Here is a 57,671-nt window from a genome sequence, read left to right as displayed (position 1 = left end):
AATGTTTTGTGGTATGGAATAAATATTTCGATAAATGACAAAAATTATACCTTAGCAAGACAAGCCCTATCAGAAGGTAAAGTTTCCAATAATTACTACTTTTCTTCATTTGGCGAGATACCTTTGATTGTATCATCAAATAACTCCGAAAATGCAATAAAATCAATTATTGAGACAGAATTCCAAATAGATAGAGATGCTAAATTTCCAACAGGATATGGCAGTAATTATATAAAGTCCGGTACCAAAATTTCACTACGGTACTTTTTAATGTTTAATACTATCTCAGGAAATATTATTGAAAATGATCAAGGTGTTTTTTTTGATAAACAAAATGAAATCAGATATAAAGAGGCACTTCCAAGAATATTTGATTTAGCTTTAGGAATAGAAACTGTTGAGAATGTTTTGAAAAGTGAAAAAAAAGCAGAACTCGAAAACCATTTAGCTAAATCTATAAGGAAAAACAAAACAATATTATCAAAAACTTCAGATTTCAAACAGGAGCGTATAGAAATTTTGAAAAAAGCTAAGGAATATAATATAGTTAGCAATGATACCAATACTGAGAATTTATTAGTTGAACTTGAAAAAGCTATTAAAGGATATGAGACAGAGTCTGTGATAAGCTCTGAAAAAGAAAAATTACAATCATTATATTACACTTTACAAAGAAAAATTAAAAATTTAAATCAGTTTTCATCTGAATATACTAATTATAAAAAGTCTCTATCAAATCTTGAAGACAGTCTTAAACCACTTGAGTTCTTAATTGAGAATGATTCTGAAATAATTAAAACATCAATTTTTGAAGAGCTTGTCGAGTCATATACTAAAGATTTAATTTCAATCCGAAAAGCGTATAGCAGTAACACTCCAATAGACATACAAGTTAAGGATACAATAAAGGGTTTTGAAAATGATCTAGGAATAATAAAATCAAAATTAGATTTATTATCTACAGATAATAAGAGTTTTGAAAATGAAAGAGAAAAATATTTCTTTTTAGGCCAAATAAAATCAAAACTTGAAATATTCTCAACAAACTCATCATCTTCTTTTCCGACATATGATGAAGAAATCAGAGATTTACAAGAGGAGATTATGCAATTAGTTGTAGTAAATACTGAAGAAAAACGAGAATTAACAATTAAACTCACGGAAGAAATTATTAGTGAATACATGGTCGAATCTGAAAAAGCTCTCTCAAATTATTCAACATATCAACCTGTCTTTGATTATAAAAATAAAGCATTGCTTTTAAGAAAACCTAAAACTTCTTACATAGAGAACGTCGGCAGCAGTTCTAATCATATGTTTCTACAGTTGTTTTTTTCTCTTGCAATCCATGAAGTAATCTTTCAAAACAAATCTCCATTTGTTGCCCCTTTCCTAATAATAGATCAACCTAGTAGGCCATATTATGGGACGAACGGAAAGAGAAAAACGAATGATCCACAGAGCGATGATTATAAAATAACAAAGGCATTTGAGCTACTTGACAACTTTATTCATACGAGAAAGAGTAATACTGGAAATTTTCAGATGATTGTTTTAGAGCATATTCCTGTTGAAGCCTTATCTCATTTAAATAACATTCACATCGTAGAAGAATTCCATGATGGTAATGCTTTAATACCAAAAGTATTAATAGAATAATTAATAGTCGTAACAAAGATTTGGTAAGGTATAATTGAAATATATACAGGTGTAAAATAAAATGTACTTTTTTTATAGATTTAGTTACTATTTACAACCTCTTTAAACTATGTTTTTAGAGATTTTTCTTCGATGGACAAATCAAAAAATGCATTTTAAAAGCTGAATATATATATACTTATGAAATTATGATGTATTACATCATTATAAGTGTCAGTACAAGTTATGAAGTATAGAATAAAATTAGATAATTGATAAAATGAAAAAAAGCAAGAGAAAAGTACTTGATTCTTTAATAAAAGAAGGGGATAAATTAAATTTTGATAATAATAGGAGACCCGGCACAGATCTTAATGGGCATCTAATTTATTACTCAGACGCTAGCATAGAATTAAACTCATGGGTTTCAAAAGTTGAACATTTTATTAGATTAAATTATAATAATGATAGTGGGCCACTCAAAGCTTTCAAATTGGTGGATCAAACTAAATTTTCAGGAAACTATCGTGAATCTTTTAATAAAGAACTTGCCAAATTAAAAGGAGCCATAAATTCTTGTCAAGAGATTGAGCCAAATAAAGAAGGAGTGAAAAATGATATTATAAATTTAATATCAAGTAAGTTATTTTGGTTTGTTATTCTATCTATTAGCACAACTGTAGGGACAATCGCTTATAAAATGGGGGAATCTAATGGAAAAGAAATGAATTACATTAAGGATAAGCAACTTGATCAACTAAAGGATTCTATAAATATTTTAAATAGAAAAAAAGCTGGTTAAAAATGAGAAATTCAAATTTTCTCCTATTGTCACCACAGTCTTATACATTTCCATTTTTTTAAAATTATTAAATCGAAAAAAAATCATCTATACGGCTAAAGAAGTTCAAGGACTTCTTTAGCCGTATTTTTTATGACTTAATTATTTTATTTCTATTACGACACCTTCAGTATGCGCACTCATTTCCGGTGCGTACATATTTTGTAAAGTGGCTATCCCGTTTGAAAACACCCCAGCTGTATTGGCTCTGAGTTCATATTCAAACACATAGGTTCCCTTTTTTAGCGCGTCGATAAAGAAGTTTGTAGCCACATCTCTGGTCTCTTGGTAATAAGCGGTGCGATTGCCCCATTTATATCCAGAAATTGCATTGATGGGCTCCAATCCGCTGGCGCGCATGTCTTTGAGGTGTATAAATTCCATATCGCGATCGGTGGTTACCTCAAGGCGTACCGTTACTTTATCGCCCACTTTAATCGGATTTGAATCGGTTACCGCCTTTAAAACAGGACCTGAAGCCGAATTGGTTGCGATGTACATTTGCTTGTGGATTTTTATGTTAGTAGCCGTTTTATCAACTTTATTCAAGTCTTCGAAATACTGCCAATACAAAGCTCCCCATGCGGTACCCGCACTTTGTTTGTCAACCGTTACTGTAGCTTGATCTTTTGAAATAGCTTCTTTGTTCCAAGTGTGTTTTGTATAACCGCTACCCGACTGTGCTTCTTGATTTAAATCTATTTGCTGCTTGCCCACCCATATATCGACAACGCTTGCAGCATCCAACGGTGATGCACCCGTATTTAACAGTGCATATACCGCCCTCGTGGTTGCCTTGGTCGACTTCCAGCCGTTTGTAGCTCTGTTTTTTAACAACCAAATCTTCATTTCCGCTACAGCTTTTTCATCACGAGCAACCTCATCAAAAGCTTCTATCAGCAAGGCTTGCGTTTCAATAGGGGTTTGATACCACTGCCAACCCGCTTGATTGGATTTCCAATACATGCCCATTTCGTCTGACATCACCGCTCTTTCTTTTATTTGATGCAGTATCGTCTTTGCCTCGGTTGTTTTTCCAAATCGATGCAAAATCAAGGCTTCCATTACTCTAATGGACAAGGCGCTTTCCATAGGTTTTTCCGATATCATCGACACATAAGCAGCTGCCATTTTTTTCAAATCTGCACTCAGTGGTTTTTCGTCTAAAAAGAAACTTCTCGCATATAAATACTGTATTTGATCGTTTTGAAGACCCTGTTCTTTCTCCTTAGTATCCAAGTAGTTTTTATAGTAATACTGGTCTAAAAACTGTAGAGTCTTGTCTTCTATAGCTGCATACGAATCGGCTATTTCTTTTTTTACACCCATTTTCTTTAAACTTCCAAAACCGCTTAAAATTTCAAGAGTAATATTGGGGTTTACAGCGCCGCCATCAAACCAGGAAAATCCGCCGTTTGAAAGTTGTCTTTTTTGCAATTTTTCCAAAACCACTCCGTATTCATTTTGCATTTTATTCCAATCAAACAACAAGGCCAATCGCTTTTTTTGTTCGGTATCGGATTCCGCATCGCGCAGCCAAGGGGTTTCTTCTATTAAAATATTTTTGAGATCTGGATTTTTCTCTAAAGGGGATTTTAATTCTCCCTTGGAATTCCAATCGTCAAAAACCGCTTTTATCTTCGGATTTGAATTCAACAATTGTTGCGAGATTGTATTTCCATACAAACGGCCAAACAACTGTTCGGAACAATCATACGGATACTCTCTTAAGTAGGGCAATGAAAAAACAGCCATCCAGATGGGATTGGTCGTCATTTCCAAAGTCAACTTAAAATGTTCTAAGGTTTTCGAACTACTATTTTTTAAAGCATCGAGTTCAAAGGTTTTCCGCTGTCCCTCTTTTGCGAATATAGGCAGGGTTTCGGTAAGCAATATTCGATTGGTTAATACGGGAAGCACACTTTCTTCCGCATCGGAAAAATCAGCCGTTGCAGCTACCATACGATATGTTATCGGAGGACTGTTTTTCGGCACGGTAATTTCCCAGTTCACCGCAGTAGAACTGCTAGCTGTTAATTTAAATTCCCGAAGGTTATTTTGATTGTTATACAAATGATCAATCGGTTTCATCGTCAGGGCATCAAACAACATCAAACTCGCCTGACCAGCGGTTTCTCCATCTAAAAGATTTACGATTTTTGCCGTTACAACCACCCGGTCTCCCTCGCGTAAAAATCGAGGTACATTGGGTACTATCATCAAATCTTTTTGCGTTTTAACACGGGTCTCAAAATACCCCGTCTGTAAATCTTTGGTATGGGCAAAAGCCATAAACTTCCATTCCGTCAGACTCTCCGGCATGGTAAATTCTATTTTGACATTGCCGCTTTTGTCGGTTTTTAAATTGGGGTAAAAGAAAGCCGTCTCCCGTAGATTTTTACGGACTTCTACTCGTTTTAATTTTTCTAATTCAGCTCCTTTCTTAGTCGTTATTACTGTGACTCCATGAATCGCACGGCTTCCATACAAAGATGTAGCTTGGTCTCCCGTAATTGTATTTGTCGATAATATATCGTCTTTCAAAATACTGTTAATATCTCCATCAAATATTTCCCCATCAACTATATTTATAGGTTTTATCTGTTCATTTAATGCTGCTGTTCCCCTGACATTGATGGAAGAAGCTGTTGAATAAGCTGTAGTTACAAAAACAGCATTATAGTCCTCCTCGCCATCCTCTATTCGGATTCCAGCTACTTTACCCTCTAATGCACTACCTGCACGGTAAAGTGCTTGCTTCATTCTATAGCTACTAAAATAATAATCGTAGAAATTCCAATACGGTTGGTCCAATCTTCCCTTATTTGAATTGTAATAGTAATTTGGTAACCGATTAGTATTATGCTCTACTTCAAAAGCATCTGAAGTTCTAAATCTTTCTGAAACTTTATATGAATTGTAAGACCGGAGAAATACAAATTTCTCATCAAAGTTATTAGTTTTAAACTGATCTAAAGACACGTCATACATACCCGCCAAAACTTCTGCTAGTACCTGATCTTTTTTCGAGCCTGATATGGTTAATTCCCATTTCTCTTTTGCTCCAGGGTATAATTTATTTCGTAAAGTAGCCATTTTTATATCTAACTGTTGGGTTGGGTACAGGACACTAACGTCCAGATTTTTCAAAATAACACTGTTGTATTTAATCATTAATACCTCTATTTGAATACGACCAACATAGGAAGCCAAGACAGGAAATTCAAATACACCTATTTTCTCACCTAAGTCAATGTTCTTTTTTATCATCGTCTCGTTATTACACAACAAGGAGACTACAGCATATGAATCTTGTTCTGATGAGTAAAGTCGCAATTGAACTATATCTCCAATCTTATAGCTGCTTTTATCCAAGTCCATCGCCAATATTGATGGTGAATCACTGAGTTTCGCCATTTTATTTTTTACTTCAAAAAACTGCTCGGATTCAATTTTTTGTTCTTTATCCCAAACCCAGCTTTTAATGATATATTTACCATCATTCAAAGGCTTGTTTTGTTTAAAATGAATCTCCGTTGATTGCTGTGTGTCAAAAGTGGTTTCTAACAACTTAGAACCTCTCTTCCATTTTGACCTATCCCTTTCATCGCCATAAGGTTCGTGTGGAAATAATTGGATAAATTCTTCCTCTGTATAATGCTGGTAGTCCACCTCAAAAGGACTGTCTCTTACAACGCGATTAGGAACCACTAAAGGATAAATTTCCATTCCCCCTTGGGCATTGACTAACTGATCGTTTAAATTAGTGACCCGAACCGCAAATTGATTGAGCTGATCTGGCGTAATTACCTCCGGTAAGTTATAGGTAAATGACAGCCCCAAATCACCGATCAATACGGCGCTTTCAGCTGTATGCGTTTCGCCATTATCATCCATGACCGCTACTTCCACTCTATAGCTATAGGTACGCGGCTTATCTTCCTTTTGATCTGCAGCGATTGCTTTAAACGGAATTTCAAAACGTCCGTTTGCATCGGTGAGCAGCGTTCCAAAGGCAATTTCTACAGAATCGCTATTTCGATACCAATTTGGCGTCCTATAATAAGGATCGAAAGAATACAATGCCTGTCTAAAAACGCGGTAAGTCACCTTGCCTTGATCGATATCCGCTCCTGAAAAAGCGCTGGCCTTGCCACTTACTTTGATCTCATCGCCAAAATGATGGTTTCCCTTTACGGTATCTAACAGCACCTCAAACTTTGGTCGTTTGTATTCTTCTACCGAAAAACCCTTATAACCATCTAACGAAGATTGCAAGGAATAATTTCCCAGTAAACCCGATTGGGGTAAAACAAACTCCCCTTGTACCGAACCAAATTCATTGGTGATTAAATTCAAGGTTTGAATTACTTTATAGTTGGCATCTCTTAACGATATATCAACTTTATGGTTTGCCTTTACCCGCTGTTTGTCAGCGATTATATGAGTAACTACTCCTTTAAAGTAAAGCGTTTGACCTGGTCGATAAATACCTCTATCAGTAAATATTTTTGTTTTAAATGTCATTTCTTTTCCTTCATAGTCACTATCATAAAAATCACTGTATCTATTAGTATAATAGATATTCTCCCCTTCCAATTTAAAATAAAAATCCTCTGTATCGTCATCTATAAATTCAAGATTATATTCTCCATTTCTATCGGTTTTCACTTCCCTTTTAAACTGATCGTTATCTAATTCGCCAGCAATTACATCCTCTTCACTATAATCTTCACTATAAACCACCATCGGTTTATTAGCCATAGGTTTTCCCGTATATCGATCATAAACTCGAACAGTATTTTTATTAAAAATAACTGCTGCATTAGTTACATAAATTTGATTCATGACTACCGCACTTTTATCTGTAATTGCTGAGAAAGGTTCGTTAGAAAATAATATAACATAGGATCCTATTGGCAGTGCTTCTAGATTTAGTAAAGTAGTATGGGCTTTATAGTCGTCAAAAGCTTTTAAAGTCGACTGATATTCCCTAATTAATGGGTATTTATCTATAATTTTATCGTAATAGTCTTTTTGTGAATCTTCGTTTTTTCTATAGTTTATTTCACCAAAATCATTTTCAGTACTGTCGTATTTCAATACTTTTACATAAACCTGATTTATATTGTTGTGTTTAATTAATATGGGGTTATTACGTTCAGGAATCAAATATTTTTCAATTGATACTTTTAAAATAGGGGCAGTTATTTTATTTTTTAACAGAGTCAGATCCTCGTTGATATCACTATCGGGATATTTCATTTTCACAACATCTATCAACTCTAATACGCTATCGTAGGCTGATTTATCCCAACTATTTTCTGCACTCTTATAGGCTGCATTAATCCAATTTCTGTATATATATGCTGTAATGGGTAATGAAGAATATTTATTGGCTAATTCCCTATACTTTTCAGATATTTCTAAAATATTCTCATCTGATGTTTCAGATTGAAATTGATATAATCGCGTGTAAATTTCACCTTCCAGATATTTTTTTTTCTGAAAATCGATCGCCAAATCATCTAATAATTTCTTACTTTTTTGTTTATTCTCTTTTTCTAATTCTTTTGTTAAATCAAAACGATTTGAATTTAGAAAAGTACTGTATTGAAATACTAGAACATCATAAACTGAAAAATTAAGTTTCATGTCCGACGCATCTACCCAAACAAAAGAATCTTTCAAGTCTTTAATCTGGGTTTTTTGAAGTGTTTTTTTGTCGACTAACGCTTGCCTGTAGTAAGCATCTATTGTTTTCCAAAATGTCCCACTTGTCCAAACATTTAAATGCATTCCAGCTTCATTTTCCAACTTTGTCCTACTATATATACTCCACTGGTTTTCATTATAATAAGTAGAATATAACATCGCTAAATATCCCGATATAATTGATTTATCTACTCCCTTTGCATGAGCTAATTCACTTTTTAAAGCGTCAAAAATATACTCAACATTATCGTCTTTTTCCGAAGTAACTATCTTGATTTTAGCATCGTAAAAAAGCGCCTTAATCGCATTGGGATAGTCCTTTTCTTTACGCGCTTGCTCTAAAACGCGGTTAATGTCGGGTTGCAAACTCGAAAATTTTCCTTCGCTAATTTGTTCTTCGATTCGTTTCCATTGCTCCTCGATGCTGATGTTTTTTTGTGCGGTTACCGTTAAACCGCATAGAATCATTAAAAGGCAAATCGTATTTTTCATGTTTTTTGTATAGTAGTGGGTGGTAATCAAAGAAAATAGCTCGGCTATAACGTTTTTAAATAGAGTTAAAACTTTATCAAACGCCCTTATATATATCGTTTATTAATGCATTGCTCTTTAAATAAATAAACTCCCGTTTCGCATCTAGGACCATTTGAAAGCGCTTTAAAATATCGCCTCCAACAACACTCATCTTTTGACGGCTTAAAGCACCGCTAAAGAAACCGACGGGAACCTCCTCTAAAAGGATATTACCGATGCGGAATTGCGGCAATATAGCCCTTTGGGTTTTTAATACATTTCCAAAGGAGTCTTTGAGTTCTTTTTGATTGATGACAGTCAGTTTATCAGCTATACCGAATTTTTCGACAAATACATCATCTAATAATACCGCTCCCGCATAACCCGAGTGAATCAAGTATTTATTAATCAATATTTTTGAATCAATCGTAGCTAAAGCGTGAATAAATAAATAACCGTTCTCCTGGATTAACCGTTGTTTGGAATATGTTTCTATATCCGAAGGTAAGTTATCTCGCAATACCAATTCTTTGTGTTCAAAATCGATTTGAATGGTTTTTCCTTCAAAAAGATTTATTCCAAATTTCCCATCGCTACCCTGTCCTGAGTTGGTGTCTTCCCATATTGGAACATTTTCAAATACCATAGTCCCGAGCTGCACCGTATTGACCGGGCTAAATCGAGAAGTGTTTTGGTCGCCACCCCAACTTTTGACACTGTCGGTACGCTGGAAATCCAATTTCACGCGTTTGGTGGCTTCTTCGGTTAGATTGACCGCATCAGCAGCCGTGTGAAACATCAGTTTTACCGTGTCTCTTCCGTTTAAAATTACGGGTATTAGTATGTTGTTGTAGGCCGTTAGTTCAAAAGGAATTTGAACTCTAGCATCGGGCGACGCTGCCTTCTTTTGAAGTTGAGCTGAAGCTGAAAAGCCAAGAAAAAAACAACAGAAAAACAGTAAACATTTTGTCATATACATAGGATAAAAAGCATAGCGGAAATGTAGTTACAGTTTTAATAGAAATCAAGAAAATCCTTTATAAAATACAGCTATACATAAAATTAAACATGCTTAGGTCAAGCATCTGATTAAAATGCAAATTTTCCCAAACATCGCATACTGTTTTTTACCATCAGCTGTTTCCCTGCTTGTCCACTTAGGTTGGGCAATCCTTTTAATCCCTTACTGCCCCGTTCTAATGGGTGGATCAGTAATTTTATCCATAAAAAAAGGGGTTATCTATTTTTAGATAACCCCTAAGTGGCTTTAAAATTTACCATGGGGATTTGCCCATTTATCCTTTGCTGGAATTTCTTCAATAATGTCCCAATGCTCCGAAATCTTTCCATTTTCCACTCTAAAGAGATCGTAAATAGACAAGGGTTTCCCCATACTATTGGACTCCGAAACCACCAATACAAAATTGCCTTGACCAAATACATGGTGTATTTTGTTGTAAGTTAATTTAATCCCCTTTTCTTTCATAGCAGCCAATGCCGTTTTTAAACCGACAATGCCGTCTTTAATATCTGGATTGTGCTGTATGTATTTTTCGCTGTTGACATAGTTGTCAATAGCGTTTATATCACCATTTACTAGAAAATCCGTTACAAATGCTTTTACTAAGGTTTTATTGGCTTCCGTTTTATCGAGATCACTAACCACCGCTTCTCCATCGTACATCGTATGTCCGCTAGCCGTTTCTCTCAAGGCTTGCGCATTGTCCCAATGCTCTACCGCTTTGCCGTCTTTAAATCTAAACAGGTCAAAACCGACCGTTTTTTTATCTCCTGCATCATATACCGCTTGGATTACTACCACATCATTATCTTGAAAAGCACGGACTATGTCAATGTTGACACCCGTATTCATCATCGATTTTCTAAAATCCCTAAAGGCTTGTTTGCCGTCGGGTACATACACATTGTGCTGTATGTATTGCGAATCGGATATATAGTCCAAGGCTGTGGAATCCTGCGAAACCAAACTCTGTAAAATGGCCTTTCCACGATCGATATCCGTCAGTTCACTCGGCACGCTTTCTTTTTCAGCCGCCGTTTGTTGCTTTTTGTCGTTACAAGAAATTAGAGCTATTGTACTCAAAATAATTCCTAATTTTAATACGTTTTTTCTCATACGATTTCATTTTGTTGTTATTGAAATAGAGCTGTAAACAAGCTTTTTTCGGATGTTTTACATATAATCCTTTACCTAATCTACAGATTAAAAATCAAAAACAACCACACTTTATTAAAAAATTTTAATAAAAACAAACCTTCATCAACTATAAGATCAATTATTTCGTTAATTAATTTTATAAAAAATCAATACGATTTAGTCCAGTATACTTCAGTAGAGCTGTTAAAAATGGCTTAGCACTATTTCTATTATGCCTTGGTTGCTTTTCTAACCGCTGGAGCAACATGAGTTCCCAATAATTCGATTGACTTCATCAAATCTTTATGGGCAGGTGCACCGATATCTACATGTAATAGGAAACGAGTGAGTCCAAACATTTCTATATGGTATAACATTTTATCAATCACTTCATTTGGATCTCCTATAAACAATGCCCCTTCTTTACTTCTACCGCCTTCATATTGTTCTTTGGTATAGGGCGACCAACCTCTGCTGCGACCGATTCTATTCATCTGTTCGGCATAGTTGTCAAAATACTTATTGGCGGTATGCTGTGAATGTTCGCCAATAAAACCGTGGGAATGCGTTGCCAATTGCATTTTAGAGACATCGTGGCCCGCCGTTATATATTCTTGTCGATACAGGTCAAAAAACGGTTTAAACTGGCGTGGCATACCGCCGATAATCGCTATGATTAACGGCAATCCCAATCGAGCTGCCCGTACCACAGATTCTGGAGTACCGCCTACGGCTACCCATATATCCAAGGGTTTTGTCGGTCTCGGTAGCACCTGTTGCTCGTGTAAGGGTGCTCGGAAATCCCCCTTCCAACTAAACGCCTCTTCATGAGTATTGATGTTAATCAACAAATCGAGTTTTTCAACAAATAGTTCCGAATAATGATCCAAGTCGTAGCCAAAAAGTGGAAATGACTCTGTAAAACTACCCCTGCCGACCGTGATTTCTGCACGTCCGTTGGACAACAGATCCACTGTAGAAAAGTTTTGAAAAGTTCTTACCGGATCAACAGAACTCAAGACCGTTACCGAACTGGTTAATTTAATGTTTTTGGTAATCGTAGCCGCAGCAGCTAAAATGATCTCGGGCGCAGAGACCGAGAAATCCGGTCTGTGGTGTTCACCGATACCAAAAACATCCAACCCCACTTCATCGGCTAATTTGATCTCTTCCATCATTTCCTCTAAGCGCAATTGAGGAGATTGAAATTTTTGAGTTTTTTTGTCAAAGGAAAGATCCCCAAACATACTTATACCTATTTCCATGCTGATTTTATCTTTATTTCAAATTGGCCTTTAATTCGATTTTAACTGTTTGTAAGGCTTTAGACAGTGGGCAAATTTCCTTCGCTTTTTGAGCGGTAGCATTAAAAACTTCGGCAGAAATGTTCGGTACAGTGGCATTGACGATCAATTCAATCAACGCAATACTTCCGTCTTCAAAAGTTACTAAGGCTTGAGTAGCCAATTCATCGGGAACAAATCCTTGCTCACTCAACAAGGCACTTAATTGCATGGTAAAACAACCTGCATGAGCTGCTCCGAGTAATTCTTCAGGATTCGTACCGGGGTTACCATTTTCAAATCGCGTTTTAAAGGCATAGGGTGCTTGATCCAATACTTTGCTCTCTGTACTGATCGTACCACTTCCCGTTTTTACGTCTTTGTGCCAAATGGCATTTGCTGTTCTAGTGAATTTCATAATTTGTAATTTTATTGATTTAAAAAATAAACGGTTATTATCTGGAATACCAATCAATCCTGTCCTTTACAGTTGCATTTACAACCGCGAAGAAGTTTTTGAATTCTGACATCCTACAACATAACCATCATTAGCGATTAATCCGCTGATCTTATAAATTTAATCTATTTCCGATAGAACTCTTTTAATTTTTTCTTAATAAAATAATATTTCGAAGAAGTTATAATAAAAAAACAGCCCAAAGAGGGCTGCTTATCAGAATTTTTGCAAAAAAAAGTCTTTTTTATTCATGTCCCCAAGGACGTTGCGGTTGGGGAATTTCTTTTGTTAGATCAAATTGAACTTGAAAGTGATTCGGAGAATCTACGCGTCTGAGATTGTAGGTATATTCACTGCCATTAATCGTCACCCACCATACATTTCCAGCCGCGGCTGGAATTAAATCCGTGGTTTCTTGATCCGCTGGAAAATATTGTATCGTGCTACTTCCCGTATTGGTGGTTGTACCTCCGTATTGTGTGATTTTATCTTCGGAACCGTCTTTTAAACGGTGATCGTGTTTTAATTCAATACCCTGCGGTGTTTTTGTAAATACCCAAGTGCGCGAGTGATCATCACCTACATAAAAAGGAATTTTGATTTCCGTATCCGAACAGCTCATAACAAACATAGCGAGTTCCTTTCCCGAAAAGTCTTTAGGTATGGGGTCTGTAGTCATTTTACCGGCAAATGCCTGTCCACAGCGAGACTGCAGTTGATTCCAAAATTGATCCTGAGCCTGGTTGGTCTGTGCATATACCGATCCGAGAGTAAGAAAAGTTAGAGCTAAAAAATAATTGATCCGCATTGTTTTACTATTATAAGGTTATCTCCAAATATAGTCTTTTTAATTCGGAGCCTCCTTTTTCTTATCCGCATAAACAGCTTTCAAATCCGTAGAGTGCTTGCGTTTGCCAAAACTAGCTCCAACAATTAGACCTACTAAAAGTAAAAAGTAATTTATCTTCATCGTACTCGTTTTTAAACAGGTTATTCTCCAAGATACGAATTATGTAGCATAAAAACAAATTTCACTGTATGTAAAGCCCTGTAAAATCACACTTTACCTACTATACATACTAGTATTACAGTTGAAATTATTGAATTTTAAGGTCTGAAAAATCATTATAAAACGATGTCCAATAAGGTGATTTCAAAGATTAAAGTGCTGTTTGGACCGATCTCCTTGGTCAGTTGTTGGTCTCTGTAAGCCATTTCAGGGGGCACAACCATGCGAAATTTGGTTCCCACTTCAATCAACGGAATCACTTGTTGCCATGCTTTAATCAATTTGACTAATGAAAAGGTAGCCGGTTGATTGCGAACTAGCGAACTATCAAAAACTTCACCGCTAACCGTAGTGCCGTGATAATGACATAAAATGCGATCAGTCATTAAGGGCTTAGCACCACTACCTTGCTCTATGATTTCATAAATGATACCACTGTCCAATTTTATAGTGTTTTGATGTTGCTGATACGACAGTCTATACGCATCACCGTCTTCCTGATTTTTTAAAGCCAAAGCGGCTTTTCGTTTTTGCAAAAGTTCTGCTACCCCCATAATTCTTTTATTAATTAGGACAAAAATAATTTATTTACCGTAGAATGCCTTCTAAAAATCGCACATTTACTTTTAAGAGAATGAATATTCACTTACATTTGCATTTCAAATTTAAACGATGAGAGCAAGGAATCTCGACAAGCAAAAAACCGTAAAAGAAAATGCCATTGCCATGATTGGGCAAGGAGGTTTGGAGAATTTCAGTATCAACAAATTAGCCAAGCTTTCTAAGGTTTCCGTTGCTACGATTTACATTTATTATAAGGATAAAGACGATTTAATTTTCCAACTAACCACCGAACAAGGAGCAGAATTAGCCGATTTAATTTTAAAAGATTTTAGTCCGGAAATGTCTTTTGAAGCCGGTTTAAGGCAGCAATGGATCAATCGTTATCATCAAATGATGCATAAACGAGATTCGGTTTTGTTTATGGTACAAGTCAAAAGTTCTTCCTACTATCGCGATTTTTTAAAGGTGTTAATGAATAAAATCAAACAACAGTTAAATCAGTTTTTAGAAAATGCTTTTAAGCGTGACGAAATCGATCGTATTCCCCTAGAAGTCTATTGGTCTATTGCCCATGCCCCACTTTATTCCCTGATCAAATTTCACTATGAAGAAATCGATTTGGAAGGCAAGCCCTATCAATTGAAAGAAGAGGTTTTGTGGCAAACTTTTGATTTGGTTGTTCGCGCTTTAAAAAAAAACAACTCAGCCATGGAGTCTAACTCAACCGTGAAGCCCCTTATACAATAAACAAGTCTATTTAGCTTAATTACTCCCACCTATACTTATGGAAAAGAAAAAAACGGTGCCTTTCACCGGTTATGAAAAATTTGTTATTCTTATTTTAGCCATTACCCAGTTCACCGTAATTTTGGATTTTATGGTGATGTCTCCGCTTGGAGATTTGCTATTGAAGTCCTTAGACATGGACACTCGAGATTTTGGTATTGCCGTATCTGCCTATGCTTTTAGTGCGGGGATATCGGGTTTACTTACAGCGGGTTTTGCCGATAAATTTGATCGGAAAAAACTATTATTGTTCTTCTATGTTGGATTTATAGTTGGGACTTTATTCTGTGGATTGGCCAACTCCTACCCGACCTTGGTTGCTGCACGAATTTTCACCGGTTTGTTCGGAGGTGTCATCGGTTCGATATCGATGGCGATTATCACCGATATCTTTAGTTTGCAACAGCGTGGACGCGTGATGGGTTTTGTGCAGATGGGTTTCGGAGCGAGTCAGGTTCTCGGGATTCCAATCGGCTTATACATTGCACATAAATGGGCGTGGGAAGCACCGTTCTTTATGATTGTTGGATTATCCATTTTTATAGCGGTAAGTATTGCCGTATGGTTAAAACCCGTCAATGCGCATCTGGCTATTCAACAAGATAAAAAGGCTTTACTTCACTTGTGGCATACCTTAAAAGACAAAGACTACCGCATTGGGTTTATGGCTACGGGAATTTTGTCCGTCGGCGGATTTATGATGATGCCCTTTGGAACCGTATTTGCAGTCAATAACTTAGGAGTCAGCGAAGCGCAATTACCGATGTTGTTTATGATATCCGGATTGAGTTCCCTAGCAATGATGCCTTTTATCGGTAAACTCAGCGATAGAATGAGCAAGTTTAAACTTTTTGCCATTGCGTGTATCTGGTTGATGCTGGTTTGTGTGGTTTACACCAACTTAGCTGTTGTTCCTTTTTGGTTGGTGATCATTACGAACATTTTAATGATGATCGGAATCATGGGCCGTATGGTTCCTTCTTCCGCGATGAGCAGTGCAGTTCCCGAAATGAAAGATCGCGGTGCTTATATGAGCATTAATGCTTCTTTACAGCAAATTTCTGGAGGAATCGGTGCAGCCGTTGCAGGAGTTATTGTGTACCAAGAAAGCAAAACCAGTCCGTTGATCAATTACGATATAGTCGGTTATGTGGTGGTGGTGATTTCCTGTATCAGTATCTTGATGATGAGTCGCGTTGATCGCCTTATTAAGAGAAAGACACTCAATTCGATACCGGATAGTTCTCTAGAAGATCCCATTATTAACGAAATGCATTAAGCACTACCATTATATTGAGTCTAATAAATAGTATTGGACCTGCAAGTGAGGCCACTAAATTTCTTTTAGTGGCCTCACGCATTTAGCCCTTTTTGAGCAGCTAATTAATACAGCATGCTTTACTTATACCGGCTCATCTAATAAAAAACACTACTCGATCGACTTAAATAACAAATAAACATAGTACAAAAAACAACTAAAATAGTACAAAAAAACTACATATTGAGATTTAAAAAACTCCAATACCTCAATAATCACCGCGTACTGGAGCATATCCCTACATAAAGCGATTTATTTTTTTATTAAAATACCATATTTATATATTTTTTTACTAATTTTAACAGAACTAATCTTGATAAAATTTAAAACTTATGAAACATAACATTAAATATTGGGGTTTACTGGTCCTATTCCCCATTATATTCGCAAATTGCGATAGCGATAATCATCAAACTTTACCATCTAGAGAATCTATTTTTTTTATAGATTATCGCAGTGTTGAAGGCAAATCAGATGGTATGGCAGTTATTGAACTGGATCCGGAGTCTGTAAATTTTGGAAAAATTAAAAACAAACTCGAAATGGGTGTTGGTACCTTACCGCATCACATTTATTATGACAATACCGAAAAGAAACTTTATACGACAGCATTAGGCGGTAATTATCTTTATCAAATCACTACTGCTGTTGATAACGACGGTTATCCTTTATTGGTCAGCGCTACACCTATCAACACCGGTACAAACACCGTAGCAGAAAACATCTTCTTTACTACCGACAATCGCTTTTTCGTAACCTTTATGGGTGGAGATGGAAGTCTAAAAGGCGGAAGTGTTGGTGTATTTAATGCTAGCACCAATCAATTATTACACACCATATCTGGATCACAGGATGCTGACCCATCAAAATACATCATGTATCCACACGGTATCTCGATTAACGAGTCTCGCAATTTGATGATGGTAACTTCTACCATACATCCGGATTTGACTTCTGGTGTTGGAAACACAACAAGTTTAATTGATCTAACCACTTACGACATACTTAAAACCTATACCGTAGCTGACAGTCCAACGGATATGTCTGCACCCGTGGAAGTATTGTTACTGCGAGGTGAATTTCCGCAATATGCCTTGGCCACAACCATGCTTGGCGGTGATATTTGGATAGCTCCTTATAATGAAACCACACATCAATACGACGAATTCACAAAGATTTTCGATGGTGCTTCACACGGATTGGGGTGGACTTTAGAGATGTATATTGACAACACCAAAAAGCTCTATGTCAGTTTTGCTGACCCCGGTAAAGTATTGGTTTTTGATATTTCAAATCTACCAAACTTAAACCTTGTAAAAACGTTAAATGCTGATAAAGGAGCGCATCACATGAGTTTCTTTAAAACAAAATCAGGTAAGTCAGTTGTTGCTGTACAAAATAATTTATTGGATATTCCAGGTATCAATTCCGGTACAATTAGCATTATAGATCTTCAAACAGGTGCTACCTTAGGAACTGTAGATTTGCGATCACAATACGGCATTATAGCTGAGTCGATCGAAAGCACACGCGGACCAGGATTCTATTTACACCATTAAAAGTAAACCCATTAAAAAAAAAACTCAAGTCTTTCTACTTAGAATAACTTGAGTTTTTGCTTTTATAGGACATCAATAAACACGCAAAAAAATAAGGACAGGTCATCCAGCGACCCATCCTTACTCTTCAATAACAACACTAATTACTGCTTTTGAAAAAAACTACTCGTGTTTCCAACAAACAGCTATAAAAATTTCTACTTATACTTTTTACAATTTTTGAAGTGTTATTTCTAAGTCATTCAATTCAATCAAAGCCTGTTGTTTATTATTGATAAAATAAACCAGATCCCTGTCAAACAACACTCTATAATAAGCTATCCCATCGAGTAAGTTCTGCTTAAACTTCAACAATTTCTTTTCCTTCATCGCAGTGAAGTCCTTTATCAAAGCCGTCTTCTCGCCCATAAAGTGATCACAATACATGCGCAGTTCTTTAATAAAGAAATGCGGTCGCGCAACTTCTACGATACTTTGATCCTTGTCGTAAATATGCTGTATCATCGTCTTTAAAGAAACCGTTTTATTAAAATAAGCCATATTAGGTCCTGGGCAAATCACAATACCTTGAGCCTCTCCTTTTACAGGTAAATCATTTTCGATTAGAGATGCATTTGCCAAACCAATACACAAACACGCTTTTTCCGTAATGGCGTTGTATTCTCCTTTAAAAGCCTCATCGGTCAATTGTTCTTTTCTCGCTTCGAGTTCTTGAATTTTGTTGTCTTGAAATTTCTTAGAGGCGGTACACCAACCTTGCTCAGAGTATTCTTTGTTTAATGCTAAATATTTTCTCGGGCAGGAACTGCCTGCTCGGTTTTTTAAAACCCTTTGATTTCTAAAAAAGTCATTGGTCATTCCCTTAACCGTATTAAATGGAATACCCAAAGGGGACAGATTGCTTAAATACAAATCGTCTTCTTTGGCATTTTCCAACAATGCACGTGTAGCACTATCTACGGAAGTCGCCTCTGGAACCAATAAAAAAGGAGATCCCCAGCCTACCGAGCTCAATTGATATTCACGCAATAGAAACTCATGTTCCTCAGCAGTACCCACACCACCTTGAGCAGTAATATTGAGTTCCAGCATATCATTCGGAACGTATTTTCCCTTCTGAGATAAGGCTTTACACATCAATTCATGGGTCGATGTTATTAATTCGTTTCTCTTTTGTTTAAATTCTTCTAATATAGGTCCTAAGAGATACCCCTCTGTCGCGAAAGCATGTCCCCCACAGTTCAAACCCGACTCAATGCGGTATTCGGATACCCAAAGTCCTTTTTTAGCCAAAAAACTTCCTTGAATCAAAGCTGAACGGTAGTCACTAACTTTTAGAATGATTTTTTTGTTGATTTCATGATGCTCATTGGGAAAGAAATCTTCGAAAGATTCAAAGTAACTAAATAAACGCGGATTCATACCTGCAGAAAGCACTACAGACGAATGCAAATCACTTTCCGCAAAACCTCGTAAGGCGGCATGTGCATCATTGTAAATACTATCTAATGGTGTTTGCTTGTCAAAATTTTCTTTATCGACTTTGGTCATAATATTGACATCAATCGCACCCGGTTTTAGATGCTGCTCTAAAAAGTCTTTAAAATTCTGTTTGAGTGGACTATCATGAATAAAATCAAATAAGTCTTGGCGAATTTCAGAACTTCTCGGTAATAAATCAATATAATTTTCTACTGCTTTTTTGCTTTCAAGCAGTTCAGTCTTCAATTGTGCAAATTTCTGTTTCACAATTTTATCTACCAAGTTGAGATAAGAAGTAATGCGTTTGCTGCGGAAGTCCTCCATTTTTTTTGTGATTTCCTGATAGGGAAATCCGAACTTACTGCTGTAAAAATGATTCATCTTTTCCATTAGTTCATCATCCATAACAGAAATAACAGAAGAGATACCATATTTTGCAACCCGTATTGGGCTATCTATAGTATAAGCCAAACCCATCACAGGTATGTGAAAGGTGTGTAAGGATTTAGTTGACATGATTTAGAGTTTTTTATAAGATGCACAATAGTAACAAAAATAAATACTACATAAACTGATATATATCATGCTTTTAGATTATTTCAGGCCGTAAAAAAAATATTTTATTACACCACTGCTTTCTTAACAATTTGTGATTTCAATCAAAAAAAACCTTACATTTATTCCAAGCAAACATGAAGTAGAAACGAGCCGAATATTTAAAAACCATAAATTTAACCCCGTGTTAAGCAAAGACGACAAAGCAGTAGTATTTATCAATTTACTAAAGTTACATTAACCTTAAGTTAACATTACAGTACTTTCTTCGCACCATCTAAATAACATGAAATGTCTATAAATTCGTTTTTCAAAATGTTTACACCAAAGGATAAGGTTTTCTTTCCTTTATTAAAAGAAGCTTCATCCAGTTTAATTCAGTTAGCTGAATTATTACATGAGTGTGTTAACGCGCCAAAAGATCAACGCGAAGCTTTTTTTTTAGAAATTGCTAAATTAGAAGCGAAAATCGAAGCTTTAAAACAGCGCATTAATATCGAGTTGGGCAAAAACTTTATCACTCCGTTTGATCGCGAGGATATTTTCGCCTTAATCAAGGCTATTGATTATGTTGCAGACTATTTGAATGGTGCAGCCAACAGAATGAAAATTTATCAGGTTGCAAAAATATCCAAGTCTATTCGCAAATTGACCGAAGTAAACCTCGATGCATGTAAACTAATTGGAGAAGCCATCGACGAACTGAAGGAAATGCGCCAACTGGAAAACATCAATGTAATTTGTGAGAAAATCAACAAATTGGAAGCCAAGTCAGATAAGATATTCGACAAGGCGGTACAAGAGATTTTTGAAAACGAAATAGATGCTAAAAACATCATCAAATATAAAGAAGTACTTTCTACTTTGGAATCTGCTGCAGACAAATGTAAAAGTGTTGCTTATGTTTTAGAGGCTATAGCCGTTAAACATTCATAAAAGGCTATGGATCCATTTACATTATTAATTATTGTCATTGTATTGGCGTTTATCTTCGATTACATCAACGGTTTTCACGATGCTGCCAATTCAATTGCTACCATAGTAGCCACCAAGGTATTAACTCCGTTTCAAGCGGTACTATGGGCTGCCTTTTTTAACTTTATAGCCTACTTTATTTCAAAATATTGGTTTCAAGAGTTTAAAATTGGTAATACCATCGCCAAATCGGTTAATGAAGATTTCATTACACTTGAAGTGATATTCGCTGGACTTATCGCGGCTATCATCTGGAACTTACTAACTTGGAAATTCGGTATTCCGTCTTCTTCTTCTCATACGCTCATCGGTGGTTTTATCGGTGCTGCCATGATGCATGCAGGTGGTTTTACGGGAATTACTGGCGAACACGTTATCGTATATGCCAAGGTAATCCCAATCGTGTTGTTTATCTTTTTTGCTCCGTTGATAGGAATGCTCTTGGCTTCGATTATTACGCTGAGTATATTGAATATTTTTAAACACGCCAATCCTAAGAAAGCCGAAAAATGGTTTAAAAAGATGCAGTTGGTTTCGTCTGCCATGTTTAGTTTGGGACATGGAGGAAATGATGCACAAAAGGTTATGGGAATTATCGGTGCTGCCGTAATTTTCTATCACGTCGATGCCGGACACCAGGACTGGATCAATTCTCCAGATCGATTTAATTATTTTGTTGACCAATGGGGTTGGGTACCTTTATTATCCTTTATCATCATCGGTTTAGGGACTATGAGTGGCGGTTGGAAAATCGTAAAAACCATGGGAACTAAAATCACTAAGGTAAATTCTTTAGAAGGCGTAAGTGCGGAAACAGCCGGAGCGTTAACGTTATATATTTCTGAATTTTTCGGAATTCCAGTTTCCACTACACATACCATCACCGGTTCTATTATTGGTGTAGGACTTACTAAAAGGGTTTCAGCTGTGCGTTGGGGAATCACCATCAGCCTCTTATGGGCCTGGGTATTAACCATTCCAGTATCTGCTGCAATTGCTGCTATTATTTATACTTTGGTCAAATTGTTTTAAACTCCATAGAGTATATCCATAAAAAGAGGCTGTCCCAAAAGGATAGCCTCTTTTGTTTTAAAAACGACCAGCACCCCATCCCCACTTTATCATCTCTTGAAGCCGATAAATTTATTCCACAGATCTTAATTTACACAGCTTATCTTTGTATTTTAGAAACCGATAAAAGGACTAGTCTCTAAACAACGGTATAGCCGTTCGGGTCTTTCTTTTTACTTGGTAAAAGTTAGATTTTAAACAATAGATAAGACTGTATGATAGAATTTGAAGTAAAATATCACGAAGGCCATGGAAATCTTAGGATCGCTACCCCGGTAAAAAATGATTATTACACCGTTTTCATTTGTTATCGTGGTACAGCATCCATCATAGTCGGTTTTCACAAATTCGAATTAACTCCAAATGTCATTGCGATTATTCCTCCAGATGTCATATTTTCTCTTAGTAACTTAACGGACGACTTCGATGTGAGGCAGATCTTATTTGTAAAATCCTTTTTGCAAAAGATGTTTTTAAAAGAGGACATTATTGACGAGCTGTTGTTGCTTAATAGCAACTATCCCCCGATATATCAATTAAACGAACGATTCCCCATAGTCGCGGATCGATTTACAGCAGTAAAAAGAGAAATAGCGTTGCAATCTGCTTATCATTTGGACCTTACCCGATTGATCTTGTTGGAAATTTTGTACGAGTATAATCGCGCTTGCGAATACTGCCTATTGGGTTTTGAAAAGAATATGAATCGAAATTACCAACTTACCTATGAATTTAAACGGCTCGTTGATCAGTATTTTGCACAATGGAATTCTATAGGACAATACGCATCAGAGCTTCATGTATCGGCAAAACACTTAACGGAAGTGGTTAAGGAAGAAACCGGACATACCGCGTTGCAGCTCATTCATGAAAGACTGTTATTGGAGAGTCAATATTTGCTAAAGCACACCACCATTTCCGTAAAAGAATGTGCAAGTTTGCTGGGTTTTGAAACCGCTTCGTATTTCTCTCGTTTTTTTAAAAGTCATACGACCCTTTCACCCAATGAGTATCGAAAAAAAATGTAAGCGTGTTCAATCTGCGATTTCGTTGATCAATTGCACTGCAAATCCGTAAAATTTAAACTTAATTCCGAAAATCGGGTATTGTCAATGGTTGGTCACTTTTTGAACTTTGCAAAGTAATTTTAATACTTTACAAATGGATAATATAGATACCGTGACCACTGATAAAAAAGGAGCTACTTGGTCAGACCTTTTCTCCAAAGGCAATTCGCTCATGGCAATTATACTGGCCTTAGGAGTCATGTTGCATGCTACTAATGTTTATTTGGCCACAACGATCATGCCTTCGATTATAAAAGAGATTGGAGGATTGGAGTATTACGCTTGGAATACGACTCTATTTGTTGTTGCATCAGTAATAGGATCGGTCATTTCCGCCAATCAAATGGCTAGATCAGGGCCAAGAAAAGCCTATCAAATTGGAATTATATTTTTTACTATAGGAACTTTGCTCTGTGCCTTAGCACCCACGATGCCTCTTTTATTAGTTGGACGTTCTATTCAAGGTTATGGAGGCGGTTTACTTTTTGCATTATCCTATGCTATGGTCAGATTCGTTTTTACAGAAAATTTATGGTCTAGGGCAATGGCTTTGATTTCGGGAATGTGGGGAGTAGCTGCTTTTTCAGGTCCTTTACTTGGAGGTATATTCGCCGAGCACGGGCATTGGCGATGGTCTTTTGGAGTATTGTTGCTGTTTTGCGTTTTCATTCTGATCACTGCCTCGATTATCTTGCCAAAAGAAAAAAAGAGTCAACCCGTAGCACCAATCCCCTATTTAAAGCTTGCACTGCTTAGTTTGGCTGTATTAGCTGTATCTGTGGGTAGTGTACAGAAAAACGTATTAGAAAATGTGGCAGGAGTTATCGTTGCCTTATCTTTTTTATTACTACTCGGTTTCGCTGAAAAAAAGAATCGCATTCGATTACTCCCTACTGGAGCCTATCAAATTTCATCTGCACTTGGCGCAACTTATGCTGTTATGGCATTACTAACCATAGCGACTTCTATTGAAATCTACGTTCCTTATTTTGCACAAGTCATTTATAAATTCAGCCCATTAAAGGCCGGTTATCTGACCGTTTTAATAGCAATTGGTTGGACTTTATCGGCTATACTTTTTTCTGGCTATAAGGGACAGTCGGTAAAAAAAATTGTGTTTTTAGGAGCCTTTTTGATGTTCATTGGCTTAGTAGGTTTGAGTTATGTAGCCATAGTCAACCCATTGACTCCCGATTGGAATGTCGCTTTAAACGGTATATTCCTTTTAACCATTGGAGCAGGAATAGGAATGGGATGGCCGCATTTATTAACCCAAGTATTTTCTTTAGCACCCACGGGCGAGGAAAACTTAACTTCCTCTTCTGTAACAACGGTACAACTGATCGCTACTTCCTTTGGTGCTGCCCTAGCAGGTTTAGTCACTAATTTAGGAGGAATAACCGATTCCAATACGATCCTCGGCGTTGCTTCCGCTTCAATATATTTATACAGCATCTTTGCAATAGCTCCATTAGCAGCGCTACTCATCTTGCTGTTTTTTAGAACCGGTAATAAATAAGAAAGCTGCTTAAATTTTATACTTTTTGGACTTATAATCCGAGTAAATTTCTGTCAGCTAAATTCAAAATCGTACTTTTGCAAAAAGAAATTCTCATGGAATTATATTATACGTTTTCAGTCTTAATCGTACTCGCTTCCTTTTTTGCTTACCTCAATTTACGTTTTTTAAAACTTCCCGGAACCATTGGAATCATGATCATTGCGATGTTTGTTTCGTTGGGTATTCGCTTTTTGGGAGCATCCATATTTCCCGATACTACCAAGCATTTTTTTACGCTGATTCAAGAATTTGACTTTAATGAAATTCTGATGGGCGCCATGTTGAACTTTTTATTATTTGCCGGCGCCCTACACGTCAATATTTCTGATTTAAAAGATCAGAAATGGGCTATTGCGACCTATTCAACCATCAGCGTAGTCTTATCCGCTTTAATCATCTCTGCACTGCTGTATTATATTGCACCCCTGTTTGGTATCAGCATACCTTATATCTATTGCTTACTATTTGGAACCCTGATTTCACCTACTGACCCGATTGTGGTCTTGGGCATATTAAAACAAGCCAAAGTACCCAAACACATTGAAACCAAAATCACTGGCGAATCTCTTTTTAATGACGGTGTGGCTGTAGTGATGTTTGCGGTAGTACTCAAATTGGCGACTGACGTCAATTTTGATGCGACTTTTGGCTCGGTGTCCTTATTATTCTTTAAGGAAGCCGTTGGAGGAATTGTATTAGGAGGGCTTTTAGGATTGACAGCATCTAAGGTTATGAAACAAATCGACGACTATAAAGTTTCGGTTTTGATAACGCTTTCTATTGTTATGGGGGGTTTTCTAATTGCCAAAGGGCTACATGTTTCAAGTCCGCTAGCCATGGTCATAGCCGGTTTGATCATCGGTAATTTTGGAAAATCCGTTGATATGAGCGAGCAAACCCGTGATTATTTAGGTAAATTCTGGGAATTGATCGACGAAATCATGAATGCGATACTGTTTTTATTCATTGGATTTGAGTTGTTGCTGTTGCCGAATATCTCCGAGCAATTGGTGCTGGGTGTCGTTGCTATATTTATCGTATTATTCTCTAGAATGTTGTCGATATTGATTCCGGTCAAGTCCATTTTGAGAACCAACACCTATTCCAGAGGATCGCTAATCGTTATGGTTTGGGGTGGAATTCGCGGCGGTGTGTCGATCGCCTTAGTCCTATCCATGCCCGCTGGAGAATGGAAAGATTTGTTTTTAGAGATTACCTATATCGTCGTTTTATTCTCTATAGTGGTTCAAGGACTTACCGTAGGCAAACTCGCTAATAAATTATTGAAATAAATAATCTCAATAAACCTCTAAAACAGTAAATAATTAAGCCTCAATAAAAGACATAAACGTTAATATTACTTAAAAAAATATATTTTTATACAAATATAATTATTACTTCACTTTACCATTTTAAATTTGTAATTTTCCTCTTTTAAAATTATACTAAAAATTTATCTTAAAATAGATGTTTAAATCACAAAAAGATTAATTTTGATATGATTATAATTTTTTATTATTTAGCAACTGCTAATCTAAAGTAAAAAAAAATCATAAAATTATTAATAATTTAATTTTACCATGACATTACTTTCTCAAATTCTAATTGGATTAATAGCTATAGAACACATCTATATACTATGGATTGAAATGTTTGCTTGGACCACTTTAGGTAAGAAGACCTTCAAATCGCTACCGGAGGAATTGTTTGAACCGACCAAAGCACTGGCAGCTAATCAGGGTTTGTATAATGGTTTTCTCGCTGCGGGTTTACTGTGGTCTTTAGTGATTGCAGATCCGATATGGTCAAAAAACACGGCCTTATTCTTTTTGTTGTGCGTAGCCGCGGCAGGGATATATGGCGGTATTAGCGCTTCAAAATCAATTTTTTTTAAACAAGCATTACCTGCTTTATTCACCATCATAATTCTTTATTTAATATGAAAATTAGTCATTTAGATCATTTGGTTTTAACTGTTGTAAATATTGATAAAACGTGTGAGTTTTACAGTGAAGTTCTGGGAATGGAAATCGTCACTTTTGAAAAAAATAAAAAAGCATTACAATTTGGTAATCAAAAAATCTATTTACATCTGTTTAAACACGAAACCTTTCCAAAAGCCAGAAATTCAACACCTGGATCGGCTGACTTGTGTTTGATCACCACAACGCCGTTAGAAGCAGTTTTAAAGGAGTTAACCGAACAAAAAATTCCTGTATTAGAAGGCGGGATTTCAGAACGTTTAGGCGCTACAGGTAAGATCCGGTCGGTCTTTTTTAGAGATCCGGACTTAAATTTGATTGCTGTAAGCAATTATATATAGTACCTTATTCCGCTTTTGATGATCCGATCGTAGTTTTGTCAAGCAACAGCACGAATTGATCGTATTAAAATGCCCTGTTTAGCCATATCGTTAGAGGGCATTTTTTTATGCTTTTATTACAAAATATCCCTGTTTCTTTACAGTTGACACCATTAGCATTGAATTAAAATTGATTTTTGTCGTTCTATAATCCGCAAAACGATGAAAAGCCCACAAAACTCCATAAGCTTCTGGAATGAGCACAAGATTGTAATTCCGTTTTGGAAAAAGTTGTTTTACAAAAAGCAAACTAAAACCAAAGGCTTACTCACACCCGACTGTATTCCCCAACATTGTAGTGGTATTACCTTAAAACAGATTCCGATTAAGTCGATTTTATTTTCGACAGATCTTGCATTAATTGAAAACAGCGATTCCGATGCGGTGTTGGCGGTTTATCCGTTTCCTCCGTCTTCTAAAATCATGAAAGCGTTGATCGACTTTGCTGACAAACCGGTCATTTGTGGTATAGGAGGCGGTCTTACTCAAGGTAGAACAGCCTTGACGATGGCACAAGAAGCAGAACAACTCGGAGCAGCCGCAGTAATTGTTAACCAACCGTTTCAAAACAAAGACATCGAAAAAATCAGAAAAGCGATTAGCATACCTATAATTTCCAGTATATCTGTACTCGATTTCGATTTTAAAAAACGAATCGATTCTGGAGTCGATTTCTTTCATATCACTGGAGGCAACGAGACCTGTCGCATCATTCAACACCTCAATCTGCATTTTCCCGACCATCCCGTGATAGCAACTGGTGGCAAAACCCTACATCACATTACCGATGCTATAGCCATAGGTGCTAAAGCCATAGTTCTGACACCCCCGTCCAACGGAGACTTGTTTAAGTCCATCATGGAAAATTATCGACGCGGTATATCCCTTATCAAATAAAGCGTTTAAAACACAAAAAAATCCCTTTTTACGCGAGGTAAAAAGGGATTAATTCATTTAAAAATATAGTCTTATTTTATTTCAGTCAGCAATTGTTTAGCATTGCGGAATCCCAAAATATTCTTTTCTATTTTAGCCTCTTTTCCAATGACCACCATCGAAGGGTAAGCCTGAATTTTCAAATAATTTGTGAATTCATGCATACTGTTCCTGCTGTTGGCTCTATTAGGGTCATAACGTGGATTTTTGAAGCTTTTTTCCAAGAAAGTAATACTTTCATTTCCTTCTGCATTAAACTTCACCGCATAAAAATTTTCATTGATATGCTTGATTACTTCTGCATCGCTAAAAGTTGCTTCATCAAGGAGCTTACACGGACCGCACCAATTGGTGTATACGTCAATAAAAATGGGTTTTGGAGACTTCTTTTGGGCAGCAACGGCCTGATCGAAGCTCATCCAGTTTATTTTTTGTGCCTGAGAACTTATCCCCAACATCACAAAAAACACAAGATATACAAGTTTTTTCATTATGATTTTTTTTGAGTTTATATGGAACTAAATCTTATATCCAACTTGAATATAAAATCACCTACTTAGGTCAGCATGCCATTAGGAGGTGGTGTTATTAGTTGAATATATGGGGGCGAATGGATGTCTGGTTGGTAATAAAAGCTTTGTGTGGTCCAGAAGGCAGTCCTCCTAAACTCAAATACAAAAGGCGCCACATTGATCAGGTTATCACAAGAAACCGTAATGACCTGAACCGATTTTGAAAGGGCTTTGTGTTTTTGACCGAGCTTTTTAGTGGTATGGTCGGTTTTTATATGACATACCCTTTGATAACATATAGCCGTTTTTCCTGAGCACAATTTACCCGGTACTAACGCAAAAGGCTGTACAAAACAAATTGTAAATAACAAAATTAAAAACAGGGCGATATGTGATGTACTTCGTTTTTGCATCGTTCCAAAAATAACCATTTAATCTAATCCAATTCCCTTCCTAAAAGTTAATTTTGAAAATCTGTTGATTTTGCTGTTTATATAAAACAAACACTAGCCTTGTTGTCTCCTATTTGTGTTAAGTCCAACACGACTAACGCGCTTTCTTCTGAGCAACTATGGAATATACCATCGGAATTTTGTCTCCCAATGTTTGTATTCTATATTTTTTAGGTTCAAATTCTACCGTATTCTCAAAACAGTTGTAGGGTGAATAGTCATACTCTTCCATGGCACCGATTTCTAAACCGTTTTGGATCAAACCCTGAAACACTTCAGATAAGGCATGATTCCAAGTCACATTTTGTGGAGTGATTGAAGCCGAACGATCGGCATAGGTACCGCTTTCGGTTTCTATAATCGGACCACTATTAAAATAGCGGTATTGAATATGACTAAAATCATCGCTAAACATCCAAACCACAGGATGAAATTCGACCATAACAAATTTCCCTCCCGGTTTTAGAAATTGAGATACCACTGCTCCCCATTGTTCTAAATCCGGCAGCCAACCGATCGTCCCATAACTCGTAAACACGACATCGAACTTTTCGGTTAAGTGCTTGGGTAAGTCGTAAATATCACAGCAGATAAACGTAGCATCCAATTCCAATTGTTCGGCAATCTGTCGCGCATTGTAAATCGCTACATCCGATAAATCGACCCCGGTTACCTCAGCACCCAATCGACTTAATGATAAACTATCTTGTCCGAAATGGCATTGAAGATGAAGTACGGTTTTTCCTTTTAGATCGCCGAGTAAATCCAGTTCAATGGAGTTTAACGAGCTTTGTCCTTGCATAAATCCCTCAACATCATAAAAATCAGATTTTAAATGATGGGCTGTTTTTGCATTCCAGGATTCTTTATTTATCGCAATATAATTTGGATTGGACTCCATAATATTCATTATTTTAATGATTGACCTGACAAACCTAAGAATTTCTTATTCGTAAACCATAAATCACGCCTATATTTTTTTCAGATCGCAAAATTAAATAAAAACAATCTCAAACTGTGTCTAGAAATGATCACAAACTACGTTACTAGCACGACTACAACAATGCCAAAACAATCGAAACAAAAAAGGAGATCGCTTTGATACGATCTCCTTTTTCTAAATTAAAAGTATATTAAAAAATTTTTTTATAACACTTCAAAGCAGCTAGCGATTGATCTGAATCCATCCGCTACGCGTTTGATCTCTGGCTATAATTACGTAATAATACGTACCGTCTGGTAAATTATTACCGCCTTTATCCTGACCTTGCCATTGGTCGGTATAACCGTTGCCATAGGTGTATACTTCTGCCCCCCAACGGTTGTAAATTTTAAGGCTTTGGACACCATGTGTCGTAAGATCTAGTCGGTCATTGAAACCGTCACCGTTTGGAGAAATTCCCTTTGGAATCGGACATACGTTATAATTTACGGTAAAACTACTTTCGTCTTGACACAAGCCGTCTTTAGATTGTGCAAACACATAAATTGTCTGTGCCGTTGCTACCTTAGTTCCCGCAATTAATTCCACACCTTTTCCATCAGGTTCCGTATAATATTTGTTAAAAGCTGGAAGCGGTTTTAATTGATAAAACTCACAGTCCAGAGTTTCGTCTTCAAAAACTGCAGCAGTGATCGGTGCTGTAATCGTGACTTTATACGAGGTTTCCTCATAACAACCTTGGTCATTATTTACTTGCAATACAAAGATTTGATGCTCACCAACAAGGTTCAATACCTCCTCAGCAAAATATTGCTTGCCTGCGCCAGCAGATTCCATATAGTAAAACTGGTTTGGAGGTAATGCTGGAAATACGTAGTGCTCACAAACACTAAGATCTTCAAATACAGGAGGCTCTGCTCCCATTTGTACTACTATCGACAAGCGGAATACCTCGTGACAGCCTGTAAGCGTGTTTTCAACACGCAAGTATAAAATCTGATCGTTCGGTTTTTTTCCCAGCTCGTAATTGGTCGGTTTTTCAATCTTATCTTTAGCCGCTTCTGCCGCCTCTACCGTCGTATAATATGCAGTAGTAAACAATGTCGGATCAACGTTTTTAAACATATCGACTTCGACTTGTTTTAAATTGACCTCCAAAGCTTTTAAACTCATCCTGCATATTTCTATTTCAGCAGGTTGTAAAACCACCGTCGAAATAGCTGGGTAAAATTCTACTTTTTTAGTACCTCTAGACTCGCAGTTATTGAGTTCAGGGAAGGTCACAATCATTTCATAAACCCCTGCCGCTGTCACTGTTAAGTCTGGAGCGTTTGCCCCAGCGATTAGCTGACCGTCTTTTAACCACGATATCTCTTTTTTCAGATCCGCAGAGTTGCTAACTCCCGATTGAATGGTTACGGTATCCCCTACACAAAGCGCATTATTTGTCTCAACCAGCAAATCTTCTCCCAAATCTACTTTACCTAAGTCAAAACTTCCCGCTTTAAAAAACACGGCTGAAGTATGTGACGGGGTTGGGCAGAAATCAGCTATAGCTAGTTTAATGCGGTATTTACCTCCGGGTTTTAAGGCAATGCTCTCTGAACTCATCGGTATGGTTAATCCGACGAAATTGATCGGAGCATCCAAAGGATTTCCGTAAACATTGTCATAGTGACTACCGTAATATTCTGGGTTCACACTTTGACAACTCAAGTTTGCTTTTTCTTTATCGCGTATAGAAGATAAGGCGATAGGCAATTCAGTACCCGGAACAAGGGCTAAGTTTTGTCCTTCACCTGTACTCAAATCGGTGATCCAAGCGGCAAATAAAGCTCCTCCCTGCCCACAAGCATAAGTACACCAGTTGGTGTAACTGTCTGAAGCAAATATGTATTCGAATTTTAAGGCATCTTTTACCGATATAAAATCAAATTCCAAAACCGAAACATATTTACTCGTTCCGAATCCAGCTCCGCCAATTCTGTCGATGACGAGGTTTAGATTTGGATCCCCCTCCCATTTCGGTACTTTTTGTTTGTTAGGCGAATTGGGCACATAAGGTCCTGGCACGGCATCTATAGCTTGTGTTGCTAGCACAATTCCCTCTTCAAACGGAAAATTAGAAGTGCCTTTGTTAAAATAGCCCAAGGTATTGATGGTGTTTTTTCCATCGCCCGCCTGTAGGGTCACATTGGATACCAAATCACAACTCGAATTGATTAAAACCTGATTAACAAGTTGTTCAACAGATCTATTCTTCCCACTTTCCTCTACGATTAACGAGCCGAAAACCGGGGTTGTAATACATAAGTCAAATATAAAATCTGGATTAGTACTCGCATTAATTCCGAAGCGCAGATAATACTTCTGTCCGGGAACTAAGTTTTTAAAAATCTTAAAACTATCCATACCGGCTATACTTCTATTGCTTAAAGTAAAACATTCCAAAGCGGTAGCACTCATAGTAGCACACGGTTGATCGTATATGGCACCGAACATAACTGGAGTTAAAGTAGATCCTGAAAGACTCTTAAAATTCATAACTGATACCATATGTGTAGCGGCAGTAGCTGTAAACTCATACCATACATCATTACCCATGGTTGCATGACAAGTCGGTGCTACTAAAGATCCTTTATTCAATCCGTAGAGCATGCCCTCCACCTTTTTGTCACAAACAGTCGTTGCATTGACCGGTACATTAATCGCCTTGGAGCAATCGGTATTGGTACCGCGAATAATCAGCGGAACTCCTGTAGACCAATCGCTATAGGTTTTTCCATCAGCGCATAAAGCTCTGACATAAACCGTATGCGCCGTACCCAGTTTTAAGTTATTCAACTGTTGTTCTGCAACTCCACTTACTTTTATGGTATTGGTTGGGTTGGTCGATGGTTGTTCTCCGTGTGGCAACACTAGTACTTCCCAATTCGATATGCCTCCATCCTGTTTCCAAGTTACTTTATAGTCTGTCGCAGAAATTTCACTGATAGTAATCGCATAGGGTTCGGGGCAGTTTTCTATTTTCTTTAAAGAAATATTATCCAAGTGGAAGAAAACTCCATTAACATCTTTATTATCGATATGCCACGCTAAATTCACCGGACCTTTTGTATGAGTAAAAAACACTACTTCCTCTATATACGCATCCGTTGACGAATTTTTAGAAGCGACCAACACTTTGGTAAAATCCTTGGGATCTTGTCCGTTGGCGGATAGTAACACTTCAAACTTACAATTGAATCCGGCCCCTACGATGGTTTTATAATGATATTTTAAAACATAGTTTCCTCCGTCTAAATCAACGGTTGGAGAAATCAACCAATCGTCAAAGTTTTTGTTGGAACGGCTGGTGTAAAACGTCAATCCTTGATCGCCTTCAAATTTGCTGTTTGCCGTGATTTTCCACAGGGTACCGAAAGGATTCACTACGCCTAGATTGTCTACGGTTGTCCAGCATCTGTACAACTTGGAATCGCTATTAAATCCCTCCCAGAATGGGGTTTGGTAGGTGCTGCATAAGGTTGTAAAAACAAACGGTCCTTTCCAAACGCTATATCCTCCTTTTTCACAAAGTGTACGCACATAAAATTCATAATCGGTATTGGGATCTAAATTTTTACCCGATTGTTCTTTCGTAATTATATTTTCTTTGGTGGCAGTGGCTGTACCGCTTGCAGTAGGTGTTATTCCTCCGGCTTTTTGAACATAGTATTGCCAATTTTTACCACCCATATCATCGCGCCAAAAAAGTGTAGCCTTACTAGAAGTCTCGTCTTTAGCTCCTAAATTTAAGGGCTCTGGACAATTTACAACTTCTTCGACAAACACATTATCGATAGAAAGTCGGGACACCCCTTTACTCGTTTGCTGCCAACCAATGTTAACATCACCGCTAACAGCAGTGATGAATGCCGTTTCCTCGAACCAATCCGCTTTTGCGACATATTTCTTTTTGGGAATCAGTATTTTAGTAAATTGTTTGGGATCGGTACCCGAGTTTGAAAGCGATACGGCAAACTCATAGTCGGATGTTTCCGTGGTGTGGGTTTTGTAATGGTATTTCAAGCGATACGTTTTGGAAACATCTAATTTTAATCTTGGTGAAATCAGCCAATCGTCGTGTAGTGTTGTGCTTCCGGTACCCATAAAAAGCATGGCTAAATCGCCTTCATAATTTGCCGAATTTCGAAGCCAAATATTGCTACTGGACAAAGCATCGTCATTGGCGTCGATAATCGTCCAACATGGAAATGATTTGGAGCTGTTATTAAAGCCTTCCCAGAATGGAATCGCATAAACCTTACATCCGGTTCTAAATTGAAACGGTTTTGACCACGGACTCACTTCTCCCGGTCCACAGCTACTGCGCAAATAATACTCGTATTCGGTATTCTCCTGCAGTTGATCACCGTTTTTGTCTTGAGTGATGGGTTGTTCCGATTTATTAGTAAGTGTTCCTGCGCCTATAGGGGCATTACCCCCAGATTTTTGAACGACATATTCCCAACTTACACCAAATGGATCATTCCAAGACAAGGTAACAGCATTTTCTGCTTGGTCTTTTACACCCAAGTTAATCGGTTCAGGACAACCTTTGATTTCTTCCAAGAAAATATTGTCCAAATATAAGTGAGCGATATTACTTTTAGTATCGTGATGCCAAGCGATATTAATATCCCCTTTGATATTTCCTATATAGAGGGTTTCCTGTTTCCAATTGGTATCCCCATCTTTTCGCGACAGCAATTCCTCAGTAAAATCCAAAGGACTTACACCTTGTTTAGAAAGTAAAACCCTAAAACTCGTTTTATAACTGCTGTTGGTTCTGTAATGAAATTTTAATCGGTATCTTTTGGTATCGTCTACTTTGAATGTCGGAGAAATCAACCAATCGTCGTGATCTACCGCATCCGAACCTCTGAAATACATCGACTGATCTCCTTCGAAGTTAATTCCATTGACGTTCCAGCGATCTCTGGTCGTGTTTCCATCCCCATTTCGATCTACAACAGTCCAACAAGCAAGTGTTTTGGAGTTTTTATTAAAGCCTTCCCAAAACGGAATCAGCTCTTCGTTACACGGTAATTTGAAAGCGAATGGCCCCACCCATATACTCGTTTTTCCCGAACCGCAGTTTGCGCGAACATAAAATTCATAAGCGGTGTTCGGCGCTAGAGGTCCCGCACCAATTCCGTTGGTACTCGTCACGGTGACCTTTGTAGTATTGATTAGATTACCACTGCCTACGGGTGTTTTTCCACCAGCATGTTGTACATAATATTCCCAGCTGGTATTCGCTGGATCTTGCCATGAAAACTGAGCGCCTGACTTATTTAAATGGCTGACTTCTATTTTTTCATCGGGGCTAATACAACTTACTTCCGATACATTAACAGCATCGACATATAGGGTTACCGCTCCTTTTGTTTTTACGTGCCAAGCTAAGTTTACCGCTCCGGTGATGCCTGTCACGTATAATACTTTACGTTTGAATACAGCTACGGCGGATTGGTTTTCTAAAGGTTGTAAAACATGAGTAAAACTCGTAATATCGGTTCCTGATGTTGATAGCAATACTTCAAACTCATTGTTAGCCGTTGCTAAGGCCGATGTTTTGTACCAGTAAGTTATGGCATAGGTGCCGCCTTGCAATTGTATAGCTGGGGAAATCAACCAATCACTGTGAAGTGTTTCCGCCCCAGTACCTAAAAATCGCATACTGATAGTTCCTTCATAAGCATTGGTCGCGCCGGTTGCGCTTTGCCATTGATTTGCCGTTGCGGTACCGTCTTTAGCGTCGTCAACAACAGTCCAACAATTTTTGGTTATAGAAGTGTTTTCAAAGCCCTCTGCAAAAGGTAAAGCCAAAATACCACAAGCGGTTTTAAAGTCAAAAGGTCCCTGCCAAATGCTAGATCCATTATTGGTACAAATCGCGCGAACATAGTATTCGTAATCCGTATTTGGCATTAGTACCGCACCTTTGTCATCATGAGTTACTATGACTTCTTTAGTTGTAGTAGGTCGCCCATTGGCAGTGGGTTTTCCCCCTCCAAGAGGTACCACACTATACTCCCAAGAGGTCGCATTAGTATCGTTCCAATACAGGGTTGCTTCACCACTTTTAATGTTTTTAACCATTAGATTCTCAGGAGGCTCACAGCTAGCTAAAGACAATTCGCTTTGCCATTCATTCCATAAATTATCAAGCGAATATTTATAATTTGAAGTAAAAAACACAGTTTGCATACCATAACTCATGGTAAGACAAACAGCACAAAGGCTGAAAAAAAGTATCCATTTTTTCATAAGGTAAGTTTTAAATTGTTTCTTATTTAGTCTTGATCTAAATAATCGCAAACCTAAAACTTTAAGAGCAAAAAAACAATCCAAATATAAATATATCGCAAAACAACCGTTTTTTAATCTACTAACATACTATTGAATACAATGCGATTACGATAACAAAAGCGCTATATAATTTTTATAAACCATCTATATATAACAAAATAAAACAGCAAACTGTACATTAATTTCTTTTTTTAAGAATTTTAAAAAAGGAAATTAAATGTTTTATTTTAACATATAAATTTCCCGTTGGACCCCGCGTTAAACAACTGCATTTTGATCATCAATACTTCATCGAAAGAACCACTGATGATTTCGATGTATTCAACGCTCCATTTTGAAATTTCCGTCTATAAAAAAACCTCCTTAACGGAGGTCGGTTATTTTATTTTTAGTTCCATTTGAATATTACAACGTTCATAGGGGCTAGGAAAACCCACAATTTTTATAAAACCGAGCTTTTGGTAGAGATTAATCGCCGCTTTAAGTATGGTATTACTTTCCAAATACAATGATGTAGCTCCCAACTTCTTAGCTTTGTCTACAATAGCTTCTCCTAATAATCCTCCAATATTTTTGCCTTGTACTTCTGGAGACACTGCCATTTTAGCCAATTCGAAATCATAAATTGAATCTTGCATTTTTATCAATGCGCAAACGCCAACGGGTTCATTCTTATAAAGTGCTACCAGTATATGACCTCCAGGTTTTAGTATATGTTCATCTACCTGATCGAGGGCTTTATAGTCGGAATCTTCCATCTTAAAAAAACTGGATATCCATTGTTCATTAAGTGTTTTAAAAATCGTCGCATACTCCGGCTTAAAATCGACAATTTGAATTTGCGAGCGTTCTCTTAACTTACGTTGTTGCTGTACGCGTTTTAATAAGGATTGTTGGTCTAAGATATACTCCCATTCCTCTATGGCCTTCCACAGATCGTTTTCAGTATTTTCTAAAATATCTGCTATAGCAGCATCCACATCGCGGTATTGATCTTGTATTTTCTCCAGTATTTCTAAACCTTTTTCAGAAAGCTGCACCCAATTTCGTCGTTTATCGTTAACGTCTTTTTCTTCAACCACCAAGCCGTGCTCCACCATTTCACCGACGATTTTACTAACTGAAGGGTGAGAATGACCAATTTCTGTAGCAATTGCCATAACATTATTTCTCGAACGGCTCAAAACTTGAAAAACCGGAAACCATTTCGGTTGTAGGTCTACGTCGTATAATTTATAAATTTCACCTGCATCAGCGGTTATTTTGTCCGTTAATAATCGTAAACGGCTCCCTATGGCCATTTTTCCAACTTGTTTATAAAAGTCCATAATCAATTACGTAATTAGTTACGCAAATATATAAAGTTTTTAAATACTCTGCAATTACGATATAAAAAATAACTGGTACGCAAAAGCACATAAGCCTAACTAATTATGGTGTTAAACACAAAAAAGCCCGATACAATTCAGGCTTTACTTAAAAGGGGAGATTACAATATTCAAATCTTACCAATTGCGTACTGCGCAATTGAACCGTTCATCTTTATATTACGGTATTAGTACGGCACGACCTTTTAGCTGTCCGTTTCTCATTTTATCATATACTTCCAACACTCGATCCATAGGAAATTTTTCAATTTCGATATGTATTTTACCTTGTCTAGCCAAGGCTACCACTTCTACTAATTCAGCTTGAGACCCCCAATACGGCATGGTTACTGAAGTGCCAAAAGGAATTTTTCCAGAAGCTACTGATAAGCTTCCGCCACCGAGTCCTACAATGGTAAGATCGCCATTTAACGATACCACTTGTGCTCCCAATTCCATAGTGGAAGGTGCCCCTACAAAGTCAAGTACTACTTTAGCTTTTTTAATACCGGTGATTTTCTTAATTTGCTCCGCTGCATCGGTATCTTTAGAGTTGATCACATAAGTCGCTCCTAACTGTTTTGCAAAATTCAATTTATCATCGGATATATCGCAGGCGATAACGGTTGCACCTGTTGTTTCTTTAAGGATTTGCAAGGCGGTATGTCCAAGTCCTCCTATTCCCATAACCACTACATATTCATCTGGTGTCAGTTTATTTAACGATCTCTTTATGGCCGAGTACGGCGTTAAAGCAGCATCGGTTAATGGTGCGGCCAATACCGGATCTAAATCATAAATCGGCACCAACAATCGAGAAGAAGGTACTAACATATATTCTGCCATACCGCCATCCAATCCCAATCCACCACCAAAGGCGCGTTCTGACTGGTGATCACAATAGTTCTCAAAAGATTGCTGACAGGGTTTACAGTGTCCGCAACCCCATGGTCCATAGACCAAAACCGCATCGCCTTTTTTATAACCGCTAACACTCTCGCCTACTTCTTCGATATAACCCGCATTTTCATGCCCCAAGGTAAATGGACCGGGAACCGTTCCGTGGTCAATTACATGCAGATCAGAATGGCAAACACCAGCACCGGCGATTTTAATCAACACTTGATCACCACTGGGTTTTGGTTTTACTAAATCATTTACTATTTTAACATCATTTACTCCAAGATAACGTACTGCTTTCATATTACATAGACTTTTAAATTTATTATATTAAATTACGAAAAAAAAAGCACATTGCTTATATTTATATGTTATAATTAAGTTATATATTTATTTTCAATACCTTATTTCGGTTTTAAAAAACAGTAGGACTACAACCACAAAGCGTCCATCGGTTTTCTAAATACTCCAATAATCCTCTGCCTATTCAATGCCTATATCTCGATCCTAATGCCGTCCCACTAAAATTGGAACAGCCCAGTTTTCTATAGAAAATGGGCTGTTGGTTTACGGGTTTAAGAGACTATAACCAGAAATTATAATAATTGTGAGCGGCATCGTATTCAAAGCCACAACGCGGGTACAATTGATTACCGATATCGTTGGTTTTTTCGGTTTCTAACAATAAACCGCAAGCATTGGTTTCAACACACCATTGTTTGCTGCGATCGATCAGAGCTACTGATAGTCCATTACCTCTAAAGTCAGGATGTACAAACAAATCACTTAGAAGCCATTGTTTTTGTAGTTTCCCGTAATGAAACAGTTTATACAATTGAACAAAACCCACTGCTTTTTCATCGACCATCACTAAGAAAATATCGGATTCGCTATTGAGGAAACGCTCTTTTAGGAACGCTTTTCCACGTTGTAAATCATCGGGTTGACGGTAAAAGATACGGTATAAATTGTACAATTCTGCCGTTTGATCCAGGTCTTCTAAACTCGCTTTTTTAATTTGATACTTCATGTTGTATTTATTTTTTGATTATGTAGCAAAATTAAAGGCTCTATGGACTACATTTGTCGTCCAGTTTAAACTTTAGCAGTAGTCCACTATGTTTCCATTTGACCGTCTGATTGCAATCGATAAAAACAGCAAAAAACCGATTTACCTGCAAATTGCTTTTATTTTAAGTGAGGCTATTCGCAACGGTGTATTACAAGCAGGAACACCGATTCCCAGCAGTCGGGATTTGGCCAAACAGTTGAATTTGCACCGCAAAACCATAGTTGCAGCTTATGAGGAGTTGAGTGCGCAGGAATGGATTACGGTGGTTCCGAGAAAAAAGACCGTTGTATCGTCTAACATCCCGATACTCCAGCCGAAAAAATGGAATTCCGAGCAAACTTTGCGTCCTTATGAAAATCCAATGCAAGCTCCTTTTAAAAAGCAGCAGGTTATTGGGCTACAAAAAGACAACAGGCTTGCAGAAATCATCATTGATGACGGTAGACCAGACATACGGATCTCGCCTATAGATCTTTTGCTAAAAACGTATAGGTCGTTGATTCAACGCCGATATGCTACGCAGAATTTGGAGCAAAATATGGCACAGGGAAGTCTTGCTTTACGCACGGAGCTCGTTACTTATTTAGCGGAAAGTCGCGGATTAAACAGTACTATAGACAATTTACTAATCACCTCGGGTGCACAGATGAGTATCTATCTGAGCAGTCAACTGCTGTTGGAACGCGGGGATTTCATTATAGTAGGCACTCCCAATTATCCGATGGCCAATCAAGTATTTCAGCAAAGCGGCGGACGATTGATCGAGGTGGATGTGGATCAGTATGGCCTGGATGTGGATCAAGTCGAAAAACACTGCCAGAACCAGCCGGTAAAAGCTGTTTATGTAATTCCACACCATCATTATCCCACTACGGTAACGCTCAGTGTGGAAAGACGTATGAAATTGTTGAGTTTGTCTAAAAAGTATCATTTTGTCATCATAGAAGATGATTATGATTACGACTACCATTATTCCTCTTCCCCCTATCTTCCCTTAGCCACAGCTCAGCATCGTGGAAACATCATTTATATCGGATCGTTTTCCAAGGTTCTGGATCCGTCGTTACGCATCGGGTTTATGGTAGCTTCCAAGAATTTTATAGATCAGGCCGTTATTTTTAGAAAGATGATCGATATCGGTGGTGATGGTTATATGCAAGATGCTTTAGCGGGCTTGATTCGCGAAGGGGAGCTGAAGCGGCATTTAAAGAAATCCAAACGGATCTATCAACTCCGCAAAGATCATCTCGATCAATTGCTTCGCGAGCAATTATCGCCTTATATCAGCTATCGCATTCCGTCAGGAGGTATGGCTATTTGGGTTGGTGTCGATCCTCAATACCCGCTTTTTCAATTGAGGCAGTTGGCCTTAACTTTGGGTTTACAGATCAACGACATCAACGAAACGCACAATGCTTTTCGTTTTGGATTTGCCTCGCTACACGAAAAAGATCTCAGTAGCGCCATAGCCATTTTGAGCAAGTGTTTTAATCAATTAAGCAAAACGATTGAAACTATTTAAAGCACAGGTTGCCCCTATCTTTAATACATAAAAAAAGAGTTGTACAGCTGATACAACTCTTTCTTCAATTATATTCCAGCTAATTGTTAGGGTTCAAATACAATTTTATTGTCTCCCAACTCCTTAATTCTCGCTAAAGACTCCACCGGTATATTTAGTTCTTGTAAACGACTGTGCCCCAATTGAAACGATTTTTCAATAATAAAGCCCATCCCCAACAAGGTTGCACCGGCCTTTTGTACCAATTCATATACTCCGATAGAAGCATTACCGTTGGCTAAAAAGTCATCTATAAAAACCACCTGATCATTGGGACCAAGAAAATCACGGCTGACACAAATATCATAGGTTTTGTCTTTGGTATACGAGTAAACCGACGAGGTTACCATATTATCCATCGTTTTAGGGACCGCTTTTTTTACGAAAACCACGGGTAATTCCAATAGATACCCTAACATGATAGCCGGAGCAATACCACTGGCTTCAATCGTAACAATTTTATTAATCGGTAAATGTCCAAAACGACGTACAAATTCAACGCCTATCGATTTCATCAATATCGGATCCATCTGATGGTTGATAAAACTATCTACCTTTAATATGCCCCCTTCAAAGCTTTTGCCATCTTTAAGTATACGGTCTTTTAATAGTTTCATGGTAAAAAAATTTGCACAAAGATAAACGTTGTCGCTGACAACCACCATATCAAAGTTTTATTTTCCACCCCGCCACTGGCAATCAAATACTCCAAGCTTGATCGCTGCGATAATGGTCTATTACAACAAAAAATAATTATTTATTTTTTTAGACCAGTCTAATTTTATATTTTTGCTAAACTAATAACGACTGCTGATCTAATTTTTCAATTGGATTCGTTTGCAAGCTTTTAATACCTATAACTAACATCAACAAAATTAAATTCTCAAAAATGACTATTGACTTACAATTACCGGAATTACCCTTTAGGCGCGATGCTTTTGAGCCTATGATTAGTGCTGAAACCTTTGATTACCACTACGGCAAGCACCACGCTACTTATGTACAGAATCTGGCAGAGCTGATCAAAGACACTTCACTGGCGACGGCTTCACTGGAACAGATCATTCAACATGCCGATCAGCAAAAAAACACTGCATTGTTTAACAATAGTGCCCAACATTGGAACCACAGCTTTTTCTGGCAGTGTTTATCACCTGTGGGAGGATCAGAGCCAAAGGGTTTGATCGCTGAATTTATTATTAGGGATTTTGGCAGTTTTGCCCTGTTTAAAGAGCAATTTTCCAGCACTGCCATAAAATTATTTGGTGCGGGATGGGTTTGGTTGGTTCAAGATGAATTCGGTCGACTTGAAATACTGGCTTTAAAAGATGCTCAAACCCCGTTAACACACCGAAAAAAAGCAATATTGACCTTAGATGTTTGGGAGCATGCCTATTATATTGATCACCGCAATGCCCGACCGAAATTTGTTGAAAGCTATTGGCAGATCGTCAATTGGGACTTTGCAAACCACAATTTAATAACGTCATTATGAGCGATACTTGTATAAGTCAAATAGAATCACATTGGAAAATTAAAACAACCATATCCAATAACCTCTTCCATAAGTGCACCTATCAGGAAGCCTTATTGTCTTATGAAGAGGCACTTTATCGTGCAGAGGTATTAAACCATCATTATCAAGATTGTTTGCGCAACGGGATTCCGTTTATTCAAATATATATTACCTCTTGTACGAATATAGCACATACACAGTCTGCCTTACACGCGCAAGATAAGGCCGAAGAAATGCTAAAAAGAGTCCTCTACTATTTGTTGCATCTAAGCAAAATCAAGGACCTAGATCCTATGGAGATTAAACGAGAGTTAAAAAGAGCCGTAGTTTATTACTATGATTTTGTACGTCAAGTCGCACAGTCGTGAACTCACCGATTGAAAGCAATGAGTTATCCGCACGATTTAGGTCGGAAAATATTCGAAACTCACCTCGTTTGCAGCATATAATAACTCGATAGATCCTTAAAGATCAAAAAACTCGCTGTGAAAAAACATTTCATAGCGCGTTTTTTTTTTCATAAAATGCATTATAATGTCCATTTAAGCCTCAATTTGCAATTTATTTTCCCAAACAGTCACAAAACAACTGTTATATACATGAATTAAGAACATATAGTTATAAAAAAATCTTATTTTTAACAAAAGTTGTTTTATAAATTATTATATTTGACCCGATTTTAAAATAGAAAATACTAATTAGTGCTATCCTTTTTATTATATGAAAACTACATACTTACTATTCATCCTTTGTTTGGTATTTTTTGCCTGCAATTCCAATAAAAAAGAAAGCGAGGCTGCATTGACGGATTCCGTTGCTGTGCACCCGAGCACGCAAGCAGAAATTACGGAAGTTTCGAGCCCGGTTGCTAACGATATGGTATTGGACTGGTCTGATATTCCTGCCTTAGAAGACATTGGGAATTTTCCTTTTATAAAAGCTCCCAAGGGATTAGCGATTGAAAAAGAGGAAAATGGATTGACACAGGTTTTTGAATACGAACAAATGGTCAATTATTTCGGTGAAGGACAATATTATCCCTCGGAAGGTAAGTTGGGTATGCTGTTTTTTGAATTCAATAGTGGACCGTACAACAATCGTTACTTTGATAAGAACATTTATACGTATCTCGATGAGATTGGAGCAAAGAAACTATTCGCTGGTGAAATAGTTCGTAACGACCTCACTAAAGAGCGACTAAAAGACAATCAATATGATGGTAAATACCGCTTTTCCAGTATCAGCGATTCTTATCCATTTAGTGTTTATGCCTTTAAGAATAAGGGTAAGAAGTATTTAGTGACCGTGCAATCCAACACATCTTTAGGGACGATTTACATTATGGAGTTAAAAGATTTCGTGCCGACGATTGAGAAATACACCGCTGAGCACATGCAGGCAGAAATCGATAAAACAGGTAAAGCCGTGTTGCAAATCAACTTTGATACGAATAAAGCTACCTTAAAACAAGATGGACGTGAAGTAGCCGATCAAATCATACAACTTTTAAAAGCAGATGGCACCTTAAAGCTTTCTATTGAAGGCCACACCGATAACACCGGTGATCCACAAAAAAACATACAATTATCCAAAGAACGAGCTCAAGCTGTATTGAGTTATCTCGTCGAACATGGAATAACTTCTTCCCGATTAAAGTCAAATGGATTTGGAGCGACTAAAGCGCTTTTTTCCAACGATACGGAAGAACATAAAGCTCAAAACCGTCGTGTCGAATTGGTTAAAATCAATTGATTCGCAATTTTTTTATTCATTCATTCAACATTTAAAAGGTTGTCATCGAAAGCGAGGCAACCTTTTTTTAGTTATATCACCCGTCTATATCAGCATCAATAGTCGCCTTTTTACAGCAACATATACTATAACTTGCAGTGGCAACTGTCAAAATAAAAAAGGGTAGCTTTGGTGGTTAAGTGAAGCTGATTACAATTTTACTCAAACTTTAACATATTAGCTAAAAGCCTGATTTTATTGAGCTTATCGTCAACATATACTGTTCCAGCGCTCACTCCCCCCATACTTTAACATCCCTGCAACAATTTTAATTTTAATACTTCGTTCTTACAGTAACCAAAGAAAAACAGCAAATATTTTATTCTATTTTTACGATAATAATAAGATCACCATTTTATAACTACACAAAATTAGGAGATATAATGTTTAATTTGTTTATTTGGCAACTGAAAAACAAATCAACAAAAGAATAAATGAAATCATATTCCATTGAAGAAATCAATGATGTTCTAAAAGGCACTATCGTTGGCAACACCCTGCAAATGATCAAAGCTCCAGAGCAATTGGAACGCGCCTGTGATACTGAAATTTCGTTCATCGGAAACAAGAAGTACGAGCGTCTTTGGATCACTTCCAAAGCTTGTGTAGCCGTTGTTAATGAAGATATTTCTATTGTACCTGGAGATAATCGTGCTTTTATTAAGGTAAAAAATGCCGATTTAGCCATGTCACAGGTATTAGAATTATTTGCCCCATCTAGTCCTGAATTTCACACCGAAATCCACCCTAATGCTGTGGTTGATCCCTTGGCGATTATAGGCGAAGGTTCTCGTATTGGAGCGGGTTGTTATATTGGACCTAAAGTTGTTTTGGGAAAACATGTAACTATCTACCCTAATGTTACGATATTGGATGATTGCACTATAGGTGACCGCACTGTTATATGGAGTGGAACTACCGTTAGAGAACGTTGTCATATAGGGAAGGATTGTATTATTCATCCCAACGCGACTATTGGAGCAGATGGATTTGGATTTCGTCCATGTCCGGAACGCGGATTGGTCAAAATACCTCAAATTGGAAATGTGATCATTGGAAATAGCGTAGAAATTGGAGCGAATTCTTGTGTGGATCGCGGTAAATTTAGTGCTACTATCATCGGTGATGGTTGTAAAATTGACAATCTTGTACAAATTGGACACAATAGTGTTTTGGGTCGTTTTTGTATCATGGCAGGAAATAGCGGTCTAGCTGGTTCTGTAACCTTGGGTAATCAGGTTATGATTGGCGGTAGCGCCTCTATCAAAGACCACGTGACCATTGGAGATGGTGCCGTGATCGGTGCCGGATCAGGAGTAACGGGTGATGTGGCAGCTGGAAAAACCATGTTGGGATATCCTGCTGTTGAAGCGAGAAATGCACTGAAACAATGGGCCAAATTAAAGCAAATGGTCTCCAACTAAAGTTTATTACTGTACTTATTTATAATCCTAAATCCTGCAACTTATACGTGCAGGATTTTTTTATTAATTTTGTATAAGAAAATTAATAATTTTCACAAACCAATAAAGATTTTCAAGCTAAACCCGACCAATTAATATAACCAAATAACCCTATATGAAAAGAATCTGTTTACTCGTATTAGTCACTTTCTCCTGCGCTTCACCCCTATTTTCCCAAGAAAACATTCGTTTTAAAATTCCAAAAAACAGTGATGCTGTTATGGATTTGGTATATGCTTTTTCCCATGACTTAAAACACGACGGAATTACCGACGGATATATGGATGATCAGATTCAAGGCACCTATATCTCCTTAATTAATCCGCGTCAAGGCGATCGCTCTTTGGATCAATATGCGGTTTCAAAAAACATAAAATCCAAAGAATATTTGGTTCAAGCCACTTGGAATATAGAGGCACTTCGCCTAGATGATGGTTATTCCCAAATCACCGTCAAATTAGAAAGCGCTTTAAACAACGATAATAAAGAAAGAACTGCTGCTCAAATTAAGTCGACAGGGCAATTCGAAAAAGAGCTTGAAGAATTTTTAAATAGTGATGCGACCATTATCAAAGACATTTATGATGTCCAAGATAGCACTGCAACTGCTGATTTTTCCGATTCTTTTATTACAGATTATATGATGGAAGAACCACCCGTTAAAAAAACTTCTGCTAATCTGAGCAAACTGATCAAAAATGGCAAAACCATTCCGTTTCCATTAAACGCTGATTATTTTACCAAAAAACTTAAACAAACACCTACAATTCACGAATTGGAAACCGCTGTAGGCGAAAAATACTACAGTTGGAATCTCGATGAAAGCATTGGCCTACTCTATGTAAAAATGAAAACCGGTTTGGAATACTACAGTTTTTATACGCTTGACGATTCCGTAATCACCGGTTTACCGTTTAATCTGGAGATGAATTACAGTTCGTTAGAATGGTGTTTACAGGAATTTAAAGGTTATTTACCACAATGGGTACAAGTAGTTGGTGAAAACGACGATACTTTTCTACAAATCGAATTTAGTACAAAGGATCAATTTATTCACCTCGAATTTTTTAGTGAGACCAAAAACTTAAAGACCGTATTGATTGCCAATAAGCCTTTAAACTAAAGGTTTTGAAGTACTTCGCCATCCTTTATATCGTATCCCCGTTGCCACATTCTATCCCCTATTTGATAGGACTGTTGTGCTGCAAACCAGTATATGGGTCTGCCTGTTTTTGAATAGTTCCATATTCCACCCCTCTATTTATAATCTCTTAGCCGGTGCGGTACCTTTGATGTTTTATCAGCCCGTTGGTTGGCTACCTCTTTTTACCTAAACTTATTGAAGCCCCGACATCATTTAACGTGATTCGGGGCCTATTAAGCCAATTTTTCGCAGTTAAGCCGTTGTATTTTAGCCTTTCTTTTAAAAAAAAATGAAATAAACATTTGTTTTTATTTGCCGCAAATACCGTCAGTATCTACAGTAAAAAACTTCAAACTCTGACAAATAATTAAGGTTTTAATTTATTTTTAATTTAACAACCCGAAACCGTTTGAAATACGATAACCTCAGTAGAGTTAAATTAATCTTAAGAAAACTTGATAAAATCATGTAAAAATTTACATTTGTTACTTTATAATATTAATTACTTCTACAATGTATTCATCCTTAGTATTTCTTGGAGCAATAGCTCCTTCTGAACTTATCTTAGTTGTTGCATTTGTATTGTTGTTATTCGGAGGAAAAAAAATTCCAGAATTGATGAAAGGTTTAGGAACCGGAATCAAGGAGTTTAAAAACGCCACTAAGGATACGGACAATCCAACTGCAAAAGCTGCGGCACAAGCTCAGGAAGAACAGCCCAAAGCAGAGTAGTCATACTCTTTTCTATATCAAAACGCGCTAAGAAATTAGCGCTTTCTTTTTTTATTCGTGAGTCGTGATTCGAAATTCGAAATTCGCACTCATAATCTCGAACAAAGAATTTCGAGAATCAAAAAAACCCTCGCAAAAAATTTACGAGGGTTCTAAATAAACCTATTTTATATTTGTATTTCCCTTACTAATATCACAACTATTAGGTTGTGATGACGCTCTAAAAGAGCCTAAAATAGGTTGTATTTTACTTATCTATTTGCGTTGGCTGTCCAAACTTTACCGTCTTTGGCATACGCAATAACCAATTTGCTGTTGTCAATCGAAATGTAGTGCGTATCGCTAGATCCGATATTAATCACCGAATTATCCCCTTTCTTTTCAAATTCCACTCCTGTAATATCAGGAATATTATCGGAAAATACAAAATTATAATTGTTACCGACTTTAACTACTCGAACGGTTCCATCCTTTTTATCGATATTTTCGCCATCTGTAATATAAGTTACATGGCCTTTATAGGTTCCTACGAATAAGTCATTATCCGCTGGGTCGTCATCCTTACTACATGCAGACAACACAAAAACAGTAAGTACTACAGCTCCTAATAATTTAAAAATAGATTTGATTGAGTTTTTCATGATATGTATTTTTTAAGGTTACTGTAAATATATATGCAATCGCCGTGCCAATAAAAACACATTACATAATTATATAGGTAAATAACTATAAAATACAAGATATATTAACAACAAAAATTAAATATAATTAAATTTTAGCTGTAAATAACCTCACATTGTGGAAACAATACTCACTCTACAACCCCCTATTTTACCGTACCACTTGCAGTACATTGCAGTACTATTTCAAGAGCTGATTGTCTATTAAAACTCAATACCCTTATAATCAACTTTATACATTTTTATTGTAATTAGATTTATCATTTTTCGTCTAAGCTTGCTATATTTGAAAAATCACATGAGCTCAATTGCGAGATCTCAACACGAATTGTTGTATGGGTCAAACCCGTAGAAAAATAAAAAAAACATACAAAAAAATGAAATTCACCCCCAAAACACTCCTACTTAAAAACGGTAAAGAGGTTATCATCCGCAGTGCGGAGCTATCCGATGCCGCTAGATTGTTAAACACCGTAAGAGAGTACATCAACGACAGCGAGTATATACCAAAATTAAATGAGGAATTCACCCTCAGCCTTGAGGAGGAGGAACAATGGATAAAGTCATTTATCGATCATAAAAACTCCTTGTTGCTAATTGCTGAATATGAGGGGCAGATTTTAGGTAACATCAATATCAGCAGTCACCAACGCATCATCATGCAACATACAGCCGTTATTGGAATGGGAATCTTAAACGCCTGGAGAAACAGCGGCTTGGGAACTCATTTGATGCAACAAGCCATAGAATGGGCAGAAGAAAATCCCGTATTGGAATTATTGTGGTTGCAGGTTTATAACGAAAACAGATTGGGACTCGGTCTTTATAAGAAAATGGGATTCCAAGAAAATGGAGTCATCAAAAACTTTTTTAAACACGAGAATCGGTATTACGACAATTTAACGATGAGTTTATCGCTAAAATAGTTGTGACGAGGCATTAAGACCTTTATTATTTAATGCCTCATGACTCTTTACGCACGTTCTAATATTATAGCGTAACCTTGACCTACTCCTACGCACATGGTTGCGAGGGCATATCGTTTGCCCGTTTTTTGCAATTGCAATGCTGCGGTGTAGGTAATTCGCGCACCAGACATGCCCAGTGGATGTCCCAAAGCAATAGCACCACCATTGGGGTTGATCCGCGGATCGTTGTCTGCTAATCCCAAGGCTCTTGAACAAGCCAATACCTGGGCTGCAAAGGCTTCATTAAATTCGATAATATCGATCTGATCTAAGGTTAAACCCGCTTTTTTTAAGGCTTTTTGAGTAGCAGATACCGGTCCGATTCCCATGATTCGAGGTTCAACACCGGTTACTGCGGAGGCTACGATCCGCGCCATCGGTTTTAATCCGTATTGTTTAACCGCGTCTGCCGATGCAACAAAAACCGCAGCAGCACCATCATTAAGCCCCGAAGCATTACCAGCCGTAACAGTTCCGTTTTCTTTAAAAGCGGCTTTTAATTTTGCCAAACCTTCAATAGTCGTTGTAGGCCGTATAAATTCATCTTTCGTAAAAAGGATATCATCGCCTTTTTTCTGGGGGATACGAACGTTCATAACCTCTTCAGCCAATCGACCGTTTTCCCATGCCGCAGTCGCTTTTTGCTGAGACAAGAGTGCAAATTGATCTTGATCTGCCCGAGAAATGCCGTATTGATCTACCAAATTCTCCGCAGTCAGTCCCATGACATCGGTACCGTACATCGCTGTCATTTTTGGATTGACAAAACGCCAGCCAAAGGAGGAATCTTCCAGTTTGGAGTCTATACCAAAGGCTTTGGATGCTTTAGAAATGACCAAAGGTCCTCTCGTCATGTGCTCTACTCCACCAGCGATAAATACATCACCATCGCCTGCTTTTATAGCCCGAGCAGCATGTACCACTGCAGACATGCCCGAAGAACACAATCGATTGATGGTTTCTCCGGGAACCGTCACCGGTAAGCCCGCTAATAATGCCGCCATACGGGCAACATTTCTGTTGTCTTCACCCGCTTGGTTGTGGCATCCCAAAATCACATCGTCAATTACCTCCACAGGTATGTCGGGATTCCTTTTGATCAATTCAGCGATGGGCAACGCCGCTAAGTCATCTGCTCTTATCGCAGAAAGCGTTCCTCCGAAACTCCCCATCGGTGTGCGAATACCATCAATTATATAGGCTTCTTTATTCATTTTACAGGATTTATATATTTAAAGATACGTTTTTAGACCGTATATATACCGTCTCAAAAAGTAACAAATGATAAAAATAAAATAGTTTTAAACTTCACTCCATACCACTCTTTTAAAATGTTGTGAAAAGCATTTTTAGCAATTAGTTTGTCAATCGTTCAACAAATTTAGCCGTGGTTTGCTTGCGCACTTCTTCCAAACTCGCTCCGGGCATCAATTCAATCAAAGTCAATTGTTGATCGATAAATTCAAATACGGCTTTATCCGTAATGATCATATCGACCGCTTTGAGGGCAGTGAGTGGTAAGTCACATTTGGGAACGATCTTGGCATCGCCGTTTTTTTCCGTATGCATCATGGTTATGATTAGGCGTTTGGCTCCAGAAGCCAAGTCCATCGCACCTCCGACACCCAATAAGGGTTGTCCCGGAACCGCCCAGTTGGCCAAATTGGCATTTTCATCGACTTGCAATCCTCCCATAACCGCGCTATCTACGTGTTTTCCGCGAATCATCGCAAAGGAGTCCGTCGAGTCAAAATAGGATGCCCCTGCCAAGGCCGTAACCGGTATTTTTCCAGCATTAACCGGATAATCCAAGGCTCCTCCTCCATCTGCAGGAGTGGGTCCCACTCCCAACATACCGTTTTCCGTATGCAGTATAATTCCATCGCGATCTGTGATTAAATCGGCTACCAAAGTCGGTATTCCAATGCCTAAATTCACTACATCTCCTTTTTTTAGTTCTTTTAAAGCTCTTCTTGCCATATTCATACGGCTCTCTGATACTTTCTTACTCGACGATACCGAGGCGGAGCTGCCCAAGTCCTCTGCCGTTAAATGCGCTTGAACCAAGTAGTCGATATAGGATGCTGGTGTATGTATGTTTTCGGGTAAGATAGCCCCTACTGCAACGATTTCTTCTACCTCAGCAATCACCAAATCCGCAGCTGTCGCCATGGCTCGGTTAAAGTTTTGCTCGGTCATTCGGTATTGCAAATTACCGGCAGTATCTGCTCTCCAAGCGCGTATAAACGCGACATTTCCGCGAATACCCGGAATAAAAACCTGTTCGACACCGTTTAAAAACTTCGTTTCCCGACCCACTGCCAAAGCAGTTCCAGCCGAAGTAGGTGTATAAAATCCGCCGATACCCGCACCACCCGCGCGGATGGCTTCGGCTAAAGTGCCCTGAGGCAATAATTCGTAGTCAACCGTGCCGTCCTGAGCCGCTTTAACCGCTTCTGGGTTTGAGGTAAAGAAGGAACCGATGATCTTTTTTAATTGCCCGTTTCTCAATAAACGACCACCTCCCATGCCCGCTTCTCCAACGTTATTACCGATAAAAGTGATGTTTTTGGTTTTGGTTTCAGCTAAAGCATGCATCAGGTGCACCGGATTTCCCGTCATGCCAAAGCCCCCTTGTAAGAGTATATCGCCATCCTTCACCATAGCCGCTGCTTGCGATAGGGTTATTTGTGGTGTTGTCTTCATTGGTTTGTTTTTAGTTTTGTGTGAACTGTATGATGTGATCCGCAAAGGCCTGCGGATGTTCCATATTCGATAAATGTGCCGCTTCTAAACGCACTACTTGCGCCTTAGGTATTTGCTCTTGCATCCATAATCCATCCGCTACCGTAGTCACCTCATCAAGTGTTCCGACGATGATCAGCATCGGTACCGTTATTTGTTGAATTTTTTCTCTAAAATCAGCTTCAGCCACCGCAAGGCAACTGGCCGTATAGCCTTGTAAAGAGGTGTTTTTAAATTGGTTTAAGATCGCTTGTACTTTATCAGGATGCTGGGTTCGGTATGCCAAACTAAACCAACGTGTTGCTGTCGGTTCGAGTATGCTATCCAATCCGTGCTCAGTGACTTGTTGGATCCGACTGTTCCAACCCTCTAAATTTCCAATTTTGGCAGCCGTGTTGCTGATTATAATTTTGACAAAACGATTGGGATGATGAATCGCCAACGATTGTCCAATCAAACCGCCAATCGAAAGTCCACAGAAATAAACCTGCTCCAATTTTAATTCGTTTAAGAGTTCGACGACATCATTTGCCAGATCGTCTATATTTACACTCCGTTGATCAATAGTACTTTCACCATGACCGCGACTGTCGTAACGCAATATATTAAAGTGACGACTTAAAAAGTCGATGTTGTCGTCCCACATCGCGTAAGTAGTTCCCAACGAATTGGATAGTACCAAGTTTTTTTGATGTCCGAAATTCTGATATTTATAATTGCAGGTAAAATGAGTCAATTTTATTTTTTGCATGGTTTATATTTTAAAGTCCTTATAAATATACGTTTTCAAGTATTTAAGTTGCGTAATTGTCGTAGGTTTTGTTTGCCGTTCACAGCCGATTTTGAGTTAGGGAGAACTTTAATAGTCAAAAAAAACAGGGAGCACTTATTTGCTCATTGAATACTCCCTGCCCCAAAGCTCCTGCTCATACTATTGATCCGTTGTTCATCCAGTCACTTCGGTATTATGCTACAGTCGCTCTTATTCGGTGGTTTTCACCTGCTGCAGCTCCAGTTGTTTCTCTGACCATATAGAAGTTGAAATCAATTTTGGCGAAGGCTTCCTCTTTTCCATAGTTTACCGCCTCTTGTGCCGAAACTCTGTCTATATGTGGCACTAGTTCTGAACGGGTTGCAAAGGCAAAGTCTTCATTGATCAACGGATCGTTTTCGATATTGATCTGTGTGGTTAGTTTTCTATATCCAGGTGCTGTGATGAAAAAGTGTATGTGCGCCGGACGCGATCCATGACGTCCCAAAGATTTCATCAATAAATCGGTCGGTCCGTTAGGAGGACAGGAATATCCCACAGGTACAAAGGATTTAAATTCGTATTTCCCATCCTGCCCAACGTTGATAGCCCGACGTAGGTTAAACTCGGGTTGAGACGAATCAAAGTGCGAATAAAGTCCCTTTAGGTTGCAATGCCACACTTCTACTTTAGCACCAGGAATGGGATTTCCCTCCGGATCGTATACCACACCACTCATGTAAAGTCTTTCTGAATTGGGTTCTACTTCAGTTTCTAATTCGGCATAGGAATTGGACTCTGGCGAGCCCGCAACGTATAATGGTCCTTCAATCGTACGCGGCGTTCTGTTTTCAATACCCGCTTGCAGGTCTTCCCAATCCATTTGAACGTCAATGAATTTTTCAATACCTAAACCCGCATATACCAAACCCATTTCATTGTTTTTTCCCGCTTGGGTTAACCAGTCGCAAGCCCTCCACATTTCTTCTGATGTGATGTCTAGGTCTGCCATCGCATTGAATAAATCTTCTAGTAGTCGGTTGACAATCGTCTTGGTTCTTTCGTTTCCCGTACCTACTTTTTCCTGTGATTTTATCAACTCCAAGGTTTGGTCAATAAATTTTTGATCTAATCTTTTCATAATATTCTTGTTTTTGGTTATTAATAGCGCTTCCTATATCATCGCATCCCTTAAAGCATTGGGATGTTTGCAGATACTGGTTACTTTGATGTTCATATACGGAAATAAGGGAAGTGAACTGACAATACTGTGCAATTCATCAGGGCCCGAGACATCCAGCACACTGATGTTGGAATATTTGCCCGCTACCCGCCATAAATACACCCATTTTCCCGATTTTTGATGTTGTTGTGAGCAAGCTTTTTCACGGGCCAAATAGTCCGCTATTTTTTCTTCATTCCAACTTTCAGGGATGTTCACATCCATTTCTACTACGTATATCATAATTAGTTTCTTTTGTATTTTTCGATTTTGTTCATATCCAGCTCGACACCCAAACCGGGGCCCTCAGGAATTTGTAAAGCATAGTTGTCATAAACGATGGTTTTTTTGACAATATCATCGGTCAACAGCAACGGACCGAATAACTCTGTACCCCACTGTAAATCGGGTATGGTGGCACATAAATGCGCTGTTGCCAACGATCCTATGCTTCCCTCCAACATGGTTCCGCCATATAAAGCGATTCCAGCTCCCTGTGCTATAGCTGCTTGCTGCTGCATGGCACGCAGTCCCCCAGCCTTCGCGTTTTTTAAGGCAATGACGCTGACCGCGTGAATCTTGGCCAGTTTAAAAACATCTTGTACCGTTGCCGCAGCTTCATCCGCCATAATCGGCACTTCAAAATAGGAGGTCAATCTGGCTAAACCATCAAAATTCGATTTCACTATGGGCTGCTCAATCAAGTCTACCCCCGCAGCTTGCAATTTCTTGATGGCCCGCTTGGCTACGGCTTCCGTCCAAGCTTGGTTGACATCAACCGTTACTCTAATATCTCGTCCCAATGCAGCCTTTATGGCCGCTACGTGGGCAACATCAGTGTCGGGATCTTTACTGCCAATTTTAAGTTTAAAGGTGTGGTGCCTCTTTTGTGCTATCAGCTTTAAGGCCTCATCGATATCGGTTTGCGTATCACCACTAGCCAAAGTCCATAAAACCGGCAGCGCAGTCGTAATCGCTCCACCAAACAGCGATGAAATCGGTACGTTTAATCGTTTGCCTTGAGCGTCTAATAAAGCAGTTTCTATACCCGATTTGGCAAAGTTATTGCCCGAGATGTTTTTGTCCAATAAACTCATGATGCTGTTGATAGATCGGGGATCTTGTCCGATTAACAACGGAGCGAAGTAGGTATCGATCGCCAACTTGATTCCCTCGGGAAATTCATCCGCATAAGAGATACCGCCTATAGTGGTGGACTCCCCTATGCCCTCAATACCGTCTGAACAAAACAAACGGATAATGACCATCGACTGTTTTCTCATTACAGCCATAGAGAGATGATGGGGTCTTATCGTCGGTAAATCAACGATCATGGTTTCGATATGGAGTATGGTTAGTTGCGACATAAACGATTCAAAATAAGGGTTAAACGCGCTATAAGCACTTAACAAACTTACTCGGAATCTGTATTTTAAGAGTAGGACTATTCCTTTTTTACTAAGACAAATCTGCTTAATTCGTTAAATTGTCTCTTTGCCGCTATTAAAGGCCTATTTTTTTACGGAATTCATTAGGCGTTAGTCCGATTTTTCGTTTAAAAACCCTAGAGAAATAACTGGGATCGTCAAAGCCCAAGTCATAGGAAACCTCTGCGATGGTTTTTTCACCGTCGGCAAAAAGCAATTGGGCCTGGGTGATGTAATAGTCCATAATCAGCTCTCTGGGTGCTTTAAAAGCAACCGAGTTACAAATCCGACTGAGGTGCCCACTGGTGATTTTTAAATCGGCAGCGTATTCTTCTATGGTTTTTTTGTAATTTAAGCTTTGTCGAATCAGTTGGGTAAAGCGTCTGTAGTAGATGATGGAGGCGTTATTGGCAATGAATATCCGCTGTTGCAATTCAGCAGGTAATCTTCTTAGATGTACAATCAATTGACCAACCAAATGTTCTAACATCAACAAGCGCCCGATGTTCGTTGATCGATATTCGTCAATGCAATCAAGCATGTTGTTAAATACGACTTCGGAGTATTCACCAGCTACGATTTTAGTCACTTGAAAGGTTTCAAGCGCCTGAACTACTTCCGCTTCGCGTTTGACCATGTGCTCCAAGACGTTGTCCGATAAACTGATAATCCAGCCTTTGAGTTCACTTAAATGTTCAAATCCATGATCGGTGTTTTTGGGAATGGTGATAAAGGCAGGACCCTTAATGTGGTAGACATCTTGGTTGTACAATAAATTGGTGTTTCCCTCGATGATGACAAAAACCTGAAACTGATTGTTGTGTGCATGCGGTTTGACGTTGTTGTTGTTTTCTTTACCAATCACGCCAAACGGATATACATAAATCAAGCCTTTCGCAAATTCAATGCGATCATGACCGTATAGTCCATCGAAGAAAAGTCTGTTTGTCAACGCCATAGCTCCCTTAGTATATCCTAATTTACCCTTTTTTTTGAATTAGTCCAATCAAAAAAGTGGAAATATTTATTTTTATTTAGAAAGCTCAGCGCAATTAAGCACGCTAAAGACAATCAAAACGTGGTTTCGATTTGCTAGAAAGGTATAGATCCGAAAATCACCTATACAATTTCCTCACATTGGTATCCCAATGTGTGAAGCTGGCTGACTATGTCCTGAGGCGGTACACCCAAAGCATCCACACGCAAAATATTGTCGCAGTCCTCCAAATCAAAGTTCACCGCCGCCATAGACGGAAAGTTGAGCAGCAACATTTGAAGAATGTCGTTGACCTGGTTAGAATTGGAAACGTTGGTTTTAAAAATCTTGATCATAAAGCAAGTATTACGTTTTTTATAGGATGATTTGTAAACTGATTTACACTAATTTCTCAATCGAGGAACGATGAAAGTCAAACAGGAAAATCTGATCAAAGAGATTTTTAAAATCCGATAATTCCGTCGGTTTAATATTCGTTTTGGTCTCATTATAGTCATCCTTGACAAAAATCAACCACAATTCATGTAAGTTCTTCTCCATCTTAGTCGATGACAACAAGTCCGAAGCTAAATTCTTGTGAAAAGTCTGGTTTAAAAAGGAATCCAATTCATAAAATACAATTCCCGATAATTTGTCTTTAATACTAATGATGTTTACCGAAGAACTCAGACAGTCAACCATCTCAATCTTCTCGGCATTGTAACCGTTTATAAATTCATTAACGTCTATAATCTGTATCAGCTTGTCGTTTTTCTGTTTTGCATTGAGCTTAGAAAATGCCGCAGTATGTATCCAATTGTTAAACTCTAGTATCACTTTGTCGTTATTTAGTCATACAAATGACTGCATTATATAGGCGAGAATGTAAAGTATTATACCAAAGGGGCTATTTATTATACTAAATACGTTTGTTTGTAGGCGGATGGGCGAATACGCAGATACGCAGATACGCGGATAGGCAAATGCGCAAATACGCGGATAAGTTGAAGGCTGTTCCATTTTTACGAGTAAGGGCGAATGGGCGGATGTGCGAATGGACATATAGGCTTTAGATGCAGATACGCAGATACGCAGATACGCAGATACGCAGATACGCAGATACGCAGATACGCAGATACGCAGATACGCAGATACGCAGATACGCAGATACGCAGATACGCAGATACGCAGATACGCAGATACGCAGATACGCAGATACGCAGATACGCAGATACGCAGATA

General features: G+C 38.0%; 48 protein-coding genes (1 of these 48 running past the window's edge). 21 read left to right on the top strand and 27 right to left on the bottom strand.

The window, feature by feature from the left end; all coding sequences use genetic code 11:
* On the top strand, positions 1–1,659 hold the 3' portion of the coding sequence (locus tag L1275_RS09560) for a DUF3732 domain-containing protein (protein ID WP_253472179.1). Its footprint begins 189 nt before the window's first position; 1,659 of the gene's 1,848 nt are visible here — the last part of the coding sequence; the start codon falls outside the window, past its left edge; it ends in the stop codon at positions 1,657–1,659.
* 259 nt (positions 1,660–1,918) lie between these two features.
* Positions 1,919–2,440, top strand: coding sequence for a hypothetical protein (locus tag L1275_RS09555; protein WP_253472178.1), 522 nt, complete (start codon positions 1,919–1,921; stop codon positions 2,438–2,440).
* Positions 2,441–2,581: 141 nt separating this feature from the next.
* On the opposite strand, the gene L1275_RS09550 is transcribed toward L1275_RS09555, so the two are convergent.
* The 8 genes from L1275_RS09550 to L1275_RS09520 all read right to left on the bottom strand — a co-directional run bounded on the left by L1275_RS09550 (position 2,582) and on the right by L1275_RS09520 (position 14,168).
* Positions 2,582–8,686, bottom strand: a complete 6,105-nt coding sequence (locus L1275_RS09550; protein WP_253472177.1) for an alpha-2-macroglobulin — start codon at positions 8,684–8,686, stop codon at positions 2,582–2,584.
* A gap of 76 nt (positions 8,687–8,762) precedes the next feature.
* Positions 8,763–9,680, bottom strand: a complete 918-nt coding sequence (locus tag L1275_RS09545; RefSeq protein WP_253472176.1) for an aspartyl protease family protein — start codon at positions 9,678–9,680, stop codon at positions 8,763–8,765.
* 294 nt (positions 9,681–9,974) lie between these two features.
* Positions 9,975–10,844 (bottom strand): nuclear transport factor 2 family protein, encoded by an 870-nt coding sequence (locus tag L1275_RS09540; protein WP_253472175.1) that lies wholly within the window; start codon positions 10,842–10,844, stop codon positions 9,975–9,977.
* A gap of 251 nt (positions 10,845–11,095) precedes the next feature.
* Positions 11,096–12,130 carry an LLM class flavin-dependent oxidoreductase gene (locus L1275_RS09535; RefSeq protein WP_253472174.1) on the bottom strand — a complete coding sequence of 345 codons (1,035 nt, stop codon included), beginning with the start codon at positions 12,128–12,130 and terminating at the stop codon, positions 11,096–11,098.
* A gap of 13 nt (positions 12,131–12,143) precedes the next feature.
* A complete protein-coding gene (locus L1275_RS09530) occupies positions 12,144–12,566 on the bottom strand; it encodes an OsmC family protein (RefSeq protein WP_253472173.1) in 423 nt (140 codons plus the stop codon).
* A 283-nt stretch (positions 12,567–12,849) separates the two neighbouring features.
* The gene (locus tag L1275_RS09525) at positions 12,850–13,413 is read right to left on the bottom strand and encodes a hypothetical protein (RefSeq protein WP_253472172.1); all 564 of its coding nucleotides are present in this window, start codon (positions 13,411–13,413) and stop codon (positions 12,850–12,852) included.
* A 39-nt stretch (positions 13,414–13,452) separates the two neighbouring features.
* Complete coding sequence (locus L1275_RS16520) at positions 13,453–13,575, bottom strand: hypothetical protein (RefSeq protein ID WP_256499856.1); 123 nt, start codon at positions 13,573–13,575, stop codon at positions 13,453–13,455.
* Positions 13,576–13,730: 155 nt separating this feature from the next.
* Positions 13,731–14,168 (bottom strand): FKBP-type peptidyl-prolyl cis-trans isomerase, encoded by a 438-nt coding sequence (locus L1275_RS09520; protein WP_253472171.1) that lies wholly within the window; start codon positions 14,166–14,168, stop codon positions 13,731–13,733.
* Positions 14,169–14,286: 118 nt separating this feature from the next.
* On the opposite strand from L1275_RS09520, the gene L1275_RS09515 reads away from it, so the two are divergent.
* The 3 genes from L1275_RS09515 to L1275_RS09505 all read left to right on the top strand — a co-directional run bounded on the left by L1275_RS09515 (position 14,287) and on the right by L1275_RS09505 (position 17,841).
* Positions 14,287–14,925: a TetR/AcrR family transcriptional regulator gene (locus L1275_RS09515; protein ID WP_253472170.1), complete on the top strand. Its 639-nt coding sequence runs from the start codon at positions 14,287–14,289 to the stop codon at positions 14,923–14,925.
* A 37-nt stretch (positions 14,926–14,962) separates the two neighbouring features.
* Entirely contained in the window at positions 14,963–16,243 is a 1,281-nt protein-coding gene (locus L1275_RS09510; RefSeq protein WP_253472168.1) for an MFS transporter, read from the top strand.
* Between the two features lie 371 nt (positions 16,244–16,614).
* Positions 16,615–17,841 (top strand): YncE family protein, encoded by a 1,227-nt coding sequence (locus L1275_RS09505; RefSeq protein WP_253472166.1) that lies wholly within the window; start codon positions 16,615–16,617, stop codon positions 17,839–17,841.
* Positions 17,842–18,051: 210 nt separating this feature from the next.
* Here the strand turns inward: L1275_RS09505 and L1275_RS09500 are convergent, their stop codons facing one another.
* Positions 18,052–19,839: a hypothetical protein gene (locus L1275_RS09500; RefSeq protein WP_253472164.1), complete on the bottom strand. Its 1,788-nt coding sequence runs from the start codon at positions 19,837–19,839 to the stop codon at positions 18,052–18,054.
* A gap of 330 nt (positions 19,840–20,169) precedes the next feature.
* On the opposite strand from L1275_RS09500, the gene L1275_RS09495 reads away from it, so the two are divergent.
* The 8 genes from L1275_RS09495 (at position 20,170) to L1275_RS09460 (ending at position 27,811) form a co-directional block, all read left to right on the top strand.
* Positions 20,170–20,814, top strand: coding sequence for a DUF47 domain-containing protein (locus L1275_RS09495; protein ID WP_253472162.1), 645 nt, complete (start codon positions 20,170–20,172; stop codon positions 20,812–20,814).
* Positions 20,815–20,820: 6 nt separating this feature from the next.
* Positions 20,821–21,885 carry an inorganic phosphate transporter gene (locus L1275_RS09490; protein WP_253472160.1) on the top strand — a complete coding sequence of 355 codons (1,065 nt, stop codon included), beginning with the start codon at positions 20,821–20,823 and terminating at the stop codon, positions 21,883–21,885.
* Between the two features lie 254 nt (positions 21,886–22,139).
* A complete protein-coding gene (locus tag L1275_RS09485) occupies positions 22,140–22,952 on the top strand; it encodes an AraC family transcriptional regulator (RefSeq protein ID WP_253472158.1) in 813 nt (270 codons plus the stop codon).
* Positions 22,953–23,085: 133 nt separating this feature from the next.
* Positions 23,086–24,510: an MFS transporter gene (locus L1275_RS09480; RefSeq protein ID WP_253472156.1), complete on the top strand. Its 1,425-nt coding sequence runs from the start codon at positions 23,086–23,088 to the stop codon at positions 24,508–24,510.
* 95 nt (positions 24,511–24,605) lie between these two features.
* The gene (locus tag L1275_RS09475) at positions 24,606–25,844 is read left to right on the top strand and encodes a sodium:proton antiporter (protein WP_253472154.1); all 1,239 of its coding nucleotides are present in this window, start codon (positions 24,606–24,608) and stop codon (positions 25,842–25,844) included.
* A gap of 288 nt (positions 25,845–26,132) precedes the next feature.
* On the top strand, positions 26,133–26,495 hold the full coding sequence (locus L1275_RS09470; protein WP_253472152.1) for a DUF1304 domain-containing protein: 363 nt from the start codon (positions 26,133–26,135) through the stop codon (positions 26,493–26,495).
* Positions 26,492–26,875: a VOC family protein gene (locus L1275_RS09465; RefSeq protein WP_253472150.1), complete on the top strand. Its 384-nt coding sequence runs from the start codon at positions 26,492–26,494 to the stop codon at positions 26,873–26,875. Before L1275_RS09470 ends, L1275_RS09465 begins: the two co-directional genes overlap by 4 nt.
* A 201-nt stretch (positions 26,876–27,076) precedes the next feature.
* Positions 27,077–27,811, top strand: a complete 735-nt coding sequence (locus L1275_RS09460) for a hypothetical protein (protein ID WP_253472148.1) — start codon at positions 27,077–27,079, stop codon at positions 27,809–27,811.
* 71 nt (positions 27,812–27,882) lie between these two features.
* Here L1275_RS09460 and L1275_RS09455 read toward each other — a convergent pair whose 3' ends face one another.
* The 7 genes from L1275_RS09455 to L1275_RS09425 form a co-directional block, all read right to left on the bottom strand.
* Entirely contained in the window at positions 27,883–28,341 is a 459-nt protein-coding gene (locus L1275_RS09455; protein WP_253472146.1) for a thioredoxin fold domain-containing protein, read from the bottom strand.
* A gap of 65 nt (positions 28,342–28,406) precedes the next feature.
* The gene (locus L1275_RS09450) at positions 28,407–28,775 is read right to left on the bottom strand and encodes a hypothetical protein (RefSeq protein WP_253472144.1); all 369 of its coding nucleotides are present in this window, start codon (positions 28,773–28,775) and stop codon (positions 28,407–28,409) included.
* Positions 28,776–28,908: 133 nt separating this feature from the next.
* Positions 28,909–29,715, bottom strand: coding sequence for a bifunctional 2-polyprenyl-6-hydroxyphenol methylase/3-demethylubiquinol 3-O-methyltransferase UbiG (locus L1275_RS09445; protein ID WP_253472325.1), 807 nt, complete (start codon positions 29,713–29,715; stop codon positions 28,909–28,911).
* A gap of 264 nt (positions 29,716–29,979) precedes the next feature.
* Positions 29,980–36,072, bottom strand: a complete 6,093-nt coding sequence (locus L1275_RS09440; RefSeq protein ID WP_253472142.1) for a choice-of-anchor J domain-containing protein — start codon at positions 36,070–36,072, stop codon at positions 29,980–29,982.
* A gap of 419 nt (positions 36,073–36,491) precedes the next feature.
* Positions 36,492–37,442 (bottom strand): GNAT family N-acetyltransferase, encoded by a 951-nt coding sequence (locus L1275_RS09435; RefSeq protein ID WP_253472140.1) that lies wholly within the window; start codon positions 37,440–37,442, stop codon positions 36,492–36,494.
* A gap of 219 nt (positions 37,443–37,661) precedes the next feature.
* Positions 37,662–38,684: an NAD(P)-dependent alcohol dehydrogenase gene (locus L1275_RS09430; RefSeq protein ID WP_253472138.1), complete on the bottom strand. Its 1,023-nt coding sequence runs from the start codon at positions 38,682–38,684 to the stop codon at positions 37,662–37,664.
* 280 nt (positions 38,685–38,964) lie between these two features.
* Positions 38,965–39,411, bottom strand: a complete 447-nt coding sequence (locus L1275_RS09425; RefSeq protein ID WP_253472136.1) for a GNAT family N-acetyltransferase — start codon at positions 39,409–39,411, stop codon at positions 38,965–38,967.
* A gap of 88 nt (positions 39,412–39,499) precedes the next feature.
* Between L1275_RS09425 and L1275_RS09420 the strand changes: the two genes are divergently transcribed.
* Entirely contained in the window at positions 39,500–40,975 is a 1,476-nt protein-coding gene (locus tag L1275_RS09420; RefSeq protein WP_253472134.1) for a PLP-dependent aminotransferase family protein, read from the top strand.
* Positions 40,976–41,061: 86 nt separating this feature from the next.
* Here L1275_RS09420 and xpt read toward each other — a convergent pair whose 3' ends face one another.
* Positions 41,062–41,631, bottom strand: coding sequence for a xanthine phosphoribosyltransferase (gene xpt, locus L1275_RS09415; RefSeq protein WP_253472132.1), 570 nt, complete (start codon positions 41,629–41,631; stop codon positions 41,062–41,064).
* A gap of 272 nt (positions 41,632–41,903) precedes the next feature.
* On the opposite strand from xpt, the gene L1275_RS09410 reads away from it, so the two are divergent.
* The 6 genes from L1275_RS09410 to L1275_RS09385 all read left to right on the top strand — a co-directional run bounded on the left by L1275_RS09410 (position 41,904) and on the right by L1275_RS09385 (position 47,660).
* Positions 41,904–42,509 carry a superoxide dismutase gene (locus L1275_RS09410; protein WP_256499855.1) on the top strand — a complete coding sequence of 202 codons (606 nt, stop codon included), beginning with the start codon at positions 41,904–41,906 and terminating at the stop codon, positions 42,507–42,509.
* Complete coding sequence (locus L1275_RS09405; RefSeq protein ID WP_253472130.1) at positions 42,506–42,898, top strand: tetratricopeptide repeat protein; 393 nt, start codon at positions 42,506–42,508, stop codon at positions 42,896–42,898. Before L1275_RS09410 ends, L1275_RS09405 begins: the two co-directional genes overlap by 4 nt.
* 352 nt (positions 42,899–43,250) lie before the next feature.
* The gene (locus tag L1275_RS09400) at positions 43,251–44,282 is read left to right on the top strand and encodes an OmpA family protein (protein ID WP_253472128.1); all 1,032 of its coding nucleotides are present in this window, start codon (positions 43,251–43,253) and stop codon (positions 44,280–44,282) included.
* A gap of 473 nt (positions 44,283–44,755) precedes the next feature.
* Positions 44,756–45,745, top strand: coding sequence for a UDP-3-O-(3-hydroxymyristoyl)glucosamine N-acyltransferase (gene lpxD / locus L1275_RS09395; RefSeq protein ID WP_253472126.1), 990 nt, complete (start codon positions 44,756–44,758; stop codon positions 45,743–45,745).
* A 154-nt stretch (positions 45,746–45,899) separates the two neighbouring features.
* Entirely contained in the window at positions 45,900–46,907 is a 1,008-nt protein-coding gene (locus L1275_RS09390) for a hypothetical protein (RefSeq protein WP_253472124.1), read from the top strand.
* A 534-nt stretch (positions 46,908–47,441) separates the two neighbouring features.
* On the top strand, positions 47,442–47,660 hold the full coding sequence (locus tag L1275_RS09385) for a twin-arginine translocase TatA/TatE family subunit (RefSeq protein ID WP_253472121.1): 219 nt from the start codon (positions 47,442–47,444) through the stop codon (positions 47,658–47,660).
* A gap of 251 nt (positions 47,661–47,911) precedes the next feature.
* Here L1275_RS09385 and L1275_RS09380 read toward each other — a convergent pair whose 3' ends face one another.
* Positions 47,912–48,301, bottom strand: a complete 390-nt coding sequence (locus L1275_RS09380) for a hypothetical protein (RefSeq protein WP_253472119.1) — start codon at positions 48,299–48,301, stop codon at positions 47,912–47,914.
* A 416-nt stretch (positions 48,302–48,717) separates the two neighbouring features.
* On the opposite strand from L1275_RS09380, the gene L1275_RS09375 reads away from it, so the two are divergent.
* Positions 48,718–49,266: a GNAT family N-acetyltransferase gene (locus L1275_RS09375; RefSeq protein WP_253472117.1), complete on the top strand. Its 549-nt coding sequence runs from the start codon at positions 48,718–48,720 to the stop codon at positions 49,264–49,266.
* 47 nt (positions 49,267–49,313) lie between these two features.
* On the opposite strand, the gene pcaF is transcribed toward L1275_RS09375, so the two are convergent.
* The 9 genes from pcaF to L1275_RS09330 form a co-directional block, all read right to left on the bottom strand.
* Positions 49,314–50,522, bottom strand: coding sequence for a 3-oxoadipyl-CoA thiolase (pcaF, locus tag L1275_RS09370; protein ID WP_253472115.1), 1,209 nt, complete (start codon positions 50,520–50,522; stop codon positions 49,314–49,316).
* Between the two features lie 142 nt (positions 50,523–50,664).
* Positions 50,665–52,014: a 3-oxoacid CoA-transferase gene (locus L1275_RS09365; protein WP_253472113.1), complete on the bottom strand. Its 1,350-nt coding sequence runs from the start codon at positions 52,012–52,014 to the stop codon at positions 50,665–50,667.
* 10 nt (positions 52,015–52,024) lie between these two features.
* Positions 52,025–52,804 (bottom strand): 3-oxoadipate enol-lactonase, encoded by a 780-nt coding sequence (gene pcaD, locus L1275_RS09360; protein WP_253472111.1) that lies wholly within the window; start codon positions 52,802–52,804, stop codon positions 52,025–52,027.
* Between the two features lie 214 nt (positions 52,805–53,018).
* Positions 53,019–53,945: a dioxygenase gene (locus L1275_RS09355; RefSeq protein WP_253472110.1), complete on the bottom strand. Its 927-nt coding sequence runs from the start codon at positions 53,943–53,945 to the stop codon at positions 53,019–53,021.
* A 33-nt stretch (positions 53,946–53,978) separates the two neighbouring features.
* Positions 53,979–54,269 (bottom strand): muconolactone Delta-isomerase family protein, encoded by a 291-nt coding sequence (locus L1275_RS09350; protein WP_253472108.1) that lies wholly within the window; start codon positions 54,267–54,269, stop codon positions 53,979–53,981.
* 2 nt (positions 54,270–54,271) lie between these two features.
* Positions 54,272–55,393: a muconate cycloisomerase family protein gene (locus L1275_RS09345; RefSeq protein WP_253472106.1), complete on the bottom strand. Its 1,122-nt coding sequence runs from the start codon at positions 55,391–55,393 to the stop codon at positions 54,272–54,274.
* Positions 55,394–55,529: 136 nt separating this feature from the next.
* The gene (locus tag L1275_RS09340; protein ID WP_253472104.1) at positions 55,530–56,411 is read right to left on the bottom strand and encodes an AraC family transcriptional regulator; all 882 of its coding nucleotides are present in this window, start codon (positions 56,409–56,411) and stop codon (positions 55,530–55,532) included.
* A 161-nt stretch (positions 56,412–56,572) separates the two neighbouring features.
* Positions 56,573–56,785, bottom strand: a complete 213-nt coding sequence (locus L1275_RS09335) for a hypothetical protein (protein WP_253472102.1) — start codon at positions 56,783–56,785, stop codon at positions 56,573–56,575.
* Between the two features lie 43 nt (positions 56,786–56,828).
* Complete coding sequence (locus tag L1275_RS09330; RefSeq protein WP_253472100.1) at positions 56,829–57,266, bottom strand: hypothetical protein; 438 nt, start codon at positions 57,264–57,266, stop codon at positions 56,829–56,831.
* Between the last annotated feature and the right edge of the window lie 405 nt (positions 57,267–57,671).

The sequence above is a fragment of the Flavobacterium sp. HSC-61S13 genome (assembly GCF_024171535.1).
Taxonomy (GTDB): domain Bacteria; phylum Bacteroidota; class Bacteroidia; order Flavobacteriales; family Flavobacteriaceae; genus Flavobacterium.
The sequence above is the reverse complement of the archived record's forward strand: the minus strand, read 5'-3'. Positions and strand labels throughout refer to the sequence as shown.

Excerpts from the sequence above, each read along its gene's own strand:
- L1275_RS09480 (WP_253472156.1), top strand. The coding sequence starts at position 23,086 with ATGGATAATATAGATACCGTGACCACTGATAAAAAAGGAGCTACTTGG.
- L1275_RS09340 (WP_253472104.1), bottom strand. The coding sequence starts at position 56,411 with ATGGCGTTGACAAACAGACTTTTCTTCGATGGACTATACGGTCATGAT.
- L1275_RS09520 (WP_253472171.1), bottom strand. The coding sequence starts at position 14,168 with ATGGGGGTAGCAGAACTTTTGCAAAAACGAAAAGCCGCTTTGGCTTTA.
- L1275_RS09530 (WP_253472173.1), bottom strand. The coding sequence starts at position 12,566 with ATGAAATTCACTAGAACAGCAAATGCCATTTGGCACAAAGACGTAAAA.
- pcaD (WP_253472111.1), bottom strand. The coding sequence starts at position 52,804 with ATGCAAAAAATAAAATTGACTCATTTTACCTGCAATTATAAATATCAG.
- L1275_RS09430 (WP_253472138.1), bottom strand. The coding sequence starts at position 38,684 with ATGAAAGCAGTACGTTATCTTGGAGTAAATGATGTTAAAATAGTAAAT.
- lpxD (WP_253472126.1), top strand. The coding sequence starts at position 44,756 with ATGAAATCATATTCCATTGAAGAAATCAATGATGTTCTAAAAGGCACT.
- L1275_RS09440 (WP_253472142.1), bottom strand. The coding sequence starts at position 36,072 with ATGAAAAAATGGATACTTTTTTTCAGCCTTTGTGCTGTTTGTCTTACC.
- L1275_RS09510 (WP_253472168.1), top strand. The coding sequence starts at position 14,963 with ATGGAAAAGAAAAAAACGGTGCCTTTCACCGGTTATGAAAAATTTGTT.
- L1275_RS09535 (WP_253472174.1), bottom strand. The coding sequence starts at position 12,130 with ATGGAAATAGGTATAAGTATGTTTGGGGATCTTTCCTTTGACAAAAAA.
- L1275_RS09550 (WP_253472177.1), bottom strand. The coding sequence starts at position 8,686 with ATGAAAAATACGATTTGCCTTTTAATGATTCTATGCGGTTTAACGGTA.
- pcaF (WP_253472115.1), bottom strand. The coding sequence starts at position 50,522 with ATGAATAAAGAAGCCTATATAATTGATGGTATTCGCACACCGATGGGG.
- L1275_RS09545 (WP_253472176.1), bottom strand. The coding sequence starts at position 9,680 with ATGACAAAATGTTTACTGTTTTTCTGTTGTTTTTTTCTTGGCTTTTCA.
- L1275_RS09465 (WP_253472150.1), top strand. The coding sequence starts at position 26,492 with ATGAAAATTAGTCATTTAGATCATTTGGTTTTAACTGTTGTAAATATT.
- L1275_RS09470 (WP_253472152.1), top strand. The coding sequence starts at position 26,133 with ATGACATTACTTTCTCAAATTCTAATTGGATTAATAGCTATAGAACAC.
- L1275_RS09555 (WP_253472178.1), top strand. The coding sequence starts at position 1,919 with ATGAAAAAAAGCAAGAGAAAAGTACTTGATTCTTTAATAAAAGAAGGG.
- L1275_RS09450 (WP_253472144.1), bottom strand. The coding sequence starts at position 28,775 with ATGCAAAAACGAAGTACATCACATATCGCCCTGTTTTTAATTTTGTTA.
- L1275_RS09345 (WP_253472106.1), bottom strand. The coding sequence starts at position 55,393 with ATGTCGCAACTAACCATACTCCATATCGAAACCATGATCGTTGATTTA.
- L1275_RS09400 (WP_253472128.1), top strand. The coding sequence starts at position 43,251 with ATGAAAACTACATACTTACTATTCATCCTTTGTTTGGTATTTTTTGCC.
- L1275_RS09540 (WP_253472175.1), bottom strand. The coding sequence starts at position 10,844 with ATGAGAAAAAACGTATTAAAATTAGGAATTATTTTGAGTACAATAGCT.
- L1275_RS09475 (WP_253472154.1), top strand. The coding sequence starts at position 24,606 with ATGGAATTATATTATACGTTTTCAGTCTTAATCGTACTCGCTTCCTTT.
- L1275_RS09380 (WP_253472119.1), bottom strand. The coding sequence starts at position 48,301 with ATGAAAAACTCAATCAAATCTATTTTTAAATTATTAGGAGCTGTAGTA.
- L1275_RS09455 (WP_253472146.1), bottom strand. The coding sequence starts at position 28,341 with ATGAAAAAACTTGTATATCTTGTGTTTTTTGTGATGTTGGGGATAAGT.
- L1275_RS09505 (WP_253472166.1), top strand. The coding sequence starts at position 16,615 with ATGAAACATAACATTAAATATTGGGGTTTACTGGTCCTATTCCCCATT.
- L1275_RS09335 (WP_253472102.1), bottom strand. The coding sequence starts at position 56,785 with ATGATCAAGATTTTTAAAACCAACGTTTCCAATTCTAACCAGGTCAAC.
- L1275_RS09445 (WP_253472325.1), bottom strand. The coding sequence starts at position 29,715 with ATGGAGTCCAATCCAAATTATATTGCGATAAATAAAGAATCCTGGAAT.
- L1275_RS09355 (WP_253472110.1), bottom strand. The coding sequence starts at position 53,945 with ATGAAAAGATTAGATCAAAAATTTATTGACCAAACCTTGGAGTTGATA.
- L1275_RS09490 (WP_253472160.1), top strand. The coding sequence starts at position 20,821 with ATGGATCCATTTACATTATTAATTATTGTCATTGTATTGGCGTTTATC.
- L1275_RS09350 (WP_253472108.1), bottom strand. The coding sequence starts at position 54,269 with ATGATATACGTAGTAGAAATGGATGTGAACATCCCTGAAAGTTGGAAT.
- L1275_RS09515 (WP_253472170.1), top strand. The coding sequence starts at position 14,287 with ATGAGAGCAAGGAATCTCGACAAGCAAAAAACCGTAAAAGAAAATGCC.
- L1275_RS09405 (WP_253472130.1), top strand. The coding sequence starts at position 42,506 with ATGAGCGATACTTGTATAAGTCAAATAGAATCACATTGGAAAATTAAA.
- L1275_RS09525 (WP_253472172.1), bottom strand. The coding sequence starts at position 13,413 with ATGCGGATCAATTATTTTTTAGCTCTAACTTTTCTTACTCTCGGATCG.
- L1275_RS09435 (WP_253472140.1), bottom strand. The coding sequence starts at position 37,442 with ATGGACTTTTATAAACAAGTTGGAAAAATGGCCATAGGGAGCCGTTTA.
- L1275_RS09375 (WP_253472117.1), top strand. The coding sequence starts at position 48,718 with ATGAAATTCACCCCCAAAACACTCCTACTTAAAAACGGTAAAGAGGTT.
- L1275_RS09495 (WP_253472162.1), top strand. The coding sequence starts at position 20,170 with ATGTCTATAAATTCGTTTTTCAAAATGTTTACACCAAAGGATAAGGTT.
- L1275_RS09365 (WP_253472113.1), bottom strand. The coding sequence starts at position 52,014 with ATGAAGACAACACCACAAATAACCCTATCGCAAGCAGCGGCTATGGTG.
- L1275_RS09485 (WP_253472158.1), top strand. The coding sequence starts at position 22,140 with ATGATAGAATTTGAAGTAAAATATCACGAAGGCCATGGAAATCTTAGG.
- L1275_RS09420 (WP_253472134.1), top strand. The coding sequence starts at position 39,500 with ATGTTTCCATTTGACCGTCTGATTGCAATCGATAAAAACAGCAAAAAA.
- L1275_RS09410 (WP_256499855.1), top strand. The coding sequence starts at position 41,904 with ATGACTATTGACTTACAATTACCGGAATTACCCTTTAGGCGCGATGCT.
- L1275_RS09390 (WP_253472124.1), top strand. The coding sequence starts at position 45,900 with ATGAAAAGAATCTGTTTACTCGTATTAGTCACTTTCTCCTGCGCTTCA.
- L1275_RS09425 (WP_253472136.1), bottom strand. The coding sequence starts at position 39,411 with ATGAAGTATCAAATTAAAAAAGCGAGTTTAGAAGACCTGGATCAAACG.
- L1275_RS09385 (WP_253472121.1), top strand. The coding sequence starts at position 47,442 with ATGTATTCATCCTTAGTATTTCTTGGAGCAATAGCTCCTTCTGAACTT.
- L1275_RS09500 (WP_253472164.1), bottom strand. The coding sequence starts at position 19,839 with ATGTCAACTAAATCCTTACACACCTTTCACATACCTGTGATGGGTTTG.
- xpt (WP_253472132.1), bottom strand. The coding sequence starts at position 41,631 with ATGAAACTATTAAAAGACCGTATACTTAAAGATGGCAAAAGCTTTGAA.
- L1275_RS16520 (WP_256499856.1), bottom strand. The coding sequence starts at position 13,575 with ATGAAGATAAATTACTTTTTACTTTTAGTAGGTCTAATTGTTGGAGCT.
- L1275_RS09460 (WP_253472148.1), top strand. The coding sequence starts at position 27,077 with ATGAAAAGCCCACAAAACTCCATAAGCTTCTGGAATGAGCACAAGATT.